The sequence below is a fragment of the Pseudomonas sp. IT-P12 genome, from assembly GCF_949767465.1.
Lineage (GTDB): Bacteria > Pseudomonadota > Gammaproteobacteria > Pseudomonadales > Pseudomonadaceae > Aquipseudomonas.
Map to the genome: position 1 here is coordinate 1 of NZ_CATKPY010000022.1, position 56086 is coordinate 56086.

58 protein-coding genes and 1 pseudogene (1 of these 59 cut by a window edge) are annotated in these 56086 nt (G+C 61.4%); 35 read left to right on the forward strand and 24 right to left on the reverse strand.

Annotation, left to right across the window (positions count from 1 at the left end):
- The 4 genes from ACM6IM_RS14600 to ACM6IM_RS14615 form a co-directional block, all read left to right on the forward strand.
- Positions 1-262, forward strand: a 262-nt coding sequence (locus ACM6IM_RS14600; protein WP_414865503.1) for an FAD-binding protein, incomplete at its 5' end; no start/stop codon positions are given.
- Positions 263-287: 25 nt separating this feature from the next.
- Positions 288-1133, forward strand: a complete 846-nt coding sequence (locus tag ACM6IM_RS14605) for a MaoC family dehydratase N-terminal domain-containing protein (protein ID WP_414865504.1) — start codon at positions 288-290, stop codon at positions 1131-1133.
- A complete protein-coding gene (locus tag ACM6IM_RS14610) occupies positions 1130-1948 on the forward strand; it encodes an HpcH/HpaI aldolase/citrate lyase family protein (protein ID WP_414865505.1) in 819 nt (272 codons plus the stop codon). The genes ACM6IM_RS14605 and ACM6IM_RS14610 overlap by 4 nt, the downstream gene beginning before the upstream one ends.
- Before the next feature lie 57 nt (positions 1949-2005).
- Entirely contained in the window at positions 2006-3397 is a 1392-nt protein-coding gene (locus tag ACM6IM_RS14615) for an aldehyde dehydrogenase family protein (protein ID WP_414865506.1), read from the forward strand.
- A gap of 93 nt (positions 3398-3490) precedes the next feature.
- Here the strand turns inward: ACM6IM_RS14615 and ACM6IM_RS14620 are convergent, their stop codons facing one another.
- Together ACM6IM_RS14620 and ACM6IM_RS14625 are read right to left on the reverse strand one after the other, a co-directional pair.
- Positions 3491-4498: a GlxA family transcriptional regulator gene (locus ACM6IM_RS14620; protein ID WP_414865507.1), complete on the reverse strand. Its 1008-nt coding sequence runs from the start codon at positions 4496-4498 to the stop codon at positions 3491-3493.
- Positions 4495-5061, reverse strand: coding sequence for an isochorismatase family protein (locus tag ACM6IM_RS14625; protein WP_414865508.1), 567 nt, complete (start codon positions 5059-5061; stop codon positions 4495-4497). The genes ACM6IM_RS14620 and ACM6IM_RS14625 overlap by 4 nt, the downstream gene beginning before the upstream one ends.
- Positions 5062-5380: 319 nt before the next feature.
- Here ACM6IM_RS14625 and ACM6IM_RS14630 point away from each other — a divergent pair, with 319 nt between their 5' ends.
- Positions 5381-5911: a glyoxalase superfamily protein gene (locus tag ACM6IM_RS14630; protein WP_192303571.1), complete on the forward strand. Its 531-nt coding sequence runs from the start codon at positions 5381-5383 to the stop codon at positions 5909-5911.
- A gap of 69 nt (positions 5912-5980) precedes the next feature.
- Here the strand turns inward: ACM6IM_RS14630 and ACM6IM_RS14635 are convergent, their stop codons facing one another.
- On the reverse strand, positions 5981-6853 hold the full coding sequence (locus ACM6IM_RS14635; protein ID WP_414865509.1) for a LysR substrate-binding domain-containing protein: 873 nt from the start codon (positions 6851-6853) through the stop codon (positions 5981-5983).
- 109 nt (positions 6854-6962) lie between these two features.
- On the opposite strand from ACM6IM_RS14635, the gene phnD reads away from it, so the two are divergent.
- The 11 genes from phnD (at position 6963) to arsH (ending at position 16297) form a co-directional block, all read left to right on the forward strand.
- Complete coding sequence (gene phnD, locus ACM6IM_RS14640) at positions 6963-7832, forward strand: phosphonate ABC transporter substrate-binding protein (protein ID WP_414865510.1); 870 nt, start codon at positions 6963-6965, stop codon at positions 7830-7832.
- The gene (gene phnC, locus ACM6IM_RS14645; RefSeq protein ID WP_414865511.1) at positions 7829-8632 is read left to right on the forward strand and encodes a phosphonate ABC transporter ATP-binding protein; all 804 of its coding nucleotides are present in this window, start codon (positions 7829-7831) and stop codon (positions 8630-8632) included. Before phnD ends, phnC begins: the two co-directional genes overlap by 4 nt.
- Positions 8629-9447 (forward strand): phosphonate ABC transporter, permease protein PhnE, encoded by an 819-nt coding sequence (gene phnE, locus ACM6IM_RS14650; RefSeq protein WP_414865512.1) that lies wholly within the window; start codon positions 8629-8631, stop codon positions 9445-9447. The genes phnC and phnE overlap by 4 nt, the downstream gene beginning before the upstream one ends.
- A gap of 135 nt (positions 9448-9582) precedes the next feature.
- Complete coding sequence (gene psrA, locus ACM6IM_RS14655) at positions 9583-10674, forward strand: iron-containing alcohol dehydrogenase PsrA (protein ID WP_414865513.1); 1092 nt, start codon at positions 9583-9585, stop codon at positions 10672-10674.
- A gap of 126 nt (positions 10675-10800) precedes the next feature.
- Positions 10801-12096, forward strand: a complete 1296-nt coding sequence (locus ACM6IM_RS14660; protein ID WP_192303583.1) for an MFS transporter — start codon at positions 10801-10803, stop codon at positions 12094-12096.
- Between the two features lie 52 nt (positions 12097-12148).
- Complete coding sequence (locus tag ACM6IM_RS14665; RefSeq protein WP_192303585.1) at positions 12149-13021, forward strand: LysR substrate-binding domain-containing protein; 873 nt, start codon at positions 12149-12151, stop codon at positions 13019-13021.
- Between the two features lie 84 nt (positions 13022-13105).
- Positions 13106-13933, forward strand: a complete 828-nt coding sequence (gene phnX, locus ACM6IM_RS14670; RefSeq protein ID WP_414865514.1) for a phosphonoacetaldehyde hydrolase — start codon at positions 13106-13108, stop codon at positions 13931-13933.
- Between the two features lie 223 nt (positions 13934-14156).
- A complete protein-coding gene (locus ACM6IM_RS14675; RefSeq protein ID WP_414865515.1) occupies positions 14157-14450 on the forward strand; it encodes a DUF1330 domain-containing protein in 294 nt (97 codons plus the stop codon).
- A 263-nt stretch (positions 14451-14713) separates the two neighbouring features.
- Positions 14714-15061 (forward strand): metalloregulator ArsR/SmtB family transcription factor, encoded by a 348-nt coding sequence (locus tag ACM6IM_RS14680; protein ID WP_414865516.1) that lies wholly within the window; start codon positions 14714-14716, stop codon positions 15059-15061.
- Positions 15062-15112: 51 nt separating this feature from the next.
- Positions 15113-15583 (forward strand): arsenate reductase ArsC, encoded by a 471-nt coding sequence (locus tag ACM6IM_RS14685; RefSeq protein ID WP_414865517.1) that lies wholly within the window; start codon positions 15113-15115, stop codon positions 15581-15583.
- 12 nt (positions 15584-15595) lie between these two features.
- Positions 15596-16297, forward strand: coding sequence for an arsenical resistance protein ArsH (arsH, locus tag ACM6IM_RS14690; protein WP_192303595.1), 702 nt, complete (start codon positions 15596-15598; stop codon positions 16295-16297).
- An 82-nt stretch (positions 16298-16379) separates the two neighbouring features.
- Here the strand turns inward: arsH and ACM6IM_RS14695 are convergent, their stop codons facing one another.
- From ACM6IM_RS14695 to pstS, 6 genes are all read right to left on the reverse strand, one after another.
- Positions 16380-16931, reverse strand: a complete 552-nt coding sequence (locus tag ACM6IM_RS14695) for a hypothetical protein (RefSeq protein WP_414865913.1) — start codon at positions 16929-16931, stop codon at positions 16380-16382.
- A gap of 77 nt (positions 16932-17008) precedes the next feature.
- Positions 17009-17707, reverse strand: coding sequence for a hypothetical protein (locus ACM6IM_RS14700; protein ID WP_414865518.1), 699 nt, complete (start codon positions 17705-17707; stop codon positions 17009-17011).
- 93 nt (positions 17708-17800) lie between these two features.
- Positions 17801-18562 carry a phosphate ABC transporter ATP-binding protein PstB gene (pstB, locus tag ACM6IM_RS14705; protein ID WP_025214260.1) on the reverse strand — a complete coding sequence of 254 codons (762 nt, stop codon included), beginning with the start codon at positions 18560-18562 and terminating at the stop codon, positions 17801-17803.
- 76 nt (positions 18563-18638) lie between these two features.
- Complete coding sequence (pstA, locus tag ACM6IM_RS14710) at positions 18639-19532, reverse strand: phosphate ABC transporter permease PstA (RefSeq protein ID WP_192303601.1); 894 nt, start codon at positions 19530-19532, stop codon at positions 18639-18641.
- Positions 19532-20497, reverse strand: a complete 966-nt coding sequence (pstC, locus tag ACM6IM_RS14715; protein WP_192303603.1) for a phosphate ABC transporter permease subunit PstC — start codon at positions 20495-20497, stop codon at positions 19532-19534. The genes pstA and pstC overlap by 1 nt, the downstream gene beginning before the upstream one ends.
- 75 nt (positions 20498-20572) lie before the next feature.
- Positions 20573-21604 carry a phosphate ABC transporter substrate-binding protein PstS gene (gene pstS, locus ACM6IM_RS14720; RefSeq protein WP_192303605.1) on the reverse strand — a complete coding sequence of 344 codons (1032 nt, stop codon included), beginning with the start codon at positions 21602-21604 and terminating at the stop codon, positions 20573-20575.
- 255 nt (positions 21605-21859) lie between these two features.
- Between pstS and ACM6IM_RS14725 the strand changes: the two genes are divergently transcribed.
- Positions 21860-22249: an NUDIX hydrolase gene (locus tag ACM6IM_RS14725; RefSeq protein ID WP_192303607.1), complete on the forward strand. Its 390-nt coding sequence runs from the start codon at positions 21860-21862 to the stop codon at positions 22247-22249.
- 254 nt (positions 22250-22503) lie between these two features.
- Here the strand turns inward: ACM6IM_RS14725 and ACM6IM_RS14730 are convergent, their stop codons facing one another.
- Positions 22504-24699, reverse strand: coding sequence for an OsmC domain/YcaO domain-containing protein (locus ACM6IM_RS14730; protein ID WP_414865519.1), 2196 nt, complete (start codon positions 24697-24699; stop codon positions 22504-22506).
- 280 nt (positions 24700-24979) lie between these two features.
- Between ACM6IM_RS14730 and ACM6IM_RS14735 the strand changes: the two genes are divergently transcribed.
- Positions 24980-26038: an alpha/beta fold hydrolase gene (locus tag ACM6IM_RS14735; protein ID WP_414865520.1), complete on the forward strand. Its 1059-nt coding sequence runs from the start codon at positions 24980-24982 to the stop codon at positions 26036-26038.
- Positions 26039-26107: 69 nt separating this feature from the next.
- Here the strand turns inward: ACM6IM_RS14735 and ACM6IM_RS14740 are convergent, their stop codons facing one another.
- Together ACM6IM_RS14740 and ACM6IM_RS14745 are read right to left on the reverse strand one after the other, a co-directional pair.
- Positions 26108-26569 carry a metallophosphoesterase family protein gene (locus ACM6IM_RS14740; RefSeq protein WP_414865914.1) on the reverse strand — a complete coding sequence of 154 codons (462 nt, stop codon included), beginning with the start codon at positions 26567-26569 and terminating at the stop codon, positions 26108-26110.
- A gap of 122 nt (positions 26570-26691) precedes the next feature.
- Complete coding sequence (locus ACM6IM_RS14745) at positions 26692-27072, reverse strand: RidA family protein (protein ID WP_192303617.1); 381 nt, start codon at positions 27070-27072, stop codon at positions 26692-26694.
- 180 nt (positions 27073-27252) lie between these two features.
- On the opposite strand from ACM6IM_RS14745, the gene ACM6IM_RS14750 reads away from it, so the two are divergent.
- The 6 genes from ACM6IM_RS14750 to ACM6IM_RS14775 all read left to right on the forward strand — a co-directional run bounded on the left by ACM6IM_RS14750 (position 27253) and on the right by ACM6IM_RS14775 (position 32025).
- Complete coding sequence (locus ACM6IM_RS14750) at positions 27253-28563, forward strand: flavin-containing monooxygenase (protein WP_414865521.1); 1311 nt, start codon at positions 27253-27255, stop codon at positions 28561-28563.
- A gap of 17 nt (positions 28564-28580) precedes the next feature.
- A complete protein-coding gene (locus tag ACM6IM_RS14755; protein WP_192303623.1) occupies positions 28581-28997 on the forward strand; it encodes a RidA family protein in 417 nt (138 codons plus the stop codon).
- Positions 28998-29125: 128 nt separating this feature from the next.
- Positions 29126-29803 carry a DUF1028 domain-containing protein gene (locus tag ACM6IM_RS14760; RefSeq protein WP_414865522.1) on the forward strand — a complete coding sequence of 226 codons (678 nt, stop codon included), beginning with the start codon at positions 29126-29128 and terminating at the stop codon, positions 29801-29803.
- On the forward strand, positions 29800-30954 hold the full coding sequence (gene argE / locus ACM6IM_RS14765) for an acetylornithine deacetylase (RefSeq protein WP_414865523.1): 1155 nt from the start codon (positions 29800-29802) through the stop codon (positions 30952-30954). Before ACM6IM_RS14760 ends, argE begins: the two co-directional genes overlap by 4 nt.
- Positions 30955-31038: 84 nt before the next feature.
- On the forward strand, positions 31039-31257 hold the full coding sequence (locus ACM6IM_RS14770) for a PLD nuclease N-terminal domain-containing protein (RefSeq protein WP_192303629.1): 219 nt from the start codon (positions 31039-31041) through the stop codon (positions 31255-31257).
- Positions 31258-31731: 474 nt separating this feature from the next.
- Positions 31732-32025: a fructose-bisphosphate aldolase gene (locus ACM6IM_RS14775; RefSeq protein ID WP_192303631.1), complete on the forward strand. Its 294-nt coding sequence runs from the start codon at positions 31732-31734 to the stop codon at positions 32023-32025.
- Positions 32026-32087: 62 nt separating this feature from the next.
- Here the strand turns inward: ACM6IM_RS14775 and ACM6IM_RS14780 are convergent, their stop codons facing one another.
- The 6 genes from ACM6IM_RS14780 to ACM6IM_RS14805 all read right to left on the reverse strand — a co-directional run bounded on the left by ACM6IM_RS14780 (position 32088) and on the right by ACM6IM_RS14805 (position 38485).
- The gene (locus ACM6IM_RS14780; protein WP_414865524.1) at positions 32088-32747 is read right to left on the reverse strand and encodes a zeta toxin family protein; all 660 of its coding nucleotides are present in this window, start codon (positions 32745-32747) and stop codon (positions 32088-32090) included.
- Between the two features lie 77 nt (positions 32748-32824).
- The gene (locus tag ACM6IM_RS14785) at positions 32825-33109 is read right to left on the reverse strand and encodes a hypothetical protein (protein ID WP_192303635.1); all 285 of its coding nucleotides are present in this window, start codon (positions 33107-33109) and stop codon (positions 32825-32827) included.
- A gap of 150 nt (positions 33110-33259) precedes the next feature.
- Positions 33260-33808 (reverse strand): cupin domain-containing protein, encoded by a 549-nt coding sequence (locus ACM6IM_RS14790; protein WP_192303637.1) that lies wholly within the window; start codon positions 33806-33808, stop codon positions 33260-33262.
- Positions 33809-34114: 306 nt separating this feature from the next.
- Positions 34115-35413 carry an NAD(P)/FAD-dependent oxidoreductase gene (locus tag ACM6IM_RS14795; protein ID WP_414865525.1) on the reverse strand — a complete coding sequence of 433 codons (1299 nt, stop codon included), beginning with the start codon at positions 35411-35413 and terminating at the stop codon, positions 34115-34117.
- Between the two features lie 53 nt (positions 35414-35466).
- Positions 35467-36957, reverse strand: a complete 1491-nt coding sequence (locus ACM6IM_RS14800; protein ID WP_414865526.1) for an aldehyde dehydrogenase — start codon at positions 36955-36957, stop codon at positions 35467-35469.
- 151 nt (positions 36958-37108) lie between these two features.
- On the reverse strand, positions 37109-38485 hold the full coding sequence (locus tag ACM6IM_RS14805; protein ID WP_201190337.1) for a glutamine synthetase family protein: 1377 nt from the start codon (positions 38483-38485) through the stop codon (positions 37109-37111).
- A 280-nt stretch (positions 38486-38765) separates the two neighbouring features.
- Between ACM6IM_RS14805 and ACM6IM_RS14810 the strand changes: the two genes are divergently transcribed.
- The 5 genes and pseudogenes from ACM6IM_RS14810 (at position 38766) to ACM6IM_RS14830 (ending at position 43984) form a co-directional block, all read left to right on the forward strand.
- The gene (locus tag ACM6IM_RS14810) at positions 38766-39527 is read left to right on the forward strand and encodes a gamma-glutamyl-gamma-aminobutyrate hydrolase family protein (RefSeq protein WP_414865527.1); all 762 of its coding nucleotides are present in this window, start codon (positions 38766-38768) and stop codon (positions 39525-39527) included.
- Positions 39528-39899: 372 nt separating this feature from the next.
- On the forward strand, positions 39900-41042 hold the full coding sequence (gene potA / locus ACM6IM_RS14815; RefSeq protein WP_192303647.1) for a polyamine ABC transporter ATP-binding protein: 1143 nt from the start codon (positions 39900-39902) through the stop codon (positions 41040-41042).
- Between the two features lie 29 nt (positions 41043-41071).
- Positions 41072-41953: an ABC transporter permease subunit gene (locus ACM6IM_RS14820; protein ID WP_201191098.1), complete on the forward strand. Its 882-nt coding sequence runs from the start codon at positions 41072-41074 to the stop codon at positions 41951-41953.
- Positions 41950-42834, forward strand: a complete 885-nt coding sequence (locus ACM6IM_RS14825) for an ABC transporter permease subunit (protein WP_192303649.1) — start codon at positions 41950-41952, stop codon at positions 42832-42834. Before ACM6IM_RS14820 ends, ACM6IM_RS14825 begins: the two co-directional genes overlap by 4 nt.
- Before the next feature lie 53 nt (positions 42835-42887).
- Positions 42888-43984 (forward strand): annotated as a pseudogene (locus ACM6IM_RS14830) (polyamine ABC transporter substrate-binding protein).
- Between the two features lie 164 nt (positions 43985-44148).
- On the opposite strand, the gene thpR reads toward ACM6IM_RS14830, so the two are convergent.
- Entirely contained in the window at positions 44149-44688 is a 540-nt protein-coding gene (thpR, locus tag ACM6IM_RS14835) for an RNA 2',3'-cyclic phosphodiesterase (RefSeq protein ID WP_414865528.1), read from the reverse strand.
- 60 nt (positions 44689-44748) lie between these two features.
- Here thpR and ACM6IM_RS14840 point away from each other — a divergent pair, with 60 nt between their 5' ends.
- Entirely contained in the window at positions 44749-44943 is a 195-nt protein-coding gene (locus tag ACM6IM_RS14840; protein WP_192303655.1) for a hypothetical protein, read from the forward strand.
- Positions 44944-44955: 12 nt separating this feature from the next.
- Here ACM6IM_RS14840 and ACM6IM_RS14845 read toward each other — a convergent pair whose 3' ends face one another.
- Entirely contained in the window at positions 44956-46020 is a 1065-nt protein-coding gene (locus tag ACM6IM_RS14845; protein WP_414865529.1) for a hypothetical protein, read from the reverse strand.
- A gap of 344 nt (positions 46021-46364) precedes the next feature.
- Here ACM6IM_RS14845 and ACM6IM_RS14850 point away from each other — a divergent pair, with 344 nt between their 5' ends.
- Positions 46365-46625 carry a hypothetical protein gene (locus ACM6IM_RS14850; protein ID WP_414865530.1) on the forward strand — a complete coding sequence of 87 codons (261 nt, stop codon included), beginning with the start codon at positions 46365-46367 and terminating at the stop codon, positions 46623-46625.
- Between the two features lie 18 nt (positions 46626-46643).
- Here the strand turns inward: ACM6IM_RS14850 and ACM6IM_RS14855 are convergent, their stop codons facing one another.
- Positions 46644-47534: a LysR family transcriptional regulator gene (locus ACM6IM_RS14855; protein ID WP_414865531.1), complete on the reverse strand. Its 891-nt coding sequence runs from the start codon at positions 47532-47534 to the stop codon at positions 46644-46646.
- 125 nt (positions 47535-47659) lie between these two features.
- Here ACM6IM_RS14855 and ACM6IM_RS14860 point away from each other — a divergent pair, with 125 nt between their 5' ends.
- The 3 genes from ACM6IM_RS14860 to ACM6IM_RS14870 all read left to right on the forward strand — a co-directional run bounded on the left by ACM6IM_RS14860 (position 47660) and on the right by ACM6IM_RS14870 (position 51749).
- Entirely contained in the window at positions 47660-49057 is a 1398-nt protein-coding gene (locus ACM6IM_RS14860) for an MFS transporter (protein ID WP_414865532.1), read from the forward strand.
- A 140-nt stretch (positions 49058-49197) separates the two neighbouring features.
- Positions 49198-50574, forward strand: a complete 1377-nt coding sequence (locus ACM6IM_RS14865) for a pyridoxal-phosphate dependent enzyme (RefSeq protein WP_414865533.1) — start codon at positions 49198-49200, stop codon at positions 50572-50574.
- Positions 50571-51749, forward strand: coding sequence for a cystathionine gamma-synthase (locus ACM6IM_RS14870; protein ID WP_192303667.1), 1179 nt, complete (start codon positions 50571-50573; stop codon positions 51747-51749). The genes ACM6IM_RS14865 and ACM6IM_RS14870 overlap by 4 nt, the downstream gene beginning before the upstream one ends.
- Before the next feature lie 128 nt (positions 51750-51877).
- Here ACM6IM_RS14870 and ACM6IM_RS14875 read toward each other — a convergent pair whose 3' ends face one another.
- Positions 51878-52978 (reverse strand): polyamine ABC transporter substrate-binding protein, encoded by a 1101-nt coding sequence (locus ACM6IM_RS14875; RefSeq protein ID WP_201190351.1) that lies wholly within the window; start codon positions 52976-52978, stop codon positions 51878-51880.
- Between the two features lie 834 nt (positions 52979-53812).
- Here ACM6IM_RS14875 and ACM6IM_RS14880 point away from each other — a divergent pair.
- Positions 53813-54088, forward strand: a complete 276-nt coding sequence (locus ACM6IM_RS14880; RefSeq protein WP_414865534.1) for a DUF2790 domain-containing protein — start codon at positions 53813-53815, stop codon at positions 54086-54088.
- A gap of 50 nt (positions 54089-54138) precedes the next feature.
- Here ACM6IM_RS14880 and ACM6IM_RS14885 read toward each other — a convergent pair whose 3' ends face one another.
- Both ACM6IM_RS14885 and ACM6IM_RS14890 read right to left on the reverse strand, forming a co-directional pair.
- Entirely contained in the window at positions 54139-55077 is a 939-nt protein-coding gene (locus ACM6IM_RS14885; protein WP_192303674.1) for a LysR family transcriptional regulator, read from the reverse strand.
- 63 nt (positions 55078-55140) lie between these two features.
- Positions 55141-56086: the 3' portion of an aldo/keto reductase gene (locus tag ACM6IM_RS14890; protein ID WP_414865535.1), read on the reverse strand. 5 nt of this gene lie beyond the right edge of the window; the window shows 946 of its 951 coding nt (coding positions 6-951); its start codon lies off the right edge, out of view; its stop codon occupies positions 55141-55143.

Genomic DNA, 56086 nt, shown 5'->3' on the forward strand with positions numbered 1-56086 from the left:
GGTTGGTGCTTCCCGCGCTGCGGTCGACGCAGGTTTCGTACCCAACGACATGCAGGTCGGTCAGACCGGCAAGATCGTTGCTCCACAGCTGTACATCGCGGTCGGTATCTCCGGCGCGATCCAGCACCTGGCCGGCATGAAAGACTCCAAGGTGATCGTTGCGATCAACAAGGACGAAGAAGCGCCGATCTTCCAGGTGGCCGATTACGGCCTGGTTGCGGATCTTTTTGAAGCGATTCCAGAAATGGCCGACCTGGCCTGATCACTGACCGACTGGAGTAAAGAATATGAGCAGCAGTTCCGATTTTTCCGCCTGGATTGGACGACGTCAGGAAAGCCTGGACCGGATCAGTTTCACTCTGGTCAGACGCATTGCCGCGACATTTGGCGAGTCGGCACCACAACCCGGTGAGCCGCTACCGCCCCTGTGGCACTGGGCATTCTTTCAGGAGCCGATGGGTGCCAGCCAACTGGGGCCGGATGGCCATCCAGCGCTTGGGGGCTTTTTGCCGCCGGCCCATAATCGCAATCGCATGTGGGCGGGCAGCCGAATTGAGTTTTACCAGCCGTTGAAAGTGGAAGCTGAAGTGACCTGTGTATCGACCATCCTCAACGTCGAGGAGAAGCACGGTCGCACAGGTTCCTTGCTGTTCGTCACGCTACGCCATGAGTTTTTCCAGGACGGCAAACTCGCCCTGCAAGATGAACAGGACATTGTTTACCGCGAACCTACCCCGCCCAAACTGCACGGCACCGAAACGTTACCTGAAGGCCATTGGCAGGAACGGATCGAACCTTCCCCAACCCTGTTGTTCCGTTACTCCGCAGTCACCTTCAATGGCCATCGAATTCACTATGACTGGCCTTACGTCACAGAGACCGAAGGTTATCCAGGACTGGTCGTACATGGCCCATTGATCGCTACGTTGAACTTGCGTGCCTTTACCAAAGCGCATCCAACTGCGCGCCTGGAGCGTTTCACCTTTCGCGGAGTACGACCGCTGATTTCGCCACAGCCTTTCGAGGTGGGCGGACGTCTGATCGAAAACGGCAAGGCACAGGTTTGGGCTGGCAATCAGGACGGCACAGCACAAACCGGAGAGATCGAGTTCAGCGATGGAGCAACGCCATGAGCAAATCAATTGTGCGCTCCGCCCTGTTTGTGCCGGCTACTCGACCAGAGCGCATCCAAAAGGCTATTGCCACCGGCGCGGATCGAGTCATCGTTGACTTGGAAGATGCCGTGCAAGAAAACCTCAAGGAGCAAGCGAGGGATAATCTCGACGCCTTCCTGAGCGAAACCCCGGATGCACGAATTCTGGTCCGTGTGAATGCCCCGGACCACTGGGCGCATGTTGCGGATCTGGATCTTTGCCGACGCCATGCCGGCGTGATCGGAATTCTGCTACCCAAAGCAGAAAGCGCGAAACAGGTCACCGCAGCCGCGGGTACCGAAAAACCGATTTGGCCAATCATCGAGAGCGCCAAGGGCTTGTCAGCACTCGACGAGATTGCCGGCACTCAAGGCGTTGAGCGCTTGTCGTTCGGAAGTCTGGATCTGGGTCTGGACCTGAACCTGACTACTGGCAGCCCTGCCGCTGATGAAATCCTTAGCCATGCGCGCTACGCCGTTTTGCTCACCACCCGAGTTGCTGCGCTCGCTCCGGCGCTGGACGGCGTGTTTCCGTCGATTCAAGACACCACAGGGCTGCTGCGCGCTGTTCATTCTGCACGCGACATGGGCTTTGGTGGAGCGCTGTGTATCCATCCAACCCAAGTTGCGATCATTCATCAGGCGCTAAAACCCAGCCTGGAAGAATTGCACTGGGCGCAACGTATTATCGAAGCTGCGCGCTCAGGTGAAGGCGTTTTCGTGCTGGATGGGCAAATGGTCGATGCGCCGGTCATCGGTCGCGCGCAATCCATTTTGGCTCGCTCGATTAACTGAAAGCCGGCGCTGTTGCTTAGAAGCAACGCATCCACTCCCACCCAGCAGGACGGTGTCATGACTAACGTTTCCAACCTTACCCATGCCATTTCGATCAACCCCGCCAATGGAGAACTGATCGGCCACTACCCCTTCGAATCCGCATCGGAACTGGAGGCGTCACTGTCACGTGCGACAACAGGTTTTTCCACCTGGCGTAGCCAATCCATCGAAATGCGTTCGCAAGCACTGATCGCTTTGGCGAGGGCATTGCGCAACAACGCAGAAACGATGGCGAAGATGATCACTCAAGAGATGGGTAAGCCCATCACTCAGGCGGTCGGTGAAATTGAAAAGTGCGCGCAGCTATGCGAGTGGTACGCCGAACATGGCCCGGCCATGTTGATGGCCGAGCCGACGCTCGTTGAAGGCGGGAAAGCACGAATAGAATATCGCCCGCTTGGTCCAATTCTCGCCGTGATGCCGTGGAACTTCCCGATCTGGCAGGTCCTGCGTGGCGCCATTCCGGCCCTGATCGCCGGCAACACCTACGTCCTCAAACACGCACCGAATGTAATGGGCTGCGCGTATCTGCTGCTTGAGGCGTTCAAGCAAGCCGGTTTTCCAGAAGGTGCGTTCGAGGTCATCAACGTCACGCCGGACGGCGTTTCCAAGGCAATCGCGGACCCACGCATCGCAGCGGTCACCCTCACCGGCAGCGTGCGAGCCGGCATGGCCATCGGCGCTCAGGCCGGTGCAGCGCTGAAGAAGTGTGTATTGGAACTCGGTGGTTCCGACCCTTTCATTGTGCTCAATGATGCAAACTTGGACGACGCGGTGAAGGCCGCCGTCATCGGCCGCTTTCAAAATACCGGACAGGTATGCGCCGCAGCCAAACGCCTGATCGTCGAACAAGGCGTTGTCGAAACCTTCACGCGCAAGTTCGTTGAGGGCACGCGCCGCCTGGTTGTAGGCGATCCACTGTCCGCCGAAACCTACATTGGCCCGATGGCGCGGTTCGATCTGCGCGATGAACTGGATCAGCAAGTGCGCAACACCCTGGAAGAAGGCGCGAGGCTGTTGTTGGGCGGAAAGAAAGCCGAGGGTTCCGGTAATTTCTACGAACCCACGATCCTGGCGAATGTCACCGACCAGATGACGTCGTTCAAACAGGAACTGTTTGGCCCGGTGGCCTCGATTATCACCGCTCGCGATGCGGACCATGCGCTCGAACTGGCTAACGACAGTGAGTTTGGGCTCGCTTCGACCATTTACACCGGCGATGCCGAACTCGCCCAGCAAATGGCTGAAAAACTGGAAACCGGAGGCGTGTTCATCAACGGTTACTGTGCCACCGATCCACGCGTCACCTTCGGCGGCGTGAAGAAAAGCGGATTCGGTCGTGAACTCTCACATTTTGGTGTGCGCGAGTTCTGCAATGCACAGACCGTCTGGCTGGATCGTCACTGAGAGAGAACCCGGAGCAACGACTTGGTTACCTGCGAAAACGCCGCCCCGAAAGCGGCGCTTTTCCAGCGGCTCAGAGATCATGGCGCATCAGGATTAAACGGCCGTCACGGACCGCATTCGGCTCGGAGGCGCGTCATGAAAGCGGCTCCACGTCCGTCGCAACTGCCTGGCGGAGGCAAACCCGGCTCGTTCAGCCACGGCCTCGATGTCCAGTTGTGAGCCCGTCAGCAACTCACGCGCCAACGCGATCCGCATGCGGTTGACGTAGTCGATCACGCTCATGCCGGTGTGTTCGTTGAACAGTCGCGACAGATTGCGCGTGCTGGCCCCGGCCATGCCGGCCAGTGTCTCCACGGACCAATCCTGGGTGGGGTCTGCCGCCACGGCATCCTGCGCGCGATGGATCGTCGGGTGGATGTGATTGCGGCCTTCGAGCCACGGGGACAATTGCGGGTCTGCGCCACCGCGACGCAAGTAGATGACCAGGTGGCGTGCGATGGACAGTGCGATGGCATGACCGGCCTGCTGGGCGACCAGGTGCAGCATCAGGTCGATACCGGCCGTGACGCCGGCGCTGGTCAGGCGTTCGCCGTCCTCCACGTACAACCGGTTCTCCTTCACCCGGGCCGAAGGTGCGATTTTCGTCAGTTCGGCCACGCAGCCGTGGTGCGTCGTGCAGTCCCGCCCGTCGAGCAATCCGGCGCGCGCCGCCATCAGCGCGCCCGAGCAGATCGACACCAGACGCATGCCCGGGCGGATCGCCAGTCTCAGCCAATCGACAATCACCTGCTCTTGGCGATATGCCTCTGCGCGATCCACGACCGTCTGATCGAGCAGCACGTCAATGGTGCCGGGCACCACCACCAACGCCCCGTCCGGCAGACTCGCCGGCAACGGGGAGAGGCCGGCGATCTGCAGACCGATGGAGCTGCCCACCGTCGCCGAGGGGCCGATGTAAGTCACGGTGTAGCGCACGGCATTCTGTTCGCTGTTGGCTTTGCGCAGCACCTCCATGGGCCCCGCCACATCGAGCAGCAACAGGCTCGAGGGGATGACCACGTACACGGCGATATCCACTGGCTGTCGTGCGCTGGACTTCATGCGACGGCTGGCTCCCCAGGCCTTGCCAGTGCCTCTTCAACCGTGGCGATCCGCGCAAAGCGATCCTCCAGCACCAACTCGGTACGGTCACGCAGATCCGCCGCGCTCCAGACACGTCCCTTCCTGTCCGTCATGGGGAAGGTCAGCGTCGCTTCACTGACGTAATCGACGATATAGCCCAGGTCGTGGGCATGGCGTGCCGTGGTTTCGCAGCATTGCTCGGTGCGGATGCCGCAAATGATGACCCGACGGATGCCGTGGGTGTTCAGCCACACATCCAGGCCCGAGCCGACCAGGGCGCTGTGACGCGGCTTGTGGAAAGTCGCATCCGGCTCGATGGCGAGCGGCGCGAGGGTTCTGACCAGCCCGGACGCTTCGGAAAAAGCGAAATCGCCATCGCGGTGAAAAATCTGCACGACGGGAATGCCAGCGTTTTTTGCGCCATCGATCAACGGCTGCAGACGATCCAGGAAGGCCGGCAGGCTGGCTTCATTCCAGTAGTCGGTGGAGCGAAACGATTCCTGGACGTCGATCACGATCAGGGCAGTGTTCAGGTCGGACATTTTGTTACTCCTTACACGTTGGGTATGGCGTAACGATAACCGTGGGGCTTTATAGCCGAAATGCACACGCCGGACAACGACCGGACAATTCACGCCATTATGTTTCAGTGGTGTTGCCACGCGAGGTGCACCGGGTTGGAAACCGCAAACTTCCGTGGGTGCCCGTCGCTGTGTATCATCAGCGCGGGCTGATGCTGCCCGCCGCTCGCTTCCGAAAGGAAAGGTGAAAGCATTGTTTTTCTCCCAGATCCTGTCGCAACTCTTGAGAGTCGAGGTTTGGCAACGCGAGCACCAGGATGCCTCGATTACAGGAGCAACGATGTCTTCAATCGAACACGCCAAACAGATGGCCAAGCGGCTGCGCACCTTGCTGCAATCGCGCAATCAAGCGGTGACCCACTCCACGGCGCTGGAAATGGTCGCGCAGCAACTGGGCTACAAGGACTGGAACACCGCCGCGGCGATGCTTCCCTCGGAAACGCCCCTGCCCTCGATTGCTTTCGACAAAGCCATCCCGATATTGCGGATGTTCGACGAAACCAAGGCCCGCGAGTTCTATCTTGATTTCCTGGGGTTCAGCGTCGAATTCGAGCACCGATTCGAAGCGGATCTGCCGCTGTACCTGGGGATCCATCGAAACGGCCTGCAACTCCACCTTTCCGAACATCATGGCGATGCCAGCCCGGGATCGACGGTGTTTGTCCCGATGCACAATATCGAAATGCTGCGGGACGAATTGCAGGGCAAGCGCTACGGCTATGGACGTCCGGACATTGTTCAGCAGGGTTGGGGGCAACTGCTGGAAGTCCATGACCCCTTCGGCAATCGAATCCGGTTCTGCCAGAGCTGATCCCCACGGGCGGGCCGGGTAGCCCCGGCCCGTTTTCAGCCCAGGGCCATCCCTGACGAGCGACTGCGCTCAGCCAGTGGCATTTGCATCAAGCACCCCGTCAAAGAACGATGAGATCAGCCGACTGGAGCGACGCTCCGCCAGGCAATAGAGATAGGTCTCTGTGTAAAGCGGATCACCGGCGATCCGGATCGTCCGGATGCGGGGATCGGGGATGAATTCCGCTTCCGACACAACACCCAGCCCCAGACCACGCACCACGGCTTCGCGCAGTGCCTCGCGGCTGCCGATCTCCATGGCGATACGCGGGACAATTGCGTTGGCCAGTAACGCCTCTTCAAGCACCAGCCGAGTGGTCGAGCCGGGCTCTCGTTGCAGCAGCCGCTGCCCGTCCAGCTCTTCAAGCCGTACAGCGTCGCGCTGAGCAAAAGGATGTTCATGGTGGGCAAACAGGATGATGGCATGGCGCGCATAACGTACGGCGCAGAGTCCCGGATCATCGTGCCTTCCGGCCAGTACCGCGATATCCGTCACGTAACTCTCCAGGTCCGCCAGCACCTGCGCCGAGTTGCCCACCCGTATCGACACATCGATGCGCGGATAGCGCTGGAGGTAGTTGTCGACCATTTCGATCACGTGAAACGGCCCTACGGCCCCCAGCTTGAGTTCGCCACTGTCGAGCTGACCCGAATCACGCAGCAGGTTGTGCGCATCCAGATCCAGCGCAGCCATCGCCTGGGCGATGGGCAGCAATTGCCGACCGACATCGGACAACTCGATCCGCCGCCCGCGACGATGAAACAGCTCCAGGTTGTACTGACGCTCCAGGCTTTGAACCTGGGTGGTCAGTGTGGGCTGGCTAAGCCCCAGGGCACGCGCGCCAGCACTGAAACTGGCATGCCGTGCGACGGCCAGGAAGGCGCGCATTTTGGCGGTCGACATCCATAGACTCCATCAATAGTCAGCTGCGAAAAGCCATATTGAATTGATCGTATGACTGTCACGTGACATTTCTAGCCTGAGGCAACTTCCATCCCACTCCGGAAATGCCATGAAAAACCTGTCCAGATTCCTGCGTGTCGCCGCCTTGGCCTGCCTTTCGATCAGTGCTGCCAGCGAGGTGGCGGCCAGCGACAAACTCAGGATCGGCCTGATCCCCTCAGAAGATTCACAGGCCATGATCGAGTCAAGCAAACAGGTACTCAGCACACTCGAAAGCAAACTGGGCATGCCCGTCGAACCCTTTGTGGCGACCGACTACAACGGCATCATCGAAGCACTGCGCGCCGGCAAACTGGACGTGGCTTACCTGGGCCCGTTCTCCTACGTTCTGGCAACGTCGGTCGCGGATGTCGAGGCCTTCGCCGTAGCCGTCACGAAAAAAACCGGCCAGAGCGCCTACAAGAGCCTGATCCTTGCCCGCAAGGACAGCGGCATTCATCAATTGTCCGACCTCAAGGGTCACACCTTCGCGTTTGTCGACCCCAGCTCTGCGTCTGGCCATCTGTTCCCCAAGGCCGGGCTGGAACAGGCCGGGTTTGACCCGGGCACGCTGTTCTCGCGCGTGATCTTCTCCGGCTCGCACGACGCCAGTATCCTGGCAGTGGCCAACCGGAAGGTGGACGCCGCCGCCGTCGCCGACCGCATTCTGGCCAACGCCGTGGCCAAGGGTCTGGTGAAGCAGGACGACTTCGATGTGGTGTGGAGTTCTCGTCCGATCCCGGAGTCGCCGATGGTCTGGCGCAAGAACCTCGACCCGGCGCTCAAGCAGAACGTCGCGACAGCCCTGGCTTCGATCAAGGACGTGCCATGGGGCGATCAAGGCCAGCTGGATGGCTTTCAGCCCACGACCGATGCCGCTTACGACGTCGTTCGCGACACGGCCAAAGTGCTCGATCTGGATTTACGGAGGCTGAAATGATCAGCATCCGCCAGTTGACCAAGCACTACGGCTCGAACCCGGTGTTGCGCGGGATCGATGTGGAGGTTGCATCGGGAGAATTCGTGGTGGTGCTGGGGCAATCCGGGGCGGGCAAATCCACCCTGCTGCGCTGCATCAACCGGCTGGTCCGGGCAGATTCGGGGACCCTCACCGTGGCCGGGATCGATGCGTTGGGCTGCCGCGACACCCGTGTGTTGCGACGGCAGACGGCGATGATCTTCCAGCACCACAACGTGGTGCCCAGGCTCAGCGTGCTCAAGAATGTACTGACGGGGCGCCTGGGCGCGGTGTCGACGCTGCCATCGATCCTGCAGCTGTTCCGACGCGAGGACATCGCGCTGGCCATGCAGTGCCTGGCGCGCGTGGAGCTTTCACACAAAGCCGGCGAGCGCACCGACGCGCTTTCCGGCGGGCAGATGCAACGCGTGGGTATCGCCCGAGCCCTGGCGCAGCAACCCAAAGTGATCCTGGCCGATGAGCCCGTGGCCAGCCTCGATCCCAAGACCGCACGCCTGGTGCTGCAGTACCTGCGAGAGGCCACGCGGGAACTGGGCATCACCGTCCTGTGCAACCTGCATCAGGTGGATTACGCCCGTGAGTTTGGCGATCGAATCATTGGCCTGGCGCACGGCAAGCTGGTTTACGACGGCAACGCTCGCGACATGACCGACGCAGACTTGCAACGCATCTACCCCGGCCAGGCGACGCACGCCGCGTGCGAGGCGGCAGGGGCTGTCGACACGAAGGTCCATCCCGCCGAACTGAGGGTCTCAGCATGAAAAAGCAACACTATCTGTGGACCGTGGATCTGCCTCGCGGCACTCGTGGCTGGTTGTCCACCAGCGCGATGGTGCTGATCGTTATCCTGGCGCTGCAATGGAGTGCCTCGGGTGCGCAACTGAGCTGGGGTGAACTGGCGGCCGGGTTGCCGCAGATCGGCGATTTCCTTGCCCGCACCGTACCGCCTGACCTGAGCATTCTTCCCCGGTTGCTGGCACCTGCGGTCGAGACCGTTCAGATCGCAATCTGGGGAACCTTGCTCGGCGTGCTGATCGCCGTTCCACTGTCGTTCCTGGCGGCACGCAACCTGAGTAAAAACCGCCTGGTCTTCCACGCCACCCGACAATTCCTCAATTTCACCCGCAGCATCAACGAACTGATCCTGGCCCTGGTCTTTGTCTCGGCCGTGGGCCTGGGCCCCTTCCCCGGCGTACTTGCGCTGGCCCTGCACGGCGTGGGCATGCTGGGAAAGTTCTTCGCCGACAGCATCGAGGAGATCGACCAGGGCCCGATCGAGGCGCTCCAGGCAACCGGTGCCCGGCCGTTGCAGGTCATCGTCTTCGGCGTGTTGCCGCAAGTCATCACTGCGTGGATCGCCGTGGTCCTTTACCGCTTCGAAGTCAATCTGCGCTCGGCCACGGTACTGGGCATGGTCGGTGCCGGCGGGCTTGGGTTCGAGCTGGTGAGCAGCCTCAAACTGTTCAAGTATCAGGAAACCGCGACCTGCATCATCGTCATCACGTTCATGGTGATCATCGCCGACGCCGTGTCGGGCAGGTTGCGCAACGCGATCCAGCGCGGCGCGCACGACTGAGCGCCACCCCAGCCAGCCCCACCTTGAATCAGGTATCGGTTCAGCCGATTGATACCTGCGAATTATCGATTTGAGCTGTTGTTGAAGCGCCCCGAGTATGGGGCCACTTCCAACAACAAAAACAAAGGATCCGCCATGATTGCCCGATTTCACAATCCGGTCGACACACGTTTCGGCTGGGGCAGCCTTCTGCAACTTGCCGACATGACCGAGCACCAGAAAGTCGCCCTTGTGACCTTTCCAGAAGCACGTGGCCTGGGATTGGTCGATCGCCTCCAAGACCTTCTGGGTGACCGCCTGGTGTATGTGATCGAAGAGGTGCAACCCAATCCGGACGTTGCCCAGCTTCGAGTGACCTATGAGCGCTTCTGGCAGGAAGCCGGCGAATGCGACGTGGTCATCGCGGTCGGAGGTGGCAGCGCCATCGATACGGCCAAGGCATTGATCGTTGGCACCGAGTCGGGTCGGTTCGATGAGCTGCTCGCGTTGCTGGCAACCGGCAAGCCCTTTGTTCCGCCACGCAGCAAGTTGCTGATCGCGGCCCCGACCACGGCGGGCACGGGCAGTGAAGTCACTCCCTGGGCGACGATCTGGGATTCGGCGAGCCAGAAAAAATACTCGCTGCACCTGGAATGCACCTGGCCCAAGGTCGCGATCATCGACCCGCAATTGATGCTCACGGTGCCGGGTACAGTCACCGTTTCGACCGGTCTGGATGCCTTGTCCCACGCGCTGGAGTCCGTGTGGAACATCAACGCAAACCCGGTCTCGGATACATTTGCCATCTCCGCCATCGCGGACATCCTCGAATGCCTGCCGTTGTTGCGTCGCGATTTGTCCAACCGCGAGTTGCGCTCGCGCATGGCACTGGCCGCGCTGAAGGCGGGGCTGGCGTTCTCCAACACCAAAACCGCCCTCGCCCATTCGATTTCCTACGAAATGACCTTGCGCTACGGTTTGCCGCACGGGATCGCCTGCTCCTTCACCTTGCCGCTGGTGCTGGGCCTCGCCTGGGGCCACGACGAAGCGCGTGACCGGACCCTCCAGCGAATCTTCGGCAACGACCTGCAGAAGGCTCAAGGCCAGTTGCGTGAATTCCTGCATAGCCTGGAAGTGAAAACCGAGTTTTCCGACTACGGTGTTACGGCATCGCAAGCCGAGGAAATGATCAGTTACGCCATGCAGGGCGCAAGGGGCAAAAACTTCATCGGCTCTCAAGCCGCCTAGAACCTGCCCGCCACAACCAAGCACTGTCAGCGGCGTCACCCGCCGCGACGATTTCCTGCCGCACTCACAAAAGAGTGCACCCGCCGACGCCAATCGGCGGGACCGAACAATAATAAGGAAAAGGTCATGAATCGTGCCCAAACCATGCCTGCCCTGGCTGTACACACCGCCTCGTTTCGCGTCGCTCAATGGCGCATGCTGCTGGCGGCGATGTTCTGTTACCTGTTCTTCTACACCGGCAGACAAACCTTCGGTTTTGCCATTCCGGGCATTCAGGCCGAGTACGGGTTTACCAAGGAGCACCTGGGCTGGGCATCGGCTGCCATGCTGTGGGCCTACGCCATTGGCCAGGCAATCAACGGCAACCTCGCCGACAAGTTCGGCGGGCGCCGCATAATGACCCTGGGCGCCGTATTGTCCTGCGGTGCCAACTGGGTGACCAGCTTCGCCAGTAACTTCGCCGCCCTGATCCTGCCCTGGGGTATCAACGGTTATTTCCAGGCATTGGGTTGGGCACCGGGCAGTCGGCTGATCTCCAATTGGTGGAGTGCCGGCGAGCGCGGCAAGGTGTATGGCTTTTACGTGTTCGCCGCCGGTTGCGCCTCGGTGCTGTCTTACGTCACCTCAATCGTAGTGCTGGATGTGATGCACCTGGAGTGGCGCTGGATTTTCCGGTTGCCGGTGCTGTTGATGCTGGCAGGCGGCATCATTTTCTACCTGGTGGCCCGTGAACGCCCGCAGGACATGGGCTTCGAACCGCTCGCCGATACCGGTGTCGCCAACGCCGAAGACAAAAATCACGAAGTGGCTCACGGCGAAGAGGAAACTTCTGCACAACGCTACAAAGCCGTGCTGAAAAACGTCCGGCTGATCATCGCCGCCGTGTCCCTGGGTTTCCAGAACGCGGCCCGCTACGGCCTGATCGTCTGGGTACCGGTGCACTTCCTGGGTGCCAACTGGAAAAGCGGCGACAGCATGATCGATCCGAAGTGGATCACCGTCGCCCTGCCCGTCGGCATGGCCATCGGCGCGCTCAGCAATGGCTGGATCTCGGACAAGCTGTTCGGCTCCAAACGCTACCTGGCGATCATGCTCTACATGTTTCTCGGCGCAGCCACCAGCCTGTGGATGTGGAGCCTTGCCCCTCACAGCGCGACCGGCCTCGTGGCGTTGTTTCTCTGCGGTTTCTTCGTCTACGGCCCTGCCTCCAGTTTTTGGGCACTGTGTCCGGACCTGGTCGGGGCGAAGCGTGCGGGCACCGCGACGGGCGTGATGAACTTCTCGTCCTATCTGTTCGCCGGCCTGGCGGAACCGCTGATCGGCAGTATGCTCGACAGTACCGGCAACACCTCCTTGATCTTTATCGTGGTCACCACGGCATGCCTTTGCAGCGCGGTGGTCGCACTGTTCATCCGGCGCTGATGCCCGGCTGAAACTTCAATGACTGGCGACGACTCAGGAACAGGATCTCTTCATGTACCAGTACCACAAATGGCTGCGTTCCTTTCATGCGGTGGCGAAGACGGGCAGCTTCACCCTTGCCGCCGAGTACCTGAGCGTCGGCCAGCCGACCGTCAGTGAACAGGTCAATGCGCTGGAGAAGAAGTTTTCCGTGGAGCTGTTTCACCGTCGCGGTCGTTTCATCGAAATGAGTTCGGCAGGACACAAGTTGTATGCCATCACCCAAGGCCTGTTCGGCCAGGAGGATGAAGCCGTGCAGTTACTGCAAAGTTTCAAGCAACGTAAAACCGGAATGCTGCGACTGGGCGCCGTCTCGCCTCCGATTGCAATGAACCTGACTTACGAACTGATGCAACGCCATCCGGATATCGAACTGGAAACCTCTTTCTCTCCTGAAAAGGAAACGCTGGATCGGCTCTTCAACTTCGATATCGACGTGGCGATTCTGGCCCTGTCGGAATTCGACCAGCGCTTTGATACGCAGCTTTACCGACGGTATCCGATCATTGCCGTTGTCCGCGACGACCATCCCTGGGCCCACCAGGAAGCGGTGCACGTCGAGCAGATCAGCGAACAGAAGTGGGTCCTTCGGGAAAAAAGCTCGCGCACCCGCCAGTTGGTCGAGGAAAGCTGCAAGCGACTCGACGTCTCGCTGAACTGCGTCATGCAACTGAACAGCCGGGAAGCCATCGTCCACGCCATCGCCAAGGGCATCGGGATCGGTTTCGTGTCTGCCGTGGAATACGCCGAAACCCCTGGCACAAAACCTATCACCTTCGTCAATCACCCGTTTTCCATCGACTACCACCTGTGCTGCCTCGGTATTCGCAGAAACCGGCCAATGATCGCCGAGTTGTTCGACTCAAGCCCGACGCCGGCAACCTGATTACGCAACACGTTCGAACCCTCCCCAGGCTTACTTCTTTCAGGAGAGGGACGGCCTGACCCTACCTCAAAATGGAGACTCACCATGCAATACAAACAACCGACTCAGTTGCAAGCCGTGGTACTGGATTGGGCGGGCACCGTCGTTGATTTCGGTTCCTTCGCACCCACGCAGATTTTCGTCGAAGCGTTTGCCGAGTTTGGCGTGGCGGTTTCCCTGGAGGAAGCACGCGGCCCCATGGGTATGGGCAAGTGGGACCACATCCACACCTTGTGCAATCAACCGCAGATCGCCGAGCGATATCGTGCAGTGTTTGATCGCTTACCGACAGACGATGACGTGACGGCGCTCTACGAGCGGTTCATGCCGCTGCAGATCGAGAAGATCGCCCTGCACTCCGCCCTGATCCCCGGGGCGCTGGACGCCATCGCAGCCTTGCGCGACAAAGGCCTGAAGATCGGTTCGTGCTCCGGCTACCCGGCCGTCGTCATGGCCAAAGTGGTCGAGCTGGCCCGTCACAATGGCTACGTTGCCGACCACGTGGTCGCCACCGATGAAGTGCCCAATGGTCGCCCCTATCCTGCCCAAGCCCTGGCCAACGTTATCGCCCTGGGGATCAGCGACGTCGCGGCCTGCGTGAAGGTCGACGACACCTGGCCCGGCATTCTCGAAGGCCGCAGCGCCGGGATGTGGACCGTCGCGCTGACCTGCTCGGGCAACGCAATGGGCCTGACCTACGATCAGTACAGGGATTTACCCTCTGACCAACTGGCCGAAGAACGGGCCCGCATCACCCGGATGTTCGAAGGTTCCCGCCCGCACTATCTGATCGACACCATCGTCGACTTGCCCGGGGTCATCGACGACATCAACGCCCGTCTGGCGCGTGGGGAAACCCCACAGCAAAGCTGATCGCCCTCAGGCCTGACCCTTGGCGCAGCCGGCACGCTGGACTGCGCCAAGGGTATCGACGGCGATCCACGTTACATCCTTTGGCCGATCCATTATGGCGCCCTCGCCACGATCACCTATACAGTGGAGCCTGCTTTCATGGCCTGGACACCGACCTTGGTCATGAAGGGCAACGCATCCTCGGGCAGGCCAATCCTTCGAACAACAAAAAAGGGAATTCACGATGAAAGGGTACTGGATCATTCTCGGGTCTGCCGTCACCGATACGGATGCCCAACAGGAGTACGCCCGGTTGTGGGCGCCCATCGCTGAACGATACGGCGCAAAGCTCAAAGCGCTGGACCCGGCGGCATTGCTGGAATCGAACAACAGCAAACGCGCACTGGCCGTCGAATTCCCCAGCTACGCCCTGGCGAAAGCTTGCTATGAGGACCCGGCCTACGCAGAAGCGAAGGCGTTTGCGTTACGCGCTGCGCGGCGTGAATTGATGGTTATCGAGGGTATTTTGGGGGATTGAGGAGTGGTTGAGGTCAGCCGTGGGCCGAACACAGAGATCACTAACGGCGATTAAGCACTCACCTTTCACATAAAAGCAGGCGCCTTGGCGCCCACCTCCATTCACACCTTCGACTGCGCCCGCAATCGCCGCCCTACCACGTCCATCAGGTCAGATCCGTCCGGCAACGGGATGGCTAGTAGCGGAGAGAAATCTTTCAACACCTTGCTTTATACATATGGACATCCGTATATTCGCCTATCCACATGTTTAAGGCATCCGGCATGCTCACCCCTCCTGAAGTCTTCAAAAGCCTGGCCGACGAAACCCGCGCCCGCGCCACCTTGCTGATCGCTCACCAAGGCGAACTGTGCGTCTGCGAACTGATGTGCGCCCTCGACGACAGCCAACCGAAGATCAGCCGCCACCTCGCCCAACTGCGCAGCAGTGGCCTGCTGCTGGATCGGCGCCAGGGGCAATGGGTCTACTACCGGCTCAATCCAGAACTTCCCGACTGGGTACACGAGATGCTTCGGCTGACGTTGCAGGGCAACGCCGAGTGGCTGCAGACCAACGCTTCGCGCCTGCAGAACATGGACGGGCGACCTGTCCGCGATGCGGCGTGCTGCTGAACCTCCAATGGGGCTTTTCGACCCCTGTCCGCGATAGCTGAAGGAGCAATCATGCGAGTCCTGTTCATGTGCACGGCCAACAGCTGTCGCAGCATCCTCTCGGAGGCCCTGTTCAATCACCTGGCGCCACCGGGATTCGAAGCCGTGAGTTCCGGCAGCTTTCCCAAGGGCCAGGTGCTGCCGCGCAGCCTGACCACACTGCAACACGCCGGCATCGCCATCGACGGTTTGAACAGCAAGGGCAATGACGCCTTCGTGGATAACCCGCCGGACATCGTCATTACCGTGTGCGACAAAGCAGCCGGTGAAAGCTGCCCGGTGTATTTCGGCCCGGCGCTGAAAGCCCATTGGGACCTGGAAGATCCTTCCGACGTATCAGGCGATGAAGCCGTGATCGACGCCGCTTTTCGCGCCACGCTGGCGCACATCGAGCATCGCTTCACCGCTTTCTTCGCCCTGCCCTTCAACGACCTCGACCGCGATGAACTCAAACGCGAACTGGACCGAATCGGCGCTCTTTGAGCCGGAGTCAACATGACTGAACAACTGCCCAACCTTGACCTCTCCCTGTTCGACGAATCGCCAATCGCATCCCGTGCGGGCGAACACAAACCGCGCATCCTGTTGCTCTACGGCTCGACCCGCGAACGCTCGTTCAGCCGGCTGATGGTGGAAGAAGCTGCGCGCCTGCTGCAGCACTTCGGTGCAGAAACACGCATCTTCAATCCCAGCGGTTTGCCACTGCCCGACGATGTGCCGGTGGATCATCCCAAGGTGCAGGAACTGCGCGACCTGGTGTTGTGGTCGCAAGGTCAGGTCTGGTGCTCGCCGGAACGGCACGGCGCCATGTCCGCCGTGTTCAAGGCGCAGATCGACTGGATCCCCCTCGCACTTGGCGCCGTGCGCCCGACACAGGGCAAGACGCTGGCGGTGATGCAGGTCTGCGGGGGCTCGCAGTCGTTCAACGCGGTCAATCAGCTGCGCGTCCTGGGCCGCTGGATGCGCATGTTCACCATCCCCAATCAATCCTCGGTGCCGAAGGCCTACATGGAATTCGACGACGCCGGCCGGATGAAGCCTTCGCCGTTCTACGACCGGGTGGTGGACGTCATGGAGGAACTGGTGAAGTTCACCCTGCTGCTGCGCGATCACCAGGCGTATCTGGTGGATCGCTACTCGGAACGCAAGGAAAGCGCCGAGCAGCTCATGGCGCGGGTGAACCAGCGTTCAATCTGAGGTCAGCATGTGCATCGAAATCGGGGTGCATTGGCGACGAAATCGCGACCCTGTCAGCGCGCTCAGCCAAAACGCCTGCTCCTCAGAACGAATAAACCTCAGCCCCCTGCCGTACCGGCGCCTTGAACCTGTGCGGTTGCTGCCACGCCAGCTGCGCCTGGACATCCGCGACCGCCTCCAGGACGCGCTGCGCCCAACGCTCATCATCCGGACGCACCACCACCACGCGAAACCCGTGGTCATGGCCTTCGAGCTTCACGCCCTCGGAATCATCGACATGCAAATCGATGTCGAAGGCTCGCGGCAGTTTCGAAGGTGCGTTCAACAACCCGCGTTCCGCCAAGACACGCTCGTGCCGTACGCTGTTGACCACCCCGTCGACATGGATGCCGTACAGCATCAGCCAGCGCCGGATGTAACCCGGTGTCCGGCCGGACGAGGTATAGACCCAGACACTGCAGCCCTGGCGCCGCAACTCACCCATCAGCTCGCGAGTGCCCCTGCGCAGCGGCTCGCCCAGCCAGCGATGCACACAGGCCGGAAGCCGGCTCTGCTCGGCCGCGCTGTGGTGAGGCAGACAGGCCAGGGTGTCATCGATATCAAAGGAGATACGGACGCGCTGGCACCCGGACATCGGGATAAAAGCCTGGGTGGCCTGCCACGCCTGACTCACGGCGTCGCGGCATTTATCGAGCATCGGATAGCGGCTCATCATGCGCCCCCCTGGTAAGCAGGCAGTTTCCGTTCGTAGAGGAAAAACTTCCTTGGGTCCGGTGACTGATCTTCCAGGAAAGCGGCGTATTTTTTCTTGATCTTGGGCAATTCATACAACGACTTGACACCATGCTTGGCGGAGTTACGGATGACCGATGACGGGTTGAAGTAACCCTTGGCGTTGTCCAGCGTCAGCACGAACGGCGGCAATCCGGCGCGCATGAGCAGGTAGCTGACGATCAGCGAACCACTGCGGTGGTTGCCTTCGATGAACAGTTGCGGCTTGCTGAGAACGCGGACATAGACACCGGCCGCACGCTTCCACACCGACTCGCTGCGATAGGCGCAATACCAGTTGTAAAGGTCCTTGATGCCGCCCTCGACATTGTTGAAGAAGTGCGCTTCGGTGGCCTCCAGGTGCTGGGCGAATTCGATCCGGCGTGCCGAGTCCTTGCCGCATAGCACGGTGGCATTGATTTCCAGCATCAGGTTCAGGTGCTGAAGATGGAACAGGTCGACATCCTGTGCGACGTATTCATCAATCAGCGCATACCCCTGCAACACGTTTTGCAGCACTTCGTCGGTGAACGGGTCACGGGGTTCGGTGAACTGCATGCTGAGCTCGACAAAGCGGCCCTGCACTTCACGCAGTGCCCCTTCAATCGCGGCGAGATCAAGACGACGCTTGGCAAACATTGGCAATCCTGAGCAAGAGATCGGTAAGACGGAAAACGGCCGCACGCCCACCAAAGCCCTTGGCGGCATGCGGCCCTGGCCGGACGAGGTTGATCAGCTGAACTTGCCGCTGATGTAGTCCCCGGTCATTTGTTCGCGCGGGTTGTCGAAGATCTGGGTGGTCGGGCCCATTTCCACCAGATAGCCGGTGCGCGTACCCTGGGAAATATCCACCGAGAAAAACGCCGTCGTGTCCGCGACGCGAATGGCCTGCTGCATGTTGTGGGTCACCAGGGCGATGGTGTAGTCCTTCTTCAACTCGACCATCAACTCCTCGACCCGGCGAGTGGCGATCGGGTCGAGTGCCGAGCAGGGTTCGTCCAGCAACAGAACTTCCGGTTCGGTGGCGATGGCGCGCGCGATACACAGGCGTTGCTGCTGGCCACCGGAGAGCGACAGGCCGCTGACCTTGAGCTTGTCCTTGACCTCATCCCACAGCGCGGCGCCCTGCAGGGCGTGCTTCACACGGTCACCGATATCGCCCTTGTAGCGATTGAGGCGCAGGCCGAACGCAACGTTGTCGAAGATGCTCATCGAGAACGGGTTGGGCTGCTGGAACACCATGCCGATGTAGCGGCGCACGACCACGGGGTCAACGCCCTTGCCATAGACGTCCTGGCCGAGGAAATGCACATGGCCTTCGAAGCGAAAACCCTTCACCAGGTCGTTCATCCGGTTGAGGCTGCGCAGCACGGTACTCTTGCCGCAGCCGGACGGGCCGATGAAGCCGGTGATCTTGTTCTTTTCGATCGGCACGTGGCTGTCACGCACGGCCATGAAGTTGCCGTAGAAAATCTTGTCGAGCTTGCAGTCCATGACCACAGGGGCCTGGGTCTCGAACGGGGCAGCTTTTGGCATGGATAAGGCGGTCATAATTCAGATGCTCCGATTCTCAATACTTGGGCTTGCCGAAAATACGGCTGACGACGTTCACGACCAGCACGATCATCACCAACACCAGCGAGGCCGCCCAGGCGAGCTCGAGCTGGTTGTCAAAAGGCATGCCGGAGAAGTTGTAAATCAGCACGGCCAGCGATGCCGTGGGGTTCATCACCGCCAGGCTGCCCTCGTGGTAGATCCAGTAGTTGCTGAACAGCGCGGTGAACAACAGCGGCGCGGTCTCGCCCGCTGCACGTGCCACGGCCAGCATGACGCCGGTGAGGATCGCCGGCATGCCGGTGGGCAGGATGATTTTCCAGATCACTTGCGAGCGGGTACAGCCCATGCCGTAGGCGGCGTCCTTCATGATCTTGGGCACCATCTTCATCGACTCTTCCGCCGTCAGCACCACGATGGGCAGCATCAGCACGGCCAGGGCCACGCCACCGGCAGGTGCCGAGTACGTACCGGTGGTCATCACCACCAGCGCGTAGGCAAACACACCGGCCAGAATCGAAGGCAGCCCGGTGAGCATCTTGGCGGCAAAGCGCGCGGCGTTGGCCAGCTTGCTTTCCGGACCCAGCTCAGCCAGGAAAATGGCCGCCATGATGCCTACCGGCACGGCGATGGCCGCGGCAATACCGACCATGACGAAGGTGCCCGCCATCGCGTTGCCGAAGCCGCCACCGGTCTCGAAACCGGTGGGCGGCAGTTCGGTGAAGACTTCCAGGCTCAGGCGTGCGCCACCGCGGGTGATCAGCATGTAGAGCACCGACAGCAACGGCACGCTGGCGATCACGGCGCCGAGCCAGACCAGCGTGGTCAATACCAGGCTGCGCAACGCACGGCCCTCGAACTTGCGCTGCAGGCTGGGCAACGCGTCTATAGGGGTCGTCAGGCTCGTCATTATTTATTACCCCGTTGGGCATAGACCATGATCATGGAGCCGATGACGTTCACGACCAGCGTGATGAACATCAGCACCAGTGCGGCGTACATCAACACCTCGATCTCGCTCGGCCCGGCTTCGGGGAAGTTCAGCGCCAGCAAGGCCGCCAGGGTGTTGGCCGGTGCGAACAGGGAAAGGGAGATGTTGTTGGCGTTGCCCACCAGCATCGCCAGGGCCATCGTTTCACCCAGCGCCCGGCCCAGGCCGAGGACCAGCGAGCCGAAAATGCCGGTGGCGGCGGACGGCACCATCACCTTGAGAATCGCTTCCCAGTGGGTGGTGCCCATGCCGTAGGCCGCCTGTTTGGTTTTCATCGGGACGGCGGTCAGCGCGTCCTGGGAAACGGCCGCGATGGTCGGCAGAATCATGATGGCCAGTACCAGCGCCGCGGGCAGCAACCCGGGGCCGCTCAGGGACGTGCCGAAAAAAGGAATCCAGCCAAGCTCGGTGTGCAACCACGTCGTCAGGGGCCGGATCGCCGGGATCACCACGTAGATCCCCCACAGGCCGTAAACGACGCTGGGGATGGCTGCGAGCAATTCGACGATGGTGCGAAAAACAGCTGCAAGCTGGGCGGGCAGGAAATCCTGGGTCAGGAAAATCGCCATGCTGACACCGAAAAAGCCTGCGATCATCAAGGCAATCAGGGCGCTGTAAAGCGTGCCCCAAATGGCCGGCAGAATGCCGTACTTGCCTTGGTTAACGTCCCAGACGCTCCCGAACAGGACGTCCAGTCCGTGCTTTTCCATCCCTGGAAGCGCCTTGTGCCCGACCTCGAAGACCAGGGCGAACACCACTGCCAGAATCAGCACCACGCCTACGCGCGCAAGCGCACGGAAGGTCCGATCGACCAGAAAATCCTTCGCGGAAGGCGGTTTGCAGGCGGAGTCCGGATTGACCGGTACGACAAAAGGTTTGTTCATGGGCTGATTCCGGAACGGTGGGGGAAACTCCCCCGGCGTGGCTGGCAGCACACGCCGGGAGAGGCCACGCGGGCGTTACTGGATGTTGGCAGACGCTTTGCGAACCTGTTCAACGACCGACTGCGGCAGCGGGATGTAGCCCATCGAATCGGCAATCTTCTGACCTTCGGTCAGGCTGTACTCGACCATTTCACGCATGGCCTTGGCTTTTTCCGGGCTCTCGTTCTTCTTGCGGAAGATCATCCAGGTGTAGGACGTGATCGGGTAAGACTTGGCACCGTCCGGATCCGGCAGCCAGGACACCAGGGATTCCGGCATCTTCACCGCCGCCAGTGCTTCGGCACCGCTTTCGGCGTTTGGCACAACGTACTGACCGGCCTTGTTCTGCAATTGGGCGAAGTCGACCTTGGCCAGTTTGGCGAAGCCGTATTCGATGTAGCCGATGGCGCCTGGGGTCTGGCGTACGGTGGCGGTGACGCCATCGTTCTTCGGCGACTTGATGAATTTGTCACTGGCCGGCCAGTTGACGGTGTTGCCTTCACCCAAGTCCTTGTTGAAGGCGGTGTTGATCGCCGACAGGTGCTTGGTGAAGACCGCCGTGGTGCCGCTGGAGTCTGCACGCACGACCACGGTGATCGGCATGTCAGGCAGTTTCAGTTCCGGGTTGGCGGCGGCGATCTGCGGATCGTTCCAGTGGGTGATCTTGCCCAGGAAGATGTTGGAGTAAACGTCACGTGGCAGCTTCAGGCCTTTAGGGCTGCCTGGCAGGTTGTACGCCAGAACGATTTCACCCGCCGTCATCGGCAGCAACTGCACGCCTTCGGCAACCTTGGCGATGTCTTCGTCTTTCATGGCCGAGTCACTGGCGGCGAAGTCGACGGTCTTGTTCAGGAAATCCTGTACGCCCGCACCGCTGCCCTTGGACTGATAGTCCACGGTGACGCCCGCAGTTTTCTTGCTGAAGTCCTTGAACCAGGTGAGGTAGATCGGAGCCGGGAAACTGGCACCCGAACCTGTCAGGCGTACGCTTTCCGCAGCGAAAGACACTGAGGTGGCGCACAGAGATACTGTCACGGCCAGCGCAGCAGACTTAAACAAACTCTTCATCAAAGGAACTCCATGTGTTTACGGGGCTACGGCACTCTGCACCTCTTTTGTTAAAGGTTTATGACAAAGGAATGGCAAACGGCCCGCTGTGCGATCGGTCTGTCATGTTTCGCGGGGCATTCCACGTGCATCAGACGCGAAAAGAATGATCGACGGCTCCCGACAGTCATCCAACCGACACATTGAATCCCTACGCTAGGGACAGGAGCCGTCCCCTGGAGGCTCTGTCCAGCCAACCGATTCGGAACAGCGCGCATGAAGGCAATGGACACTGCTACGGCAAAAAGAAAGGGCATCAAGCTGCGTGCCACGGTGATTTACCGCAGGGATGGAGAAGTGCTGTTTGTGCGCAAGCGCAATTCCAAATGGAACCTGCCGGGTGGGACGGTGGAGCGCGACGAGACGCCTCTGCAGGCGGCCCGTCGGGAGATGGCCGAAGAAACCGGCCTGGCCTGTGACGAATTGCGCTACATCGCCGAGTTCCGCGAGGACAAGGTCATCCACTACCTGTTCGAAGCCAGGACAGCGGCTTGCAAACCTCGGCCCTGCAATGAAATAGACGCCTGCCGCTGGATCAAGCCCAAGGAAGTGTCGAAGCGTCGGGTGCGGCGACCGATCAAGGTCATTCTCAAGCGTTGCGCCTGAGAAAGACGGCCCCTGTTCTTCGCGCGGGTTCGTCAGTGAAGCGCATGACGCGCCAGGCATCGCCCTCCCCTGCAGGAGCGAGCGCGCGATGGTCGTCAACGATGACGCGGGAAATCAGACACCCAGCGGTGATCTTGAATCCTTCGCGAGCCGGCTCGCTCCCACAATGAACCGCGTTCCTCTGTGGGACCGAGCTAGCCCCGAGCGGCGTTCCGACGATGGTCGTCAAAACGACGCGGGGCATCAGGCTTCCATTAACGTTTCACGTTGGCCCGCGCGCTGTGCAGCTTCTTGTAGCTGTCGATCAGGCGCAGGTGCCGATCGAGCCCTTCCAGCTTCATGCTGGTCGGCGTCAGGCCATGGAAGCGCACGCTGCCGTTCACCGAGCCGATCGCCGCGTCTGTGCGCTCGTCGCCGAACATGCGCCGGAAGTTGACCTCGTAGTCCGCCAGTTCCAGGTCTTCGTCCAGCTCCATCTCCAACACCACATTGACCGCCTGGTAGAACAACCCGCGCTCGACCGTGTTGTCGTTGTATTGCAGGAAGGTTTCCACCGCCTCTTTCGCTTCCTCGTATTGCTGCAAGGCGAGGTAAATCAGCGCTTTCAGCTCGAGGATCGTCAACTGCCCCCAGGCGGTGTTGTCGTCGAACTCGATGCCGATCAGGGTGGTGATGTCGGTGTAGTCGTCCAGCTCGCTTTCCACCAGCCGCTCCACCAGGTCCTTCAATTCGGCGTCGTTCAGGCGATGCAGGTTGAGGATGTCTTCGCGGAAGAACAGCGCCTTGTTGGTGTTGTCCCAGATCAGGTCGTCGACCGGATAGATCTCCGAGTAATCCGGCACCAGGATGCGGCAAGCAGTGGCACCGAGGTGCTCGTATACCGCCATGTACGATTGCTTGCCCATGCTCTCGAGAATGCCGAACAGCGTGGCGGCTTCTTCGGCGTTGGAATCTTCACCCTGGCCCGAGAAGTCCCACTCCACGAACTCGTATTCCGGCTTGGCACTGAAGAAGCGCCACGACACCACGCCGCTGGAATCGATGAAGTGCTCGACGAAGTTGTTCGGCTCGGTCACCGCGTGGCCTTCGAAGGTCGGCTGCGGCAGGTCGTTGAGGCCTTCGAAGCTGCGGCCCTGCAGCAACTCGGTCAGGCTGCGTTCCAGCGCCACTTCCATGCTCGGGTGTGCGCCGAACGAGGCAAACACGCCGCCCGTGCGCGGGTTCATCAAGGTCACGCACATCACCGGGAATTCCCCACCCAGAGACGCATCCTTCACCAGCACCGGGAAGCCCTGCGCTTCCAGGCCCTGGATCCCGGCGAGAATCCCCGGGTACTTGGCCAGCACTTCGCTCGGCACATCCGGCAGCGCAAATTCGCCTTCGATGATTTCGCGCTTGACCGCGCGTTCGAAGATTTCCGACAGGCACTGCACCTGGGCTTCCGCCAGGGTATTGCCGGCGCTCATGCCGTTGCTCAGGTACAGGTTTTCGATCAGGTTGGACGGGAAGTACACCACCTCGCCGTCGGACTGACGCACAAACGGCAGCGATACGATGCCGCGCGCCTCATTGCCGGAGTTGGTGTCGTACAAATGCGAGCCACGCAGCTCGCCGTCGCGGTTGTAGATTTTCAGGCAGTAGGCGTCGAGGATTTCCGTCGGCAGTTCATCCTTGCGCCCCGGCTTGAACCAGCGCTCGTCCGGATAGTGCACGAACGGCGCGTTGGCGATCTCCTCGCCCCAGAACTGGTCGTTGTAGAAGAAGTTGCAGTTCAGGCGCTCGATGAATTCACCCAGCGCCGAGGCCAGTGCACTTTCCTTGGTCGCGCCCTTGCCGTTGGTAAAGCACATCGGCGACTGCGCATCGCGGATGTGCAGCGACCAGACGTTGGGCACGATATTGCGCCACGATGCAATCTCGATCTTCATGCCCAGCCCCGCCAGGATGCCCGACATGTTGGCGATGGTCTGCTCCAGCGGCAGGTCCTTGCCCACGATGTAGGTGCCTTCCTGCGACGCCTGGGTCGGCATCAGCAGTGCCTGAGCATCGGCGTCGAGGTTTTCCACTTCTTCGATGACGAATTCCGGCCCGGCCTGCACCACCTTCTTGACCGTGCAGCGGTCGATGGAACGCAGGATGCCCTGGCGGTCCTTGTCGGAAATATCCGCGGGCAACTCGACCTGGATCTTGAAGATCTGGTTGTAGCGGTTTTCCGGATCGACAATGTTGTTCTGCGACAGGCGGATGTTGTCGGTCGGGATATTGCGGGTCTGGCAGTACAACTTCACGAAGTAAGCCGCGCACAACGCCGACGATGCCAGGAAGTAATCGAACGGACCTGGAGCCGAACCGTCGCCCTTGTAGCGAATCGGTTGATCGGCAATCACAGTGAAGTCGTCGAACTTGGCCTCAAGCCGAAGGTTGTCGAGAAAGTTGACCTTGATTTCCATAGGGGATTACCAGAATAACGAGCCAAAACGAATTGGCCGCCATTATCCGGCTTTTGCGGCAGAAGTCCTGCGCTTTCATCAGGGGCTGCCGACCGGTCCGGCAATCACCCCACTCCGTGGCCATGTATCGCAATGTATCTGGCGGCGTTCTGGATACATGCGTTTTCACCCGCCCGGCGATTCGACACAGGCCAGATACGTCCCTGCGTTGAAATGCACCCACGGTTTCAAGGGGATCATCCAGAGCCCCGGACCAACGGCTTGCAACGGAGACATCAGCATGAAGATGGCACTGCACAACACCCCCGGCACCCACCGCCGCCGTCTGGTCGGTTCGTCGATCCTCGCGATCGCCCTGTTTGGCGCGATGGGCACGGCCCAGGCACAAACGGCGGCCCAGCCCGCCGCCCCACAGGCCAGTGCGAGCTACTCGGCGCCCTCCCCCTTCGGCCCGCTCAAGCACATCAAGGCCGGCCTGCTGGACGTCGCCTACGCCGAAACCGGCCCGGCCAACGGCCCGGTGGTGATCCTGCTGCACGGCTGGCCGTACGACATTCACAGCTATGACGACGTCGCGCCGATCCTCGCCGCCAAGGGCTACCGCGTGTTGATGCCCTATGCACGGGGCTATGGCGATACGCAGTTCCTTTCCAAACAAACCCTGCGCAACGGCCAACCCGCGGCGCTGGCCAGCGACGTGATCGACTTCATGGACGCACTGAAGATCAAGCAAGCGGTGCTCGGGGGTTATGACTGGGGCGCACGCACCGCCGATATCGTCTCGGCATTGTGGCCGGAGCGGGTCAAGGCACTGGTGTCGGTCAGCGGCTACCTGATCGGCAACCAGGCCGCCGGCCAGAACCCGCTGCCGCCCAAGGCTGAATTGCAGTGGTGGTACCAGTTCTACTTCGCCACCGAGCGCGGTCGTGCCGGTTACGAGAAAAACACCCATGACTTCGCCAAGCTGATCTGGCAACTGGCTTCGCCAAAATGGGCCTTCGATGACGCCACCTTCGATCGCAGCGCCAAGGCCCTGGAGAACCCCGATCACGTCGACATCACCGTGTTCAACTACCGCTGGCGCCTGGGCCTGGTCCAGGGCGAGAGCCAGTACGAAGCGCTCGAGCAGAAACTCGCCACGGCACCGCCCATCGGCGTGCCGACCATCACCCTCGAAGGCGACGCCAACGGCGCCCCTCACCCGAAACCCGAGGACTACGCCAAACGCTTCACCGGCAAATACGAGTTCCGCCTGATCAGCGGCGGCATCGGCCATAACCTGCCACAGGAAGATCCAAAGGCGTTCGCCCAGGCCGTGATCGACGCCGATCACCTCTGAGCGCACTCACCGAGTTCGATGGCTGTAAAAAAAGGCTCGTTGCTGCAACGAGCCTTTTTCGTCTTTCGATCATCCGTCGAGTAACGAGATCAGGCGCGGATCGATCACGGTCTCCGACACCTCCAGCACGGCCAGGGTGACCGGTAACTTGAAACGCCGGCGACCCGCGCTGCCGGGGTTGAGATACAAACGCTGGCCGCGCCATTCGATATTCGGTTTGTGCGAGTGGCCGGTTATCACCAGCCTGATGGCCGCGTCCAACTCGGCCGGGACATCGGCAATGTCGTGCACCAGCAGTGTTTCCCAGCCTGCGATATCGAAACGCAGAGCGTCAGCGATGTCTTGCGCCCACTCGGCCTTCAGGTCGTTATTACCGCGCACGACGTACAGCTGCGCGATTGCCCGCAGTTGATCCAGAATGTCCGGATGGCCGATGTCGCCGGCATGGACGATCCGCTCACAGCCCTGCAACGCAGCAAGCGCCTCGGGACGGAGCAGGCCATGGGTGTCCGAGATGACGCCGATTTTCATGCGGTGGTCCCCTGTAGGAACGAGCTTGCTCGCGAAAAACGCAAGAACACCGCGGGGTATCTGATACCCCGCGTCATCGTTAACGACCATCGCGAGCAAGCTCGCTCCTAAAGGGGCGAACGTCAGGCTTTGGCGGCCATTGCGGTCACTTCCACGCGCATGCCTTCCACCGCCAGGGCGGCGACGCCGACGGCGGCGCGAACCGGCCACGGTTTGGCGAAAAAGCGTTTGTACACTTCGTTGAACGCGGCGCGGTCGGCCATGTCGGTGAGGTAGATGGTCAGGTGCAGGACGCGGTCCATGGAACTGCCGGCGCGCTCCAGCGCCACTTTCAGCGCCTGCAACGTACACTCGCTTTGCAGGGTGATGTCGCCCAGTTCCAGACTGCCGTCGGCACGGGTCGGGATCTGGGTCGACACCAGAATGCCGCCGAAACCGGCCACGTCGGAGGAGATGGAATCGGCGTCCGGATCGGGCGTGAAGGCGATGTCTTGGTTAGCCATGGGGTTCTCTTGTGCGAAGGATGAAGTAGGCCGTCAGTCTACAGAACCGCGCTCTGCATCAGTTATTTATACTCAAATGCCAGCTTAATAATATTTTACCGATACAAGGGTCATCCCTAGTCTTGAACCCAAGAAATGGCAGGCCGTTCGCGTCCTCAATCCAACTCGAAGGGTACACAGATGACCATCGACACAATAAAAACAGACACGCTGATTGTCGGCGCCGGTCAGGCGGGCGTGGCCATGAGTGAACACCTGAGCAAACTCGGCGTGCCGCACCTGGTGCTGGAGCGCCAGCGCATCGCCGAACGCTGGCGCTCCGGGCGCTGGGATTCGCTGGTGGCGAATGGTCCGGCCTGGCACGACCGTTTTCCGGGCCTGGCCTTTGCCGATCTCAGCCCCGACGCGTTTGCCCCCAAGGAACGGGTGGCCGATTACTTCGAAGCCTATGCCCGCCAGTTCAACGCACCGATCCGCACCGGCGTGGACGTGCTGAAGGTCGAGCGCAATGTCGGCCGCCCGGGGTTCACCATTGAAACCTCCGACGGCGTGATCGAAGCCAACCGCGTGGTGGCCGCCACCGGCCCCTTCCAGCGTCCGGTCATCCCGCCGATCGCCCCGCAGGATCAAGCCTTTTTGCAGATCCACTCCGCCGACTATCGCAACCCGGCGCAACTGCCCGAAGGGGCGGTGCTGGTGGTCGGTGCCGGCTCTTCCGGGGTGCAGATCGCCGATGAACTGCAGCGCTCAGGCAAGCAGGTCTACCTCTCCGTCGGCGCCCACGACCGCCCGCCTCGCGCCTACCGCAACCGCGATTTCTGCTGGTGGCTGGGGGTGCTCGGCGAGTGGGATAAAGCGGCGATGAAGCCGGGTCGCGAGCACGTCACCATCGCCGTGAGCGGTGCCCATGGCGGGCGCACGGTGGACTTCCGTGAACTGGCCCATCGCGGCATGACCCTGGTCGGCCTGACTCAGTCGTTCGAAGGCGGGGTCGCCACGTTTCAGCCCAACCTGGCGGAGAACCTGGCCCGAGGCGACGAGAACTACCTGGCGCTGCTCAACGCCGCCGACGCCTACATCGAGCGCAACGGCCTGGACCTGCCGCCCGAACCGCAAGCGCGCATCACCTTCCCGGACCCGGCCTGCGTCACGGAGCCGATCCTGCAACTCGACCTGGCCAAGGCCGGCGTGACATCGATCATCTGGGCCACCGGTTTTGCCACCGACTACAGCTGGCTGAAGGTCAACGCCTTCGACGACCAGGGCAAGCCGCAGCATCAACGCGGTGTATCGAGCGAACCGGGCGTGTATTTCCTGGGCTTGCCGTGGCAGTCGCGGCGCGGATCGTCGTTCATCTGGGGCGTCTGGCATGACGCCAAGTACGTGGCCGATCACATCGCGATCCAGCGCTCCTACCTCGACTACCACGATGCCGCGCTACGTGCGACGCAAGTCGTCCCGCCCGCCGCCAAGAAAACCGTCAGCGCTTAATCGTTCAGGAGCTTGAAATGGCCACGCCAACCCACACCCGCATTCGCATGTTCAACACCCGGGAAACCTACCCGAACCAGAGCCTGGACAACGACCTGTGCCAAGCGGTTCGCGCCGGCAACACCGTGTATGTCCGGGGCCAGGTCGGCACCGATTTCGAAGGCCGGCTGGTGGGCCTGGGTGACCCGCGCGCGCAGGCCGAACAGGCCATGCGCAACGTCAAGCAGTTGCTGGAAGAAGCCGGCAGCGACCTGAGCCACATCGTCAAGACCACCACCTACCTGATCGACCCGCGCTATCGCGAGCCGGTGTACCAGGAAGTCGGCAAATGGCTCAAGGGCGTGTTCCCGATCTCCACCGGGCTGGTGGTGTCGGCGCTGGGGCAGCCGCAGTGGCTGATGGAAATTGATGTGATTGCGGTGATACCCGAATAGACCGCGTTGCGGCTATCGCGAGCAGGCTCGCTCCCCCCATTGATCGCATTTCAGGGCGGGAGCGAGCCTGCTCGCGCTGAGGCCCGCACCAACCGGCACTTCGCCCAGGCACACCCAGGAGCCAACCCATGACCTTCTCCATCACCGCCCGCTGCCCCGACACCGGCCAGTTCGGCATCGCCATCAGCTCCTCGAGCATCGCCGTCGGCGCCCGCTGCCCATGGCTGCTGCCGGGTGTCGGCGCCGTGTCCACGCAAAACATCACCCTGCCCTCCCTCGGCCCGGAGGTCCTGGCCCTGATGGAGCAAGGCCTCGCCCCCGCCGAAGCACTGGACAAAGTGCTCACGCGCAATGGCTACAGCCAGTACCGGCAGATCACCGCCATCGACCACCTCGGCCAGAGCGCGCATTTCAGCGGTGCCCAGACCTTGGGCAAGCACAACGCCGTGTCCGGCGAACACTGTGTCGCCGCTGGCAACATGCTCGCCGACCCGTCGGTGATCAGTGCCATGGTCACGGCCTTCGAACACGGCGAAGGCCAGCTCGCCGACCGCCTGCTCGCCGCCCTGCAAGCCGCCATCGGCGCCGGGGGCGAAGCCGGGCCAGTGCGTTCGGCGGCGCTGGTGGTGGTCGGCGAACTGACCTGGCCAATCATCAACCTGCGTGTCGACTGGGCCGACGACAACCCCATCGGCGCGCTGGAAAAACTCTGGAACGCCTACCGCCCCCAAGTCCAGGATTACATCGACCGCGCCCTCGCCCCCGACCGTTCCCCCGGCTACGGCGTCGCCGGAGACGACCGATGAGCAGCAGCCGCGACCTGTTGCAAACGCTGGTGGCGTTCGACACTACCAGCCGCGAATCCAATCTGCATCTGATCGGGTTCGTCCGCAATTACCTCGCACGCTTCGACGTGCCGTGCGAGCTGACCTACAACGAGACGCGCAGCAAGGCCAACCTGTTCGCCACCCTCGGCCCGGTCCATGTACCGGGCATCGTGCTGTCCGGGCACACCGACGTGGTGCCGGTAGACGGTCAGCCGTGGACGCTGCCGCCGTTCCAGCTCACCGAGCGCGACGGCAACCTGTACGGCCGCGGCACTGCCGACATGAAAGGCTACATCGCCTGCGTACTCGCGCTGGTGCCCGCCCTGGCGAACGCCAACTTGCGTGTGCCGGTGCACATTGCCCTGTCCTACGACGAAGAGGTCGGCTGCCTTGGCGTGCGCTCGTTGCTGGCGCAATTGCAACAGCGCCCGGTCAAACCGATGCTGTGCATCATCGGCGAACCCACCGGGTTGAAACCGGTGCTCGGGCACAAGGGCAAACTGGCGATGCGTTGCGATGTCCACGGTGAAGCCTGCCACTCGGCTTATGCGCCGCTGGGGGTCAACGCGATTGAATACGCGGCAGAGCTGATCGGCGAACTGGGCCGCATCGGCCAGCGCCTCAAAACACCGTCGCTGCACGACCCGCGTTTCGACCCGCCCTGGACCACGGTGCAGACCGGGGTGATTGCCGGTGGCAAAGCCCTGAACATCGTCCCCGCCGACTGCCGCTTCGACTTCGAAATCCGCGCCCTGCCGACGCAGGATCCGAACGAGGTGGCACAGGCGCTCAAAACCTACGCCGAACAACAGCTGGTGCCCCGCATGCGCGCAGTGAGTGAGCACAGTGACATCCGCTTCAGCGAGTTGTCCGTGTACCCCGGCCTGGCCACCGATGCACACAGCGAAGCGGCCGGATTGATCGCCGCGTTCTGCGGCTCCCGGGACTTCACCACCGTGGCCTTCGGCACCGAAGGCGGCCTGTTCGACGCCGCCGGCATCCCCACCGTCGTCTGCGGCCCCGGCAGCATGGAGCAGGGGCACAAGCCGGACGAATTCGTCAGCGTCGAGCAACTGGAACAGTGTGATGAGATGCTGCACAGGATGCTGGCGTCGATCACTGCCCCATAAGCACCAAAATCCCCATAGCCCAAAATTTAATGAACCCCGCCCCTCCCAGCCCGCCTAACGCTAAGACCATCAGGAGGGCACCCCATGCAAATCGAAACCATCTGGATCCTACTCGCCGCCATTTTGGTGATCATTGAAATCTGGGCCATCAACCGGGTCCGCAAAGCCGAAGGCAAATCCAGCAACAAACTGCTATGGATCGTGTTCATTGTCTTCGTGCCATTGTTCGGCCTGATCGCATGGCTCGTGGCCGGCCCGAAACACACCCAGCACAACCCGCATTCACCGCAAACACGACAGTGAGGTGGGAGGCGCCCGGACGACCATTTGGGCTTCCGAAAAACGTGTAGGAATTTACCCTTTGTCACGGGGGTTATTACCCCCGCTTGACCGCGAACCTGCCCCGTTGCCTGCCGCCGAATTCCCACCGTACGCCATAACCCCTGCCATAGCGTGGAAGCCGCTAAAACAGTGGCACACAGACTTGCTCCATGCTTTGCAAGCTGGTCCTACAGGTCGGTTGTGAGCGCCAAAAACGGTGCCTATATTCGGGTTGTCGCTGAGCATTGTCAGCGATTGGGTTTCGCAGCCCTTGATTGACTCCTAAATCTCATCAGGCATGATTCAGCCCGCTGCATGATCATGGCGGTTGTGCGTGGGAGACCCTCGGGTCTGCCGGAGTTTGGGGATGTCATCCGGTCTGCGAACTTACGCACAACTGCCACCCATTTGATTCGCAGCAAAGAGGTGGCGATCTGACTTGATTGTGAGGTTTACATGACAACCCAACTTCCTCCGCACCGCTTCATCCCCATGGCTCAATTCGCAACCGATTACCCCGTCCTGGTCATCGACAGCGACGCCCCGCTGCGCGAACTCCACAACTGCATCAGCGAACGCCTCCACGCCGTCCTCCCCTACCTGCAACTCATGGGCTGCACCCACCTCCCCGACTACGCCGAAAACGACATCAACACCGTCGCCAACATCGCCCGGATACTGCTCCAGGACGTGAGCGATGTGTTTCGGGTGGTTGAGCAGAGGGGGTTTGCCAGCGCGAAAGGTGAGTAAACGATCTTCAAATGTAAAAAAACCCGCGAAATCGCGGGTTTTTATCAGCTTGAGCAAAACAATCAGGTCAGTTTGTCTAGCACATAACGTTTGAACCAAGCCGGCTGAGTATCAGAAACGATGTCTATATTCTCCCCCTCCGTTATTTCAGCAATCTGAGCAAAACTCGAGTCTCCATCCCTCGAGTTGTCGAAGATATACGCCCTGTTAGACACCAAAATAGCATCGGCCAAATTATCCAGGGATCTCCCATAGCGCGACCGAATTTTATCCGGCGGGACGTCATGCCCCCCTATTGAGGCGCGATAGGCGACTCGAGCCACATTGATCTCAGCATCAGCCGTAGCGACGTAGTAAACGTACACCCGATACCCAGCCAAGCGCGCCTGCTGCAACAACGCTATCTTGCTAAGATCTGACATTACAGTTTCGAAAGTAAAACTTGCCCGCTCTTGGATAAGTGACACACGGATGAAATCGGAAAGGACCGACGCGATATAGGAGTCAACTTGCCGCGAAGAAAAGACAAGAACGCCATCCTCAACGGTCAAGCCATCAAGCTTGGCTAAAGACTCGGCAGATCGAGCAAGAAAATGACTGGCGCGCAGAAATGGGAGAGCTTGATCAGCATAGAGCTGAAGTTTGAACTGTGCGAAATCCAGCTTGCCCGTTTCACGGATACCCAGTTCGATCGCATCAGGATTGATGTAGTTGACGAGCAAGTGAGCCGGAACTTTCGAGTTGAACGTACTTTTTCCGCTGCCATTCGGCCCAGCGAAAATTCTGACCCTAGGTGTGCTCAAGCTTGTAATTGAGGAACAAGGTCCTCGTGCAGACGCTTTTTGACCTTGAGCCGGGTGCCGGCCTTGATCGTTCCATACGTTTCGACAGAGCGTATAACCACCGTCTCAGCACTGGAAACTCTCACCAGATTACCCTCGCGAACCACAAGCACAGACTCACCCTTCGAAAGGGCGACGTTGTAAGCATCTCGAAACGCCTTCGCTGCAATCGAGGGAATCATGGATTCCTGGGCAATAATTTGCGCTTCGGTCTTGGGTTGTTTTTCTCTCTTACGAGACATATCTGGCTCCGGTTCGCACGTTGCACACACAATCAATAACTATCATACATCCGACCGACCGTCGAGCGGCCAGCCCAGAGGTAGTAGCGAAACGTCCGCCCATCCATGAACACACGATCCCTGTTGGGGTACAGCGTTCATCCGGAAAAATCAGAAATTCGCCGGGGTGTTGGCGCTGATGATTTCCGCTTCGTCCTGGCCGATGTTGCGAAACTTGTGCGGCAAGGTCGTGGGGAAGTAGTAGCCGTCACCGGCGTTCAACACGCTCACTTGCCCGTCGACGGTCAGTTCGACGGTGCCGCGTGTGACCAGGCCGCACTCCTCGCCTTCGGCGTGCACGATCGGCTCTTCGCCGGAACTGGCACCCGGCGCGTATTGCTCGCGCAGCAGGCGCATCTGGCGGCTGGGCACCGAGGCGCCGATCAGCAGCAGGCGCAGGCCGTGGCGGCCGAGGTCGGGCTGTTCGTTGGCGCGGAACACGTATTGGTGCTCGCGGGGCGGTTGGTCGAAGGTGAAGAAGTCGGCCAGGGACATCGGAATGCCTTCGAGCAGCTTTTTCAGGGAGCTGACCGAGGGGCTGACGCGATTCTGTTCGATCAGGGAGATGGTGGCATTGGTGACGCCACTGCGGCGGGCCAGCTCGCGCTGGGAGAGTTTGTAGCTTTCGCGTACTAGTTTGAGTCGTGAGCCCGTATCCATGACAGCCTTATGCAAGAAGAACTTAAGGGTTATGGGGGTGGATGGCGGGCGACGCTAGGTCGCGAAAGTGCCGCTTTCCCTGTCCCGGAAATATGAAAGGCGGGTATTAAATCACGTTTGCGGGTGTTGGCCAGCAGGTTCGATGAGTGGAAGGCTTCAGTTATGAGTCTGAATTCTTTCATCCAATGGGAATCCCATGTGGGAGCGGGCTTGCTCGCGAAGGCGGTGCGTCAGATACATCAACGTTGTCTGACACGCCGCCTTCGCGAGCAAGCCCGCTCCCACACTTGATCTACGGTGTCAGCATCAAATTCCAAACCGATCCCGCAGCGCGTAGTACGCGGCCCCCATGGCCGTGAGGGGGGCCTGGAAGGTGCGGCCGCCGATCATGGGCATGTGCGGCAGCGAGGCGAAGGCGTTGAAGCGTTCGGCGTCGCCGCGGATCATTTCCGAAATCAGTTTGCCGGCCAGGTGCGAACAAGTGACGCCGTGGCCGCTATAGCCTTGCATGTAGTAGGCGTTTTTCTCGATGCGGCCGAATTGCGGCATGCGTGACATGGTCAGCAGGAAATTGCCGGTCCAGCGGTAATCGATTTTCACGTCCTTGAGTTGCGGGAAGGTCTTGAGGATTTTCGGGCGGATCAATTGTTCGATGTCGTCCGGTTCGCGGGCGCCGTAGACCACGCCACCGCCGTAGAGCAGGCGGTTGTCGGCGGTAAGGCGGTAGTAGTCGAGCAGGTAATTGCAGTCTTCGACGCAGTAGTTGTTCTTGATCAGGCTGCGCGCCACCTGTTCCGACAATGGCTCGGTGACGACGATCTGCGAGCCGCACGGCATGCTTTTGGCGGTGACGCGGTTGTCCAGGCCTTGTGGCAGGTAGGCGTTGCCGGCGATCAACAGGTACTTGGCGCGGACCTGGCCCTTGGCGGTGCGCACGGTGATCGGTTCGCCGTAAGTGATTTCCAGCGCTGCCGATTGTTCGAAGATCCGGCCACCCAGGCCGATGATCGCCGAGGCTTCGCCCAGGGCCAGGTTCAGCGGGTGGACGTGGCCGCCTTGCAGGTCGAGCAGGCCGCCGACGTAGTTGTCGCAACCCACTTCACGCTTGATGTCCGATGCGCTGAGCAGGGTCAGGTTCTTGTTGCCGTAGCGCTCCCAGCTGCTTTTCTGCTCGGCCAGGCCCTTGAGCTGCTTTTTGTTGAGCGCGGCGAAGATCCCGCCCGGACGGTAGTCGCACTGGATGTCGTAATGCTGGATGCGCTGACGAATGATGTCGGCGCCTTCGAAAATCATGCTGCCGAGGACTTCGGCGGTCTTGTCGCCGTAGCGCTCCTCGATGACATCGACGTCGCGGCTGTAGGAATTGACCAACTGCCCGCCATTGCGACCGCTGGCACCGAAGCCGACCTTGGCCGCTTCGAGCACAGTCACGCTGTAGCCGGCCTCGGCCAGGAACAGTGCCGAGGACAACCCGGTATAACCGGCGCCGATGATGCAGACGTCGCAGTCCACCGCTTGCTCGAGCACCGGGAAGTCACCGGTGAAGTGGCGGGTCGCGGCGTAGTAGCTGTTGACATGGGTTTGTTTGACAGAGTCGTGTTTCATAGGTTTCTCCGAAGGTCGCCGGCAGTGGCGGACGACCGCCGTTCTTTTAAGGGTTAGAGCTTGATCCAGGTCGCCTTGAGCTCGGTGTACTTGTCGAACGCGTGCAGCGATTTGTCCCGACCGTTACCCGACTGCTTGTAACCACCGAACGGCGCGGTCATGTCGCCACCGTCGTACTGGTTGACCCAGACACTGCCGGCACGCAAACCGCGCGCAAAGGTGTGGGCCCTGCTGAGGTTGCGGGTCCAGACGCCGGCGGCCAGGCCGAAGATGCTGTCGTTGGCGATGGCCAGCGCCTCTTCCTCGGTGTCGAAGGTGATCAGCGACAGCACCGGGCCGAAGATTTCCTCACGGGCGATAGTCATGGCATTGGTCACATCGTCGAAAATCGCCGGTTCCACGTACAGGCCGCCCGTGCTCTCCAGGGTACGACTGCCGCCCGCGATCAGTTGCGCGCCCTGGTCCTTGCCGAGCTGGATGTAGCGCAGCACGTTATCCAGTTGACGCTGGTCGACCACGGCGCCGACGTTGGTTTGCGGGTCCAGGGCGTGTCCCGGTTTCCAGGCTTGCAGCGCTTCCACCAGCAGCGGGATGAACTGATCGCGGATCGACCGCTCGACCAACAGGCGCGAACCGGCGGTGCAGACTTCGCCCTGGTTGAAAGCGATGCCGCTGGCCGCCGCCTGTGCTGCCGCGCGCAGATCCGGCGCGTCGGCGAACACCACGTTGGGGCTCTTGCCCCCCGCTTCGAGCCAGACACGTTTCATGTTGCTTTCGCCCGCGTAGATCAGCAGTTGCTTGGCAATGGCGGTCGAGCCGGTGAACGCCAGCACGTCGACGTCCATGTGCAACGCCAGGGCCTTACCGACCGTGTGGCCGTAGCCCGGCAAGACGTTGAACACGCCTTTGGGGATGCCGGCTTGCAGCGCCAACTGAGCGATGCGGATCGCAGTCAGCGGCGATTTTTCCGAAGGCTTGAGGATGAACGAGTTACCGGCCGCCAGCGCCGGCGCGAACTTCCAGCTGGCCATGATCAACGGGAAGTTCCACGGCACGATGGCCGCGACCACGCCCGCAGGCTCACGGGTGATGAGGCCAAGCTGGTCGTGCGGCGTGGCGGCGACTTCGTCGTAAAGCTTGTCGATGGCTTCGGCGCTCCAGCGGATCGCGTTGGCGGTCGCCGGGATGTCGATGTTCATCGAGTCGTTGATCGGTTTGCCCATGTCGAGGGTTTCGAGCAGGGCCAGTTCTTCACGGTTGGCCAGGATCAGGTCGGCGAAACGGATCAGCGTACGCTTGCGCTCCGCCGGCGCCAGGTTGGCCCAGATGCCGGACTCGAAGGTACGGCGGGCAACGGCCACCGCTTCGTTGGCATCGGCTTCGTCGGTGCTGGCGACGTTGGCCAGGAAGCGGCCGTCGACCGGGCTGAGGCATTCGAAGGTGGCGCCACTGATGGCCGGGCGGTACTCGCCGTCGATGAAGGCGCGGCTTTCGAGGGAGAGGGACTGGAAGCGTTGTTCCCAGTCGCTGCGGGTCATGGTCATGGAGTCGACTCACACAGAAAGGTTGTTGACCGCGTCCCCATGGGAGCGAGCCTGCCCGCGATGGCGATGGGTCAGTCGACAGGATTGTCGCCTGACCTGGCCTCATCGCGAGCAGGCTCGCTCCCACAGGGGTCGGGTTTTGGCAGGGTCGTCAGACCGTGTGCAAATACCAGTTGTACTCAAGGTCGGAGATGGAATTTTCGAACTCGGCCAACTCACTTTCCTTGCACGCCACGAACACGTCGATGTACAGCGGATCGATGTACCGGGCCATGATTTCGCTGTCGTCCAGCACGCGCAATGCATCGCGCAGGTTGTTGGGCAGGCTCTGCTCGTTCTGCTCGTAGGAGTTGCCTTCCACGGGCGCGCCCGGCTCGACCTTGTGGGTCAGGCCGTGGTGAATGCCGGCCAGGACCGAAGCCATCAGCAGGTACGGGTTGGCGTCGGCACCGGCGACACGGTGCTCGATGCGCACGGCATCCGGCGAACCGGTGGGCACGCGGACCGCAACGGTGCGGTTGTCGATGCCCCAGCTCGGCGAGTTCGGCACGTAGAACTGGGCGCCGAAACGGCGGTACGAGTTGACGTTCGGGCAGAGGAACGCCATCTGCGCCGGCAGGGTTTCCAGCACGCCACCGATGGCGTGGCGCAGCGCGGTGTTCTGCTCGGGATCCTCGCTGGCAAAGATGTTGTTGCCGGCCTTGTCGAGAATCGAAATGTGCACGTGCAAGCCGTTGCCCGCCTGGCCCGGATACGGCTTGGCCATGAAGGTGGTGTCCATCTCGTGGTCGTAGGCGATGTTCTTCACCAGACGCTTGAGCAACACCGCGTAGTCGCAGGCCTTGATCGGGTCATTGACGTGGTGCAGGTTCACTTCGAATTGCGCCGGGGCGCTTTCCTTGACGATGGCGTCGGCAGGAATGCCCTGCTCTTTCGCGCCTTCGAGGATGTCCTGCAAGCAATCGACGTATTCGTCGAGGTCGTCGATCAGGTACACCTGGGTCGACATCGGGCGCTTGCCGGAGACTGGCGAGCGTGGCGATTGCGGACGACCGTTCACGTTGTCCTGGTCGATCAGGTAGAACTCCAGCTCGAACGCGGCGCAGATGGTCAGGCCCAGGTCGTCGAACTTGCTCACGATCTGGCGCAACACTTCTCGCGGGTCGGCGAAGAAAGGTTCACCTTCGAGCTCGTGCATGGTCATCAGCAGTTGCGCGGTCGGGCGCTTCTGCCAGGGTTCGATGCTGAGGGTGCCGGGAATGGGGAAACAGATCCGGTCGGAGTCGCCGATGTCCAGGCCCAGACCGGTGCTTTCCACCGTGGAGCCGTTGATATCCAGGGCAAACAGCGACGCCGGCAGGTTGATGCCTTTTTCGTACACCTTATGAAGACTGGTGCGTTCGATGCGCTTGCCGCGCACCACACCGTTCATATCCGCAATCAGAAGGTCGACGTACAAAACCTCAGGATATTTCTTAAGGAATGCGTTGGCTTCGTTGAGTTGAACGGTACGCAGAGGGACCGACATGATGCACCTATTAGCTGTTAATTATTATGTTCACTGCACTTTCGCCGAGCCAGTCAACCCGAACGGCAAAGTGAAGTCAATAGCGAACACCTGGCCTTTCATCCTTTATTTTCAAGGCTTTCTGGCGGACGAAAGTGCCAAACCAGGGGAACGAGCCGCGTAAATCCTGAGGATCGGACGTGCGGCGTTTAGAATTTTTTACATGACAGTTGTCAATTAAAATCAACAACGCTAAGCTCCGGAAAAGCTCGTTCAAGTGTCAAACTTCGAGGTGATAAAAATGGCATTCAAGCCATTGATCGGCGTTACTGCGTGCGTCAAACAGATTGGCCTGCACCCCTACCACATCAGCGGCGACAAGTACCTGCGTGCGGTCAGCGTGGCTGCGCAAGGGCTGCCCGTGGTCATTCCTTCCCTGGGCGAACTGACTGAAATCCCTGAGCTGCTCGCCCATCTCGACGGCCTGCTGCTGACCGGCTCGCCGTCGAACGTGGAACCCTTCCACTATCAAGGCCCGGCCAGCGCGCCCGGCACCGATCACGATCCAGCGCGGGACGCCACCACCCTCCCCCTGTTGCGCGCAGCCATCGCTGCCGGTGTTCCGGTGCTGGGCATCTGCCGCGGCTTCCAGGAAATGAACGTGGCTTTCGGTGGCAGCCTGCACCAGAAGGTCCACGAGCTGCCGGGCATGCTCGACCACCGCGAAGCGGACAGCCCCGAGCTGGCGGTGCAATACGCACCGGCCCATGCAGTCAGGGTGCAACCGGGCGGCGTGTTCGAAGCGCTGCAATTGCCGGCCGAGTTCAGGGTCAATTCGATTCACAGCCAGGGCATCGACAGGCTCGCGCCAGGCCTGCGGACCGAAGCGATTGCGCCGGACGGTTTGATCGAGGCGATTTCCGTGGACCACAGCCCGACTTTCGCCGTCGGCGTGCAATGGCACCCGGAATGGCAGGTGCTGGACAACCCGAACTACCTGCGGATTTTCCAGGCGTTCGGCGAGGCCTGCCAGCAACGGGCGGCGCGGCGCAACCAGCGCTGACCCAACCCAAGAATACGTAACGATTGACTGCCCCCTCGGAGGTCGGGTGTGCCTGCGCACATCCGTCATCCGTGAAAAACAACACCCGTAATAACAACAAGTACGACCCAGGCAGCCAGGACGGCGGCGCCGAACAAGCCGGATCGGTACGGGTAATGCCAGTCAGGTAAACGCATTTCTCCTGTGGGAGCGAGCCTGCTCGCGAAAGCGGTGTATCAGCAAACAATGATGTCGACTGACACTCCGTATTCGCGAGCAGGCTCGCTCCCACAGAGGAAATGCGCCATAGCAGACAGGCATCCCGTACAGGCTTGCAATCCACTTAAGCCCGGCCACGTTGACCGAGCGAACGAAACCTGTTGGGAGTTTCACATGGCAAACGCCTCCAGCACTTACAGGAAGGCTCTTGAAGGTCATCAATCACCGAAAAAGGTGTTGGTGAAAGTCGACCGCGTCACCAAGAAATTCGACGAAACCACGGCCGTGGACGATGTCTCGCTTGAGATCCATCAAGGGGAAATCTTCGCCCTGCTGGGTGGCTCCGGCTCCGGCAAATCGACCCTGCTGCGCATGCTGGCCGGCTTCGAGCGCCCGACCGAAGGGCGGATTCTGCTCGATGGCGTGGACATCACCGACATGCCGCCCTACGAGCGGCCGATCAACATGATGTTCCAGTCCTACGCGCTGTTCCCGCACATGACCGTGGCGCAGAACATCGCCTTCGGCCTCAAGCAGGACCGTTTGCCCGCCGCCGAAATCGACGCCCGTGTGCAGGAGATGCTGCGCCTGGTGCACATGACCCAGTACGCCAAGCGCAAACCCCATCAGTTGTCCGGCGGCCAGCGTCAGCGCGTGGCCCTGGCCCGCTCCCTGGCCAAGCGGCCGAAGCTGCTGTTGCTCGACGAACCGATGGGTGCGCTGGATAAAAAGCTGCGCTCACAGATGCAACTGGAACTGGTGGAGATCATCGAACGCGTGGGCGTGACCTGCGTGATGGTGACCCATGACCAGGAAGAAGCCATGACCATGGCCCAGCGCATCGCGATCATGCACCTGGGCTGGATCGCCCAGATCGGCAGCCCGGTCGACATCTACGAAGCACCGGTCAGCCGCATGGTCTGCGAATTCATCGGCAACGTGAACGCCTTCGACGGCACCGTGGTGGAAGACCTCGAAGGTCACGCGATCATTCACAGCCCGGACCTGGAACAGAAGATCTACGTCGGACACGGCGTCAGTACCTCGGTGCAGGACAAGTCGATCACCTACGCGATCCGTCCGGAAAAACTGCTGGTCAGCACCACCCAACCCGAGTTCCGCTACAACTGGTCCCAGGGCAAGGTGCATGACATCGCTTACCTGGGCGGACATTCGGTGTTCTACGTCGAGCTGCCGGGCGGCAAGATCGTCCAGTCGTTCATGGCCAACGCCGAACGCCGTGGCGCACGCCCGACCTGGGACGACCAGGTCTATGTGTGGTGGGAAGACGACAGCGGCGTGGTACTGCGCTCATGAGCACTCTCAATCAACAGTTCATGCGCCTGATCCCCAGTGGCCGCAAGCTCGTCATCGGCATCCCGTTCCTGTGGCTGTGCCTGTTTTTCCTGTTGCCGTTCTTCCTGGTGATGAAGATCAGCTTTTCGGAAGCGGCGCTGGCCATCCCGCCCTACTCGGAGATCTACACCTACGCCGAGCAGAAATTCCAGCTGTTCATGAACGTCGGCAACTACCTGTTGCTGACCGAAGACGAGCTGTACATTTCGGCTTACTTCGGTTCGTTGAAGGTCGCGTTCTTCAGCACGCTGATGTGCCTGCTGATCGGTTTTCCGATGGCCTACGCGATCACCCGCACCCGCAAGGAAACGCAGAACGTGCTGCTGCTGTTGATCATGATGCCGACCTGGACGGCGATCCTGATCCGCGTCTACGCCTGGATGGGCATCCTCAGCAACAACGGTTTGCTGAACGCGTTCCTGATGTGGAGCGGGCTGACGAATCACCCGATCGAGATCCTCAACACCAATACGGCCGTCTATATCGGGGTCGTCTACGCCTACCTGCCGTTCATGGTGCTGCCGCTGTACGCCAACCTCGTCAAGCACGATCAGAGCCTGCTGGAGGCGGCATCGGACCTGGGCTCGAGCAACTTCAACAACTTCTGGAAAATCACCGTGCCGCTGGCCCGCAACGGCATCATTGCCGGCTGCATGCTGGTGTTCATCCCCGTGGTCGGCGAGTTCGTGATTCCGGAACTGCTGGGCGGCCCGGAAACCCTGATGATCGGCCGTGTGCTGTGGCAGGAATTCTTCAACAACCGCGACTGGCCGGTGGCGTCTGCCCTGGCGGTGGTGATGCTGTTGATCCTGATCGTGCCGATTCTGCTGTTCAACCGTAGCCAGGCCAAAGAGATGGAGGGTCGGGGATGAAACGCTTCGGATTTTCAACGTTCATGCTGGTGTTCGGCCTGTCATTCATCTACCTGCCGATGCTGATCCTGGTGATCTATTCGTTCAACGCCTCGAAACTGGTGACGGTGTGGGGCGGCTGGTCGGTGAAGTGGTACGTCGGCCTGCTCGACAATACGCAACTGATGGGCTCGGTGGTGCGCTCGCTGGAGATCGCCTGCTACACGGCGATTGCCGCAGTCGCGCTGGGCACCCTGGCGGCATTCGTGCTGACTCGCGTCACGCGTTTCAAAGGCCGCACGCTGTTCGGTGGCCTGGTCACCGCGCCGTTGGTGATGCCGGAAGTGATCACTGGCCTGTCGCTGTTGCTGCTGTTCGTGGCCATGGCGCAGTTGATCGGCTGGCCGATGGAACGCGGCATCGTCACCATCTGGATCGCCCACACCACGTTTTGTGCAGCCTATGTGGCGGTGGTGGTGTCGGCGCGCCTGCGCGAGCTGGACCTGTCCATCGAAGAAGCTGCCATGGACCTGGGGGCCAAGCCGTTCAAGGTGTTTTTCCTGATCACCATCCCGATGATCGCGCCGTCCCTGGCGGCCGGGGGCATGATGTCGTTTGCCCTGTCGCTGGACGACCTGGTGCTGGCGAGTTTCGTCTCCGGCCCGGGTTCGACGACCTTGCCGATGGAGGTGTTCTCGGCGGTGCGCCTGGGGGTGAAGCCTGAAATCAATGCCGTGGCCAGCCTGATTCTGCTCGCCGTTTCGCTGGTGACCTTCCTCGTCTGGTACTTCAGCCGTCGCGCCGAAGCCACCCGTAAACGGGCGATCCAGGAAGCCATGGACCAGACCGCCAACGAAGCCTGGCAACCCGCCAGAAAAACCATGACAGAAGCGACGGCCTAGTGCCGTCGCGTTTCACCACGTGGTGCCATGAATAAAAGAAGGAAGTTGTACCGATGAAAATGCTTGGCAGGACTCTGCTGACCCTGTCCTTATTGGGCGCGATCGCCACCACCGCACAGGCTGCCGGCAAGGAGCTGCGCGTCTACAACTGGTCAGACTACATCGCCCCGGACACCGTCAAGAAGTTCGAAGACGAGACCGGCATCCACGTGACCTATGACGTGTTCGACAGCAACGAAACCCTTGAGGCACGCCTGCTCGCGGGTAAATCCGGCTATGACATCGTCGTGCCGTCCAACAGTTTCCTGGCCAAGCAGATCAAGGCCGGCGTTTATCAGGCACTGGACAAGTCGAAACTGCCCAATTGGAAGAACCTCAACCCGGTGCTGCTCAAGAACGCCTCGGCCAGCGACCCGGACAACGCCCATGCGTTCCCCTACATGTGGGGCTCGATTGGCATCGGCTTCAACCCGGCCAAGGTCAGGCAAGTGCTGGGCGCCAATGCGCCGACCAACTCCTGGGATTTGCTGTTCAAGCCGCAGAACGCCGAGAAGCTCAAAGCCTGCGGCATCAGCTTCCTCGATTCACCCACCGAGATGCTGCCCGCCGCCCTGCACTACCTGGGCTACCCGGTGAACTCCAGGGACAAGGCGCAAATTGCCGAGGCGCAAGACCTGTTCATGAAAATCCGGCCGTCGGTGGCGTATTTCCACTCTTCGAAATACATCTCCGACCTGGCCAACGGCAACATCTGCGTCGCAGTCGGTTACTCCGGTGACGTGCTGCAGGCCAAGGCCCGCGCGCAGGAAGCGGGCAACGAGGTGCAGGTCGATTACAGCATTCCGAAGGAAGGGGCCGGCAGTTTCTACGACATGGTCGCGATCCCCCGGGATGCAGCGAACGTGGAAAACGCCCACCTGTTCATGAACTTCCTGATGCGCCCGGACATCATTGCCGAGATCACCAACAACATCGGCTACAGCAACGCCAACGCAGCCGCCACGCCCCTGGTGGACGAGGCGATCGCGATGATCCGGGCTCGTACCCGCCGCAGGCGGTGCTGGCGACCTTGTATGCGATTCCGGACATGCCCATCGCCGTCCAGCGGGTGATGACCCGGGGGTGGACGCGGGTCAAGCTTGGGAAGTAATCGTCGATGCTGAAATCGCCCTGGAGGCCCTGAAATCCAACATCAATCACCGTTTTCCGTTCACGCAGCGCCTTACCACCGCTGCATCCTCTTGAGCAGAACGGCCTCACCCGGCTTCCTCGGTCAGGGTGAGATTGGGCGCCCTCCCCGGGCGCCTTTTTTTCTCAGGCGGGGACCAGCGGCCATTCCGCCAGCGCCCGATAGCGGCCCTTGTGGGATTCAAACAGGGTAAATCGATCAGCCCGCAGCACACACTCCGGTGGCGTCGCCGACTCGGGCACCGGTTCGCGAAAGTCGCGCATCAGGGTCAGGTGCGGCCGAAACTCTTTCGGCGCCTCTTCCAGTCCGAACGGCAACATCGCCTGCTCCAGCGCATACACCAGCCGCAACAACGCCGGCGGCGGCTGTTCAGAGGCCAGCACCAGCGCCCCGGCGCGACGCCAGACCTCCAGCCGATCCAGCGCCACACTCAATGCCACGCCTGGCGTGCGAACCTGCGCCGCCGCGCGACAGATCTGGGCGATCTGCGCCACGTCCACCGCCCCCAGGAACAACAGGGTCAGGTGGAAGTTTTCCGCCGGCACCGGCCGCCCACTGCGCAACCGCAGTTCACCGCGCCAGCGGGCGATGGCCTTGCGTTGCTCGGGCGCACAGCCCAATGCGAAGAACAACCGTTTGACCGGCTCGCGGGTTTCGTCGCTCACGCCTGGCACCTCCTGACATGCACGTTATAGTTGAAAACACAGAATGAACGGGACAGGGCCATGCGAGAAATCATCAGCAAAGAGCCATGGTGGGCCAGGCCACCGCAGCCGGGTCAAAACGAGTCCGAGCTGGAATGGGGCTGGCTGGTTCACTATAGCGAAGGTGAACCGCGTTTCGAATTCGTCAGGGAACGCCCCACGGACAGCGAGATCCGTCATCGCAAGAGTTGCAGGATCACTCCGACGGCGGAGTAATCGGGTGCGTGATCAGGGTTGAGGCTCGAAGGACGATTCGGGCGGGCTCCAGTCCACGGTGGGATTGCCCGAACTGACCGGCGGTACGTCTGCGCTCCCTGCCAGGTTGCCCTCGATCTGTCCTGCCAGGTACAGCGTCCCCGCCATCACTCCGGTGGTCGGGTTCTGCACCAGTTTTATCCAGGCCTTGTCGAAGGTGTTGCCCAGACTGCTGCGGATCAGCGCTTCGCTGTCCGGGCGGTCGCTGGCCTGGATCAGCGCACGAATGCCTGCCACGCCCACGGTAATCAGGCCGCCGGCGAGTTTGCCGGCAGCGGCGGCCACCGCACTGGCGGCACCGCGCGGGGCCATTTCCGCTTCCATACGCTGGCTGGCGCGCTTGGCCACCGGCGCCATGGCGGTGTCGGTCGAATCGACACCCTTGTCGCCGCCGGCCTTGTGGATCTTGTCGATCAGCGCCGCGTACGCCGGCAAGGTGTTCAGCGGCTGGGTGTGCACGACCTGGTACAGCGAAGCGTCGCGGACCGCCGGTGGGCCCAGGGCGATGGCCGGGATTTTCTGCAAGCGACCGTTGAGCTGGGCCATGGGCACGCCGTAACGCTGCGAGATTTTCTGCAGTTCTTCCTGGAGGATGTCCACGTAAAACGCGGTGGCGAGGCCGAGGATCTGGTCGGGATCGATTTCCACCGCGACCGGGTTCAGCACACGTTCCTGATATTCCTCCAGCAGGTAGGCCGCCAGGCGCTTGGCCGAAGCATCCTGCTCGCCCTTGGCGCTGATGGTGTACCAGCTGACTTTCATCGACAGCCATTCCTGGGTCCAGTAGCTGCTGAACCAGGGAATGAAGTTTTCCTCGGTGAGTTGATAGACCCGGGTCCGCCAGTAGTCCATGGCGCCACGGGAATAGATTTTCGCTTGCTCGGTGGCGGACCGCGACGCCGCCACGATGTCACGGTCAACCTGCTGCCAGGTGCTCTGGGCGATGATCACCGGCGGCGCTGGCGCCGGCGCGCGCGAAGTCGTGGCGCATCCCGCCAACAGTATCAGCACGGCGACAATCAGCGAACGCAGGTTCAAGGCCGCAGCGTCCTACAGGCTTCCCCTGAACGAAGATTTCAGGGGTCAGAGGCATTCCTGGGTTGAAGTATAGCCCCGGGGATTCCCACAGGGGCTCGAGGGCCTGCTCGCGATGAAGGCCGTATTAACGACACGACACCCAAACCATCATCTGCATCGATATCCACCATCGCCACGAATGCCTTCCGCTCAAAAACCGTCAGCGTAGGATCACCTTCAATCCACCACAAAATTCCACGCCGGAGGGGCGCAACCATGTTGATTCATCTAATGACCTGTCTGGCCCTGACCGCCTTCACGCTCAGTGTCTTTGCGTGGTACGTCCTGACCGAGGAGTGCTCTTCATGATGCCTGTCATTACCCTTTGCGTGAGTTTCCCGGTGTTCGGCAAGAACTACTACGCGCAACAGGTGGTCTCGCGCAAAAGCCGTGCGTTGGTGTTCAACAAGCAGTTCGAAGACTTGCTGATGCCCGCCGCCGCCCATCACTTCAGCAATGAAGTGGTCGGCCTCAACGATCAGTTCCGCTTCCTCAACGACGTGCTGGCCGAGCACTTGCTGGATGTCGAGCTGGCCCGCCAGGGGTCGCGCTCGTTCGCGTTCTGATGTTCCGGGCATCGCTCGTTATTGCCCGCAGACTTCCCGCACACACCCGCGCAACCAGCGATGCACCGGGTCCGCGTCCATGCGCGGGTGCCAGAGCATCGCGACCGTGAACGCCGGCAAGACAAATGGCAGGTCGAAGCTGTGCATCCCCGTGCGCAGGCTCTCGGTGTAATGCGCGGGGATGGTCGCGACCAGGTCGGTGGCGCGGGCGAGTGCCAGGGCGGTGGAGAAGCCGGCGACCGAAGTCACGATGTGCCGTTGCAGATCCAATTGCGCCAACGCCTCGTCCACGGGGCCTTTGTCCAGCCCACGCCGAGAAACGGCGACATGGCCACAGGCGGCAAAACGCCCGGCGCTGATGTGGCCCTGACTCAGTGGATGACCGGCGCGCACCACGCCGATGAAGCGGTCTCGAAACAGGCCCTGGGTGCGTAGCTCAGGGCTGGCCGAATCCCCCACCACCCCGGTTTCCAGATCGACGCTGCCCTCGCGCAACGCGGTGCTGTCCTTGTCCGGCTTGCCGATGAAGCGCAGGCGCACACCCGGGGCCTGCACGGCCACCCGGGCAATCAGCGCCGCGCCGAAACTGTCGACGAACCCTTCGCGAGTGCGCAGCGTGAACGTGCGGACCAATTGGCTCAGGTCCGGCTGTTGCGCCGGGCGCAGCATCGCTGTGGCCTCCTGTACCAGCGGGCCGATCCGCTCACGCAGCTCCAGCGCCCGTGGGGTCGCCACCAGGCCCCGGCCGGCACGTACCAGCAGTGGATCGCCAGTGGTTTCACGCAACCGGGCCAGCGCCCGGCTCATCGCCGACGGGCTCAGGCGCAAGCGCTTGGCCGCTCGCGCCACGCTGCCCTCGGTGAGCAGCACGTCCAGGGTCATCAACAGATTGAAATCGGGAGTGGACATGGTTCGCCCCATGACAGTGAGATGGCGTTATACGCACGAGTAAAGTGCAACCAGTGCGTCTTCCGCCATGTTAGGCGTCGGCGTAGATTTCCGATAGCCACACACTGCCCGCTCAGGAGTCCCCCATGAAGCCGACGATTGCCACCGTGGACAACGCGTCAGCCGCACCGACGGTGCGCTGGGCGCTGGTCAGCCTTTCGCTGTCGATATTGCTCTCCTCCCTCGGCACCAGCATCGCCAACGTCGGCCTGCCGACGCTGGCACAGGCATTCGACGCAAGCTTTCAGCAGGTGCAATGGGTGGTGCTGGCCTACCTGCTGGCCATCACCACGCTGATCGTCAGCGCGGGCCGGCTCGGTGACCTGATCGGCCGGCGACGCCTGCTGCTGGCCGGCATCGGGGTGTTTACCCTCGCTTCGTTTCTGTGCAGCCTGGCGCCGACCCTGGGTGGGTTGATTGCTGCCCGGGCGCTGCAAGGCCTGGGAGCAGCGGCCATGATGGCGCTGACCATGGCCTTCGTCGGGGCCACGGTGCCCAAGGAAAAGACCGGCAGCGCCATGGGCTTGCTGGGCACGATGTCGGCGATCGGCACCGCGATGGGACCTTCGCTGGGCGGCCTGCTGATCACCGGGTTCGGTTGGCAGGCGCTGTTCCTGGCCAGCGTGCCAGTGGGCCTGCTGGCGTGGTATCTGGCGTATCGCTACCTGCCGGCTGATCGTCAGCAGCCGGCGAGCGGCCGCAGCGGTTTTGACGCCATGGGCACCCTGCTGCTGGCGCTGACGCTGGCGGCGTACGCGCTGGCAATGACCCTCGGGCGCGGGCAGTTCACTGCGCTCAACCTGGGCTTGCTGTTGGCGGCCGGGGCCGGCCTGGGGTTGTTCGTGTTCACCGAGACGCGCGTCGCTTCGCCGCTGATTCGCCTGTCGCTGTTCCGTAACCGGGTGCTGAGCAGCAGCCTGGCCATGAGCACGCTGGTGGCGACGGTGATCATGACCATGCTGGCGGTCGGGCCGTTCTACCTGACCCACGGGCTCGGGTTGAACCCGATGTCGGCCGGGTTGGTGCTGGCGGTCGGCCCCGGCGTCGCGGCGCTCACCGGTGTGCCCGCCGGACGCATCGCCGACCGTTTTGGCGCGCAACGGGTGACTGTCGTCGGGTTGCTCGCCATGGCGCTCGGTTGCCTGGCCCTGTCGCTGTTGCCGCAGACCGTCGGCGTCGCCGGCTACGTCGCCTCGGTGGTGGTGCTGACACTGGGCTATGGCGTGTTCCAGACCGCCAACAACACCACGGTCATGAGCGATGTCGCGCCCGATCAGCGCGGCGTCGTCTCGGGCATGCTCAACCTGTCGCGCAACCTCGGGCTGATCACCGGCGCCTCCGTGATGGGCGCAGTGTTCGCCTTCGCCTCGCAGTCGGTCGATCCGCAGGCGATTGGCCACGGGATGCGGGTGACCTTTGCAGTGGCGCTCGCGCTGATCAGCGGGGCAGTGACGCTGTCCCTCTGTGGGAGGGGCCACGGATAAAGGCATCCGCCAGCGACCGTTGGCCGCGCCGGGTTGCGAGGGACGCCATCGCGGCCTATGGTCCAAGCAATGCATTGCAGGCGACTGGCACGCAATGACGCACTGCCGGTGGCCCCCGCTTGCTCACAAGAGGTGACCCCATGCCGAATGACTCCCGCCCTGCCGTACTCGAACTGATCGGCAACACGCCGTTGGTGCGCGTCAGCCGTTTCGACACCGGCCCCTGCACGCTGTTTCTCAAGCTTGAATCGCAAAACCCCGGTGGCTCGATCAAGGACCGGATCGGCCTGGCGATGATCGACGCCGCCGAGCGCGACGGTTCGCTGAAACCCGGCGGCACCATCGTCGAAGCCACCGCCGGCAACACCGGACTGGGCCTGGCCCTGGTCGGTCGGGCCAAGGGCTATCGGGTGGTGCTGGTGGTGCCGGACAAGATGTCGACCGAGAAAGTCCTGCACCTGAAGGCCATGGGCGCCGAGGTGCACATCACCCGATCCGACGTCGGCAAGGGCCACCCCGATTATTACCAGGACGTCGCCGCACGCCTGGCGCTGGAAATACCCGAAGCATTCTTCGCCGACCAGTTCAACAACCCCGCCAACCCGCTGGCCCACGAGTGCAGCACCGCGCCCGAGATCTGGGCGCAGACCCAGCATGACGTGGACGCCATTGTCGTCGGCGTCGGCTCGGCCGGCACGCTGACGGGGCTGACCCGTTTCTTCAAGAGGGTCCAGCCCGACCTGGCCATGGTGCTGGCCGATCCGGTCGGTTCGGTGATGGCCGAATACAGCCGCAGCGGCACCATGACCACCCCCGGTTCCTGGGCGGTGGAAGGCATCGGCGAAGATTTCATTCCGTCGATTGCCGACCTGTCCAGCGTGCGCCACGCCTACTCGATCAGCGACGAGGAAAGTTTCGATCACGCCCGCCAGTTGCTGCGCGCCGAAGGCATTCTCGGCGGCTCCTCCACCGGCACCCTGCTGGCCGCCGCGTTGCGTTATTGCCGCGAACAGACCGAGCCCAAGCGCGTGGTCAGCTTCGTCTGCGACACCGGCACCCGTTACCTGTCGAAGGTCTACAACGACCAATGGATGAACGATCAGGGCCTGCTGGCGCGCAAACCCTATGGCGACCTGCGCGACGTGATTGCCCGGCGTTTCGAGGACGGCCGGGTGATCAGCGTCAGCCCCGACGATACCCTGCTCACCGCCTTCCAGCGCATGCGCCTGGCGGATGTGTCGCAATTGCCGGTGTTGAGCAATGGCCGGCAACTGGTCGGCGTGATCGACGAATCCGACATCCTGCTGGGCATGCAGGCAGATCCTTCGCACTTTCGCTTGACCGTGGCCAGCGCAATGACCGACAAAGTGGAAACCCTGCCTGCCAGCGCCAGCCTCGCCGAGTTGCAGGTGGAACTCGATCGCGGCCTGGTGGCAATCATTGCCGACGCCTCGGGCTTTCACGGGCTGATTACCCGCGTCGACCTGCTCAATCATCTACGGAGATCCCTTGCATGAGTCAACACGATGAAAACGCCGCACCACGTGCCTTCGCCACTCGGGTGATCCACGCCGGGCAAGCGCCGGACCCCACCACCGGGGCGTTGATGCCACCGATTTATGCCAACTCCACCTACCTGCAACAAAGCCCCGGCGTGCACAAGGGCTTCGACTACGGGCGCTCGCACAACCCGACGCGCTTTGCCCTGGAGCGCTGCGTCGCCGACCTCGAGGGCGGCACCCAGGCCTTTGCCTTCGCCTCCGGGCTGGCGGCGATATCCACGGTGCTTGAGCTGCTCGATGCCGGCTCGCACATTGTCTCCGGCAACGACCTGTACGGCGGCACCTTCCGGCTGTTCGACAAGGTGCGCAAACGCAGCGCCGGGCACCGTTTCAGCTTCGTCGACCTGACCGACCTGTCGGCCTTCGAAGCGGCGCTGGAAGACGACACCCGGATGGTGTGGGTCGAGACGCCGAGCAACCCCTTGCTGAGCCTGACCGACCTCGCGGCCGTTGCGCGTATCTGCCGTGCCCGCGGTATTATCTGCGTCGCCGACAACACCTTTGCCAGCCCGTGGATCCAGCGTCCGCTGGAACTGGGTTTCGACGTCGTGCTGCACTCCACCACCAAATACCTCAATGGCCACTCCGACGTGATCGGCGGCATTGCGGTGGTCGGGCAAAACCCGGAACTGGCCGAACGCCTGGGCTTCCTGCAGAACTCGATTGGCGCGATCTCCGGGCCTTTCGACGCGTTCCTGACCCTGCGCGGGGTGAAGACCCTGGCGCTGCGCATGGAACGTCATTGCAGCAACGCCCTGGAACTGGCGCAGTGGCTGGAACGTCAGCCGCAGGTGGCTCGCGTCTATTATCCGGGCCTGCCTTCACACCCTCAGCATGAGCTGGCCAAGCGGCAAATGCGCGGTTTCGGCGGGATGATTTCCATCGACCTGAACACCGACCTGGCGGGCGCCCGGCGCTTCCTCGAGAACGTGCAGATCTTCGCCCTGGCCGAAAGCCTGGGCGGCGTGGAGAGCCTGATCGAGCACCCGGCGATCATGACCCACGCCACCATCCCCGCCGCCACCCGTGCGCAGCTGGGCATTGGAGACGGGTTGGTGCGTTTGTCGGTGGGGGTCGAGGATGTCGAGGACCTGCGCGCCGATCTGGCGCAGGCGTTGGCGCAAATCTAAGGTCGCCTGCAATCCCCTGTGGGAGCGAGCCTGCTCGCGATGGCGGACTGTCAGCCGGCATCTTTACCGTCTGATACACCGCCATCGCGAGCAGGCTCGCTCCCACAGTTAGAGGGGCTGATCAGGCATTACTTATCGGACTTGATGCTGGTCCACACCCGCGTGCGCACCCGCTCCATTTTCTGCGGCAGCGGTTGCACCACATACAGGGTTTTCAGCGCTTCGCTGGTCGGGGTCAGGTTCGGGTTGCCGGTGATTTCCTTGTTGATCAGCGGCAGCGAGTCCTTGTTGGCGTTGGGGTAGCCGAGGAAATCACTGATCGGGGCGATGACTTTCGGGTCCAGCAAGGTGTTGAGAAACGCGTGGGCCTCTTCGACGTTCTTCGCGCTTTTCGGGATGGCGAAGGTGTCGAACCAGATCGGTGCGCCCTGCTTCGGCAAGCGCCAGTCGACCACCACGCCATTGCCCGCTTCTTTCGCGCGGTTGCCAAACTGGTAGAAGCTGCCGGAATAACCGATGGCGACGCAGATGTCACCGTTGGCGATGTCGGTCATGTACTTGGCGGAGTTGAAATAGGTCACGTACGGACGCACCTTCATCATCAGCGCCTTGGCTTTCTCGTAGTCGTCCGGGTTCTGGCTGTTAGGGTCCAGGCCGAGATAATGCAAGGCGATCGGGAGGATTTCCGACGGTGAATCAAGCATGGCCACGCCGCAGGATTTCAGCTTTTCCATGTATTCGGGCTTGAACACCAGGTCCCAGCTGTCCACCGGCGCATTGTCGCCCAGCGCCGCCTTGACCTTGGCCGGGTTGAAGCCGATCAGCACCGTGCCGTACATGTAGGGCACGCCGTACTGGTTGCCGGGGTCGTTCTTGTCCAGCAGCTTGAGCAGCGCCGGGTCCTGGTGCGACCAGTTGGGCAGCTTGGACTTGTCCAGTTTCTGGAACACGCCGGCCTTGATCTGGGTTTCAATGAACTGGTTGGACGGCACCACCAGGTCGTAGCCCGAGTTACCGGTCAACAGTTTGGCTTCCAGCGCCTCGTTGGTGTCGAAGGTGTCCCAGGTCACTTTGATCCCGGTTTTCTGGGCGAAATCCTTGGGCACGGACGGCAGGATGTAATCCGCCCAGTTGTACACCCGCAGTTCCTGATCTTTGGCGTGCACGGCGCTGGCCAGCAGCGTCAGCCCACAAACGGTGGCGCCCAGTATGCGTTTCATCATGACCATGAAGAATTCCCCAAGTGTGTCGCGTGGTTTTTATGTTCTGTACACGGCAGGCCTTGAAATTGCCTGAGGCAAGGAAAACAGGATTCTAGTTGTGGTTTGGCGAACGTGCTGCGATCGCTGTCTGGCCTCGATTCTTGCCGACGGGATCAACAGTTCACAGTGCGAGGTCGGCCAAAAGGGGATCGAAATGGCCATTATGAATGTCCGAGACGATCCGGATCATCGGAGAACCTCTGTGGGAGCGAGCCTGCTCGCGATGGTCGTGAACGATAACGTTGAATGCCTGATACCCAGCGGCGTCCATGAGTCCAACGCGAGCAGGCTCGCCCCCACAGGGGACAGGAGCGGCTGCAAAAACGTCAAAGCCCGCACAAGGCGGGCTTTGGTGGTTGAGTAGGTGGCCGGTGCTGGTCTCCGGCTTACAAGGTTTATCAGGCCTCTCACACAAGAGTTTTGTGCTCTTGTGCTTCACACGGCATAAGGGCTGGATCTCAGCGCGGAGATCTTTCTAACCGTGTACCCTTCGGGACGCGCCCCACGTGTCCTTGCCATCCGCTTGCGCATCAGTCTGCGTCTTCACCTACCTGTACAAGAATAGCCCGCTGCCGGCGACTCGGACGGCTGTTTTTAGATCGATTTCGTCCGCTGCGAAGCCCTGCAGAAAGCAAAGAAAATAACCGCCGGCCACGACCACCACGGATTCTTGCGCAATTCGGCAACAGTGTTTGTCTTTGCGCCTGCTATTTGAGCCCGCCACAAATCCCTAGCATTCACCTCAACCCGGCAGTCAACCCAACGCCGGGCGACAACCCCAATCAAGATGAGGTGAATCCCATGAAAGCATTGAAAATCGCGCTGTTGGTTGCCCTGACCGGCGTCGCCGCCCAGGCGTTCTCCGACGACACGCCGGCCCCCGCAGCAGCAGCCAGCCAGATTCCGGTCGAGCGCTACCAGTACGGCATGCAGCTCGATATCCAGAAGGTCATCACCGTGTCGGAGATCGCCAACGAGTGCGCGCCCGTACCGGCACAAATGACCTATGAAGACTCGCAGGGCAAGCGCCACATCCTGCAGTACCAGGTCATGGGCACAGGCTGTTCAGCCGGTTAATCACCGTGCGGACGCTGGAGGGTCGACACTCCATGCCTGCCGCTCACGCTTCAGGGTTTTCCGGCGGAACCGGCAACCTGCTCATCGGCGGCCAGCAACACCGGCATGTAATCCTTCAGAAACTCCACCCAGGTTCTTGTCTTCGCGTCGACGAACTTTCGTGACGGGTAGATCGCATACAAGTTGAACTCCTCGAAGTGGTAGTCCGGCAACACTCGCACCAGGGTGCCCGCCTTCAAACCCGCAACCGCCGAAGCAATCGGCTGAATCCCGATCCCCATCCCCTTGTTGATGGCGACCGTCATCGCGTCGGCGGTATTGACGTGAAATGGCGACAGCGGAAGGTCCACCGTTTCCATACCGTCAGGCCCCTCGAAGACCCAACTTTCCACCGGCATGACCGTGTTCACGATCCGCAGGCAGTCATGTTCGGCCAGCGCTTGCGGCGAGTCGGGGTAGCCGCGCTTGTGCAGGTAGTGGGGTGATGCGCAGAGAATGCTGTAGGTGATGCCCAGCCGTTGCGCCACGAACCCCGAATCGGGCAGGTCCCGCGCCAGCACGATCGACATGTCGTAGCCCTCCTCCAGCAAATCGGGCAACCGGTTGGTCAGGGCCAGGTCAAACATCACCGACGGGTGCATCTCACGGTATCTGGCAATGGCGTCGATCACGTAATGATTGCCGATGGCCGACATGGCATGAATCTTCAGCCGGCCCACCGGCGTGGTGAGAGCGGTGCCCGCTTCCTCATCGGCCTCCCGCACCTGGTCAAGAATGCTCTCGCAGCGTTGCAGGTAACGCACCCCGGCTTCGGTCAACGCCTGGCGTCGGGTGGTGCGGTTGATCAGGCGCGTCTGCAACCTGGCTTCCAGGCCGGTGATTGCCTTGGACACGTTGGTCGTGGTGGTGTCGAGGGTGTGGGCCGCCGCCGTGAAGCTGCCGCTTTGCGCGACGGCAACGAAAAAACGCATGGTCTGGAACAGGTCCATCGCGAGCCTCGCAAGGGAATCCAAAAGGGCGACCTTACACAAGGCCACCCTCCTCGTCGTCGGTTATTTCTTGCGTGGAATGAACCCCGGCACACCGGTTTCCACCACCGAATTGAAGCGTACCCGCGTCGTGATCTCCTCCCGGATTTCCAGCATCGCCCGCTGCGGCAAGGTGGACAGATCGAAGTTCTCGCGGATGTGAGCCGGTGTCGCCGAGGTGGTCAGAAACGCCGAGCCGCGCTGCACCGCCCAGGCCAGCGCAACCTGCGCCGGGGTTTTCTGCACGCGCCGGGCGATCCCGGTGATCACCGCGTCTTCCAGAACGTTGGGCTGCATGCCATGGCCCAGCGGAGCGAACGCCAGCACGATGATGCCCTGGGCCTTGCAGAACTCGAGCAGCTCCCATTCCGGCAGGTAAGGATGAGCCTCGACCTGCACCACCGCAGGCTTGATCCGCGCCTGCGCGACAATCGCCTGCAAGGCCGGCAGGGTGATATCCGACAGACCGATGGCTTTGCATCGTCCTTCATCCACCAGGCGTTCCAGTGCCCGCCAGGTTTCGATCAGGGTCACGCCGGCGTCGTAGATGACGTTACCGTGTTCATCCCGTGGGTCCTGGTTGTCACCGGGTTGAAAGGCAAAAGGCGTGTGGATCAGGTAGCAGTCGATGTCGTCGAGCTGCAGGCGCCGACAACTGGCTTCGAACGCCGGCAGAACCCGTTCGGGACGATGGTTGGTGTTCCACAATTTGCTGGTGACGAACAGGTCTTCGCGGCGCACCGCCCCGCTGTCCAGCGCTTGCCTGAACGCAACGCCGACCGCTTCTTCATTGCGATAACGCTCGGCGCAATCGAAATGCCGGAATCCTGCCTCCAGCGCGTCGGTGATGGCCTGGGTGGTGACGCTCAGATCGCGGAACAAAGTGCCAAAGCCAACGGCCGGCATCTCGCCCGCCCCATTGACCAGGGGATACCGGGTATCGCGAAGTCCATCGTGAAACGCTTCATAT

Coding starts and splice junctions, on each gene's coding strand:
- ACM6IM_RS14605 (WP_414865504.1), top strand. CDS start 288: ATGAGCAGCAGTTCCGATTTTTCCGCCTGGATTGGACGACGTCAGGAA.
- ACM6IM_RS14610 (WP_414865505.1), top strand. CDS start 1,130: ATGAGCAAATCAATTGTGCGCTCCGCCCTGTTTGTGCCGGCTACTCGA.
- ACM6IM_RS14615 (WP_414865506.1), top strand. CDS start 2,006: ATGACTAACGTTTCCAACCTTACCCATGCCATTTCGATCAACCCCGCC.
- ACM6IM_RS14620 (WP_414865507.1), bottom strand. CDS start 4,498: ATGAAGTCCAGCGCACGACAGCCAGTGGATATCGCCGTGTACGTGGTC.
- ACM6IM_RS14625 (WP_414865508.1), bottom strand. CDS start 5,061: ATGTCCGACCTGAACACTGCCCTGATCGTGATCGACGTCCAGGAATCG.
- ACM6IM_RS14630 (WP_192303571.1), top strand. CDS start 5,381: ATGTCTTCAATCGAACACGCCAAACAGATGGCCAAGCGGCTGCGCACC.
- ACM6IM_RS14635 (WP_414865509.1), bottom strand. CDS start 6,853: ATGTCGACCGCCAAAATGCGCGCCTTCCTGGCCGTCGCACGGCATGCC.
- phnD (WP_414865510.1), top strand. CDS start 6,963: ATGAAAAACCTGTCCAGATTCCTGCGTGTCGCCGCCTTGGCCTGCCTT.
- phnC (WP_414865511.1), top strand. CDS start 7,829: ATGATCAGCATCCGCCAGTTGACCAAGCACTACGGCTCGAACCCGGTG.
- phnE (WP_414865512.1), top strand. CDS start 8,629: ATGAAAAAGCAACACTATCTGTGGACCGTGGATCTGCCTCGCGGCACT.
- psrA (WP_414865513.1), top strand. CDS start 9,583: ATGATTGCCCGATTTCACAATCCGGTCGACACACGTTTCGGCTGGGGC.
- ACM6IM_RS14660 (WP_192303583.1), top strand. CDS start 10,801: ATGAATCGTGCCCAAACCATGCCTGCCCTGGCTGTACACACCGCCTCG.
- ACM6IM_RS14665 (WP_192303585.1), top strand. CDS start 12,149: ATGTACCAGTACCACAAATGGCTGCGTTCCTTTCATGCGGTGGCGAAG.
- phnX (WP_414865514.1), top strand. CDS start 13,106: ATGCAATACAAACAACCGACTCAGTTGCAAGCCGTGGTACTGGATTGG.
- ACM6IM_RS14675 (WP_414865515.1), top strand. CDS start 14,157: ATGAAAGGGTACTGGATCATTCTCGGGTCTGCCGTCACCGATACGGAT.
- ACM6IM_RS14680 (WP_414865516.1), top strand. CDS start 14,714: ATGCTCACCCCTCCTGAAGTCTTCAAAAGCCTGGCCGACGAAACCCGC.
- ACM6IM_RS14685 (WP_414865517.1), top strand. CDS start 15,113: ATGCGAGTCCTGTTCATGTGCACGGCCAACAGCTGTCGCAGCATCCTC.
- arsH (WP_192303595.1), top strand. CDS start 15,596: ATGACTGAACAACTGCCCAACCTTGACCTCTCCCTGTTCGACGAATCG.
- ACM6IM_RS14695 (WP_414865913.1), bottom strand. CDS start 16,931: ATGTCCGGGTGCCAGCGCGTCCGTATCTCCTTTGATATCGATGACACC.
- ACM6IM_RS14700 (WP_414865518.1), bottom strand. CDS start 17,707: ATGTTTGCCAAGCGTCGTCTTGATCTCGCCGCGATTGAAGGGGCACTG.
- pstB (WP_025214260.1), bottom strand. CDS start 18,562: ATGGACTGCAAGCTCGACAAGATTTTCTACGGCAACTTCATGGCCGTG.
- pstA (WP_192303601.1), bottom strand. CDS start 19,532: ATGACGAGCCTGACGACCCCTATAGACGCGTTGCCCAGCCTGCAGCGC.
- pstC (WP_192303603.1), bottom strand. CDS start 20,497: ATGAACAAACCTTTTGTCGTACCGGTCAATCCGGACTCCGCCTGCAAA.
- pstS (WP_192303605.1), bottom strand. CDS start 21,604: ATGAAGAGTTTGTTTAAGTCTGCTGCGCTGGCCGTGACAGTATCTCTG.
- ACM6IM_RS14725 (WP_192303607.1), top strand. CDS start 21,860: ATGAAGGCAATGGACACTGCTACGGCAAAAAGAAAGGGCATCAAGCTG.
- ACM6IM_RS14730 (WP_414865519.1), bottom strand. CDS start 24,699: ATGGAAATCAAGGTCAACTTTCTCGACAACCTTCGGCTTGAGGCCAAG.
- ACM6IM_RS14735 (WP_414865520.1), top strand. CDS start 24,980: ATGAAGATGGCACTGCACAACACCCCCGGCACCCACCGCCGCCGTCTG.
- ACM6IM_RS14740 (WP_414865914.1), bottom strand. CDS start 26,569: ATGAAAATCGGCGTCATCTCGGACACCCATGGCCTGCTCCGTCCCGAG.
- ACM6IM_RS14745 (WP_192303617.1), bottom strand. CDS start 27,072: ATGGCTAACCAAGACATCGCCTTCACGCCCGATCCGGACGCCGATTCC.
- ACM6IM_RS14750 (WP_414865521.1), top strand. CDS start 27,253: ATGACCATCGACACAATAAAAACAGACACGCTGATTGTCGGCGCCGGT.
- ACM6IM_RS14755 (WP_192303623.1), top strand. CDS start 28,581: ATGGCCACGCCAACCCACACCCGCATTCGCATGTTCAACACCCGGGAA.
- ACM6IM_RS14760 (WP_414865522.1), top strand. CDS start 29,126: ATGACCTTCTCCATCACCGCCCGCTGCCCCGACACCGGCCAGTTCGGC.
- argE (WP_414865523.1), top strand. CDS start 29,800: ATGAGCAGCAGCCGCGACCTGTTGCAAACGCTGGTGGCGTTCGACACT.
- ACM6IM_RS14770 (WP_192303629.1), top strand. CDS start 31,039: ATGCAAATCGAAACCATCTGGATCCTACTCGCCGCCATTTTGGTGATC.
- ACM6IM_RS14775 (WP_192303631.1), top strand. CDS start 31,732: ATGACAACCCAACTTCCTCCGCACCGCTTCATCCCCATGGCTCAATTC.
- ACM6IM_RS14785 (WP_192303635.1), bottom strand. CDS start 33,109: ATGTCTCGTAAGAGAGAAAAACAACCCAAGACCGAAGCGCAAATTATT.
- ACM6IM_RS14790 (WP_192303637.1), bottom strand. CDS start 33,808: ATGGATACGGGCTCACGACTCAAACTAGTACGCGAAAGCTACAAACTC.
- ACM6IM_RS14795 (WP_414865525.1), bottom strand. CDS start 35,413: ATGAAACACGACTCTGTCAAACAAACCCATGTCAACAGCTACTACGCC.
- ACM6IM_RS14800 (WP_414865526.1), bottom strand. CDS start 36,957: ATGACCATGACCCGCAGCGACTGGGAACAACGCTTCCAGTCCCTCTCC.
- ACM6IM_RS14805 (WP_201190337.1), bottom strand. CDS start 38,485: ATGTCGGTCCCTCTGCGTACCGTTCAACTCAACGAAGCCAACGCATTC.
- ACM6IM_RS14810 (WP_414865527.1), top strand. CDS start 38,766: ATGGCATTCAAGCCATTGATCGGCGTTACTGCGTGCGTCAAACAGATT.
- potA (WP_192303647.1), top strand. CDS start 39,900: ATGGCAAACGCCTCCAGCACTTACAGGAAGGCTCTTGAAGGTCATCAA.
- ACM6IM_RS14825 (WP_192303649.1), top strand. CDS start 41,950: ATGAAACGCTTCGGATTTTCAACGTTCATGCTGGTGTTCGGCCTGTCA.
- ACM6IM_RS14840 (WP_192303655.1), top strand. CDS start 44,749: ATGCGAGAAATCATCAGCAAAGAGCCATGGTGGGCCAGGCCACCGCAG.
- ACM6IM_RS14850 (WP_414865530.1), top strand. CDS start 46,365: ATGATGCCTGTCATTACCCTTTGCGTGAGTTTCCCGGTGTTCGGCAAG.
- ACM6IM_RS14855 (WP_414865531.1), bottom strand. CDS start 47,534: ATGTCCACTCCCGATTTCAATCTGTTGATGACCCTGGACGTGCTGCTC.
- ACM6IM_RS14860 (WP_414865532.1), top strand. CDS start 47,660: ATGAAGCCGACGATTGCCACCGTGGACAACGCGTCAGCCGCACCGACG.
- ACM6IM_RS14865 (WP_414865533.1), top strand. CDS start 49,198: ATGCCGAATGACTCCCGCCCTGCCGTACTCGAACTGATCGGCAACACG.
- ACM6IM_RS14870 (WP_192303667.1), top strand. CDS start 50,571: ATGAGTCAACACGATGAAAACGCCGCACCACGTGCCTTCGCCACTCGG.
- ACM6IM_RS14875 (WP_201190351.1), bottom strand. CDS start 52,978: ATGGTCATGATGAAACGCATACTGGGCGCCACCGTTTGTGGGCTGACG.
- ACM6IM_RS14880 (WP_414865534.1), top strand. CDS start 53,813: ATGAAAGCATTGAAAATCGCGCTGTTGGTTGCCCTGACCGGCGTCGCC.
- ACM6IM_RS14885 (WP_192303674.1), bottom strand. CDS start 55,077: ATGGACCTGTTCCAGACCATGCGTTTTTTCGTTGCCGTCGCGCAAAGC.